The sequence below is a fragment of the bacterium genome (assembly GCA_018830565.1).
GTDB lineage: Bacteria > UBA9089 > JAHJRX01 > JAHJRX01 > JAHJRX01 > JAHJRX01.
Genome location: JAHJRX010000003.1, coordinates 1 through 48,923, shown reverse-complemented (window position 1 = coordinate 48,923; position 48,923 = coordinate 1). Strand labels below are relative to the sequence as shown.

Genomic DNA, 48,923 nt, shown 5'->3' with positions numbered 1-48,923 from the left:
TTGCTCATTTCGAAAATGTCCTTTTCTTCCATTTCTCCCTCCTTTTTTGAGGGATATTTTACATCCTTAAACAGGACATTTTCATTTTGCCAGATTAGGACATTTTCATTTTGGTATTACACAAATATGCCCCTTTGCCGATTAGTTAATGAAAACCAATTTACTATTTAAGGAAAGGAAAGGGACAAAGTGGTTAATCTGTTTTGTAAAATCTTATGTAAAATCTTATAATGAGAATTGCTCAACCTTCGACTGAATGGATTGACATATCTATATCAGCTATGGTATATTTTTCTTTAGATGATTGTCCATAGTTTTTCAGAAAACCATTAGCTTAAGAGTTTACTGACAGAGAATTTTTAACTTATAGAAAGCTGAATTTTTCGCAAACTAATTTTTATTGGGTCTAAAATAAAAACAAGGAAAAAAGAAAGATGGAATTAAAGATTGAAGAGAGAAAGAATTTAGCTATTTTAGCTGCTCAACAAGCTGGAGAAATCTTAATAAATAATTTTGGTAAGATTTCTTTTGTTAACTCTAAAGAAAAAAGAGAGTTAGTTTGTAATGTAGATTTAGAGTCAGAAGGAAAGATAGTAAGTTTAATAAAGAAAGATTTTCCAGAAGATAATATCTTAGGAGAAGAAGGTAAGTATCCTTCTTCTCTTTCTGATTTTAGATGGATAATAGATGCTTTAGATGGAACCCATAATTATATTCATCTTATAAAGATCTTTGGAGTATCCATCGCTTTGGAATACCAAGAAGAGGTAATTTTTGGAGTTATATATATGCCAGTAACAGGAGAGTTTTATGTAGGAGAAAAAGGGGGAGGTGCTTTTCTTAATGGAAAGAAGATTAAGGTTTCTACTAAGAAAAAGTTGAAAGAAGCTACTCTTATCTTTGACAGTCGGTTAACTTTTAATAAAAAGCTTATGCTCTCTTCTCTTGATACTCTTGTTGATAGGGTTTTTAATTTAAGAATGTTTGGTTCTACTGCTCGTAGTTTGACTTACTTAGCGGAAGGCAAAGTAGATCTAGAAATAGAATTTAGTGATCAAGTATGGGATTTTGCGGCTGGCCTTCTTCTGGTAGAAGAAGCAGGTGGATTGGCTACAGATTTTGAGGGAAATAGATGGACTACTAATACCAAGGGGTTTGTAGTCTCAAATGGATTACTTCATAAGGAAGTTTTAGACCCATTAAGCTCTCTCTTACTTACTTAAAACAATAACTAGACCCAAATAAATCAAGTTGGCAATTTCAGAATCCAGAATACAGAAGGACAGAATATTCTGAATTCTGACTACTGACTACTAAGGACTTAATTTTCGCCAACTAATTTTCATTGGATATATTTCCAAGGAAGGTAATTTATGTATGCAATAATTATGGCTGGAGGTCAAGGAACAAGATTTTGGCCTTTAAGTCGAGTGTCATCCCCTAAACAAGTACTTAAAATTGTCGGCAATAATACCATGATTCAAGATACAGTTTTACGTATCTCTTCTTTAATTCCTCTTCACCATATCTATGTAGTAACTAATAAAAGACATCTCCAGAAGATAAAAGCTCAATTAAAAGAGATCTGTCCAAAAGAGAACTTGAACTTTATTATTGAATCTGTGGGTAAAAATACGGCACCGGCTATTGCTGTTTCGGCTTTCTATATCAATGAAATTGATCCTCAATCAATAATGGTGGTGCTTCCTGCTGACCATATTATTCAAAAAAAGGAAGAATTTTTAAGATTACTAAGACAAGCAGCAGAAGCAGCTCGTCTTGGATATTTAGTTACTTTTGGCATAAAACCCAATAAACCAGAAACAGGGTATGGTTATATTGAAGGCGGGGAGAAGATCTCTTTTGGATTTAAAGTAAAAAGATTTACTGAAAAACCCGATCTTAATGCTGCTAAAAGATATTTAAAAGACCCAAATTATTTCTGGAATGGAGGAATCTTTGTTTGGCAAGCTAAGATAATCTTAGAAGAAATAAAGAAATATCTTCCTTCTCTGGATGAAAGATTAAATATCTTAAGGAATGCTTCCAGCCAAAAAGAAGGATTAAAGAAATTTTACTCTGAAGTAGAAGCTATTTCTATTGATTACGCCGTTATGGAACATACCGATAAGGCTTTGGTTATTCCTGCTGATATTAGTTGGAATGATGTAGGAAGTTGGGCGGCTTTAGATGAAGTTGCTGAAAAAGATCAAAGAGGTAATATTATGGTAGGAGCTAATATCATTGATATTAATAGCCAAAATTCTATCATTTATGGGGGTGAAAAATTAGTAGCCACCATAGGCTTAAAAGATATAGTGGTGGTAGTTACCAAAAATGCTATCCTGGTATGTCCTAAGGATAAATCTCAGGAAGTAAAAAAGATTGTAGACAGACTTAAAGAAGAGAAGACGATAAAATATTTGTAAAGATGCAAAAGATAAAGAGCAACTGTCGAATGCCGATCTTGTTGATTTTAATTGGACTTAAAGAGAAAATTATCAAGTATTTGTAGAAAGGTATGGCTGGCATGAAAATAGAGAAAAATATTTTTCGGGAATACGATATTAGAGGAGTAGCAGGTGTTGACTTAACAGAGGAAATAACATTCAAGATTGGTCAAGCTTATGGCTCGATAGCTCAAGAGGAGAAGATTACCAAGATAGCTATCGGTCAAGATACAAGATTGAGCTCTCCTTTACTTGCCGAAAGTTTAATTAAAGGAATTACTTCTACTGGGTTAGATGTTTTAGATTTAGGAATCTGCCCTACTCCCTCACTTTACTTTGCTCTTCATCAATTAGAGGTAGGAGGAGGAGTAATGGTTACCGGAAGTCATAATCCTCCAGAATACAATGGGTTAAAACTATGCTTAGGAAAAGAAGCCCTTTACGGAGAGAAGATTCAAGAAATTTTAAGAGTAACGGAAGAAGGAAATTTCAAACAAGGAAAAGGAGAAGTAGTTAAAATTGATATTATTTCAAGATATACTCAATATCTTATTGATTGTTTTAAGGATTTAAGCAATGATCGTAGAATAAAAATAGTTATTGATTGTGGTAATGGCACCGCCGGGCTAGTAGTACCAAAAATTCTTAAAAACTTAAACTGTCATTTAATAGAACTTTACACTGAACCTGATGGTAGTTTTCCTCACCATCACCCAGATCCTACGGTGCCTGAATATTTGCAAGACTTAATCCAAGTAACTTTAAAAGAAGGAGCTGATTTAGGTATTGCTTATGATGGTGATGCCGATAGAATTGGGGTGATTGATGAAGAGGGGAATATCATTTGGGGAGACAAATTAATGATGATCTTTTCTCGGGAAATACTAAAGTTTATTCCTGGTGCTAAATTTATTGGGGAGGTAAAATGTTCAGACCTTTTATATCAGGACATTCAAAGACATGGGGGAATACCGATAATGTGGAAGACGGGCCATTCTTTAATTAAGGCTAAGATGAAAGAAGAAAAAGCTGTCTTAGCAGGGGAAATGAGTGGTCATATCTTCTTTGCGGATCGTTATTTTGGCTTTGATGATGCGATTTACACCACTTGTAGATTAATTGAAGTTTTAAAAAAAAATAAGAAGAAGTTATCTAAATTTTTAGCTGACCTGCCCACTACTTTTAACACTCCAGAGATTAGGGTTAACTGCCCTGATTACTTAAAATTTAAGATAGTGAAGAAGATAAAAGAGCACTTTAAAAGAAATTATGAGGTTATTGAGATAGATGGAGCCCGCATTAAGTTTCCTGGTGGTTTTGGATTAATTAGAGCTTCTAATACCCAACCTGCCCTGGTCTTGAGGTTTGAAGCTGCTTTGGAAAAGGATCTTGAGGAGATGAGAAAGACAGTGGAAGATCATTTATCTTATCTCATTAAAACTTACCTTATGAAGCCACTCTTTAATAAAAGCTAAGAATATTCCCATAAATAAACTAAGACAAAAAGCCATTCCTATAATTATTCCTACCTTAGGAGAAGAAGGATAAATTGGCTTGATAGGATAATCAATAATTCTTAAGTTATCCATGACCGAAGCCATTCTAAACTCATTCTTATTATAAATTTGAGAGATATTTAAGAGATTCTCTTCTGATAAATTATAATCTCTTTCTAATTCTTCTTTTTTGCTCTTTACCTGGGCAACCTTACTTTGAACTTTAGAAAGCCTTTCTTCGTTAATCTTCAAACTATTTTCCATACTCTTCTTATTAGCATAAAGGCCTTTTAAATCAATAGAAGTATCGACCATTAATTTTCTTAAGTCTTGATAAAGAAGATTTATAGTTTCAGTACTTAATTGTAAAGATTTAATCTCTTCATTCTTTTGGAGATTCATTAAATTGGCTATACTTGGGTCTTCAGCAACTGATTTCTTGAGAAAAATTATCTTGGCTTCATCTTTAATTTGAAAACCTGCTTCCTTTAATCGAGATTCCTTTTCTTCTATCTCTAAACAAGTCCTATCATACTTTGTCTTTAGCTCACCTTTGGTAGTAATTAAAAGTTCCATCTCTTTACTAATTGAGTTTAAATTAGAACTACAATTAAATTCCAATAAATTTTTCTCTGCTTTTTCTAATTTTTTGGAAGCTAATTGAAGTTGTTCTTGACAAAACTTATTGGTATCTTTAGTGGTATTTTTAATAATATCTTGATTTAAAATCACCGCTCTTTCAGCAATATCCTGTAAAATTAACCTTGCTTTTTCTGGATCATTAAAACTAAATTTAATCTTAATTAATTTTGAATTAGAGATCTTCTCTACCTTAATTTGCTTTTCAAAATCAAAGATATTCCATTTCAAGGGAGGAAGATCTAGGTGATATTTATCAAGAATTTGTTGTAAAAAAGTAAGATTTTTTACTAAATTTACATAAGTTTCTATGGAATATTCCGATCTATTGCCTTTCTCTTTTTCTGTCTCCATCGGAACTGTGGTTAACACAGCCAAAGTAGTAGTAGCTTGGTAAGTTTTTGGCAATCGAAGAGTGATTACCGTCGTAGTTAATAAAGTAATCACTACTAAAGATATAATTCCCAAACGATACTTATAAATAACTTTAAGATAATCTAAAATACTAATCTCTTCTTCCACTACTTTTTCTTTCTTAATTATTTTTCTTAGCTTACTTTATTTCTTAGCTAACTTTATTAGAGATAATCTTTAAAAGGATAACAAAACTCTTCTGGCAATAAGGATAAAAGATTTTTTGTTACTTGAAGTAAGTGAGGAGACAAGGTAGATTTGGCCAATACTTTTTTACCTTCCTCAATAGGAAATATATTCATCATCATAATTACTAAACCGCCTATCAATATCCCCCTTACCACTCCAAAGGCTAAACCACCTAAATGATCTATCCAACCTAAAGCTAAAATGCCCATTAATCTTTTAACTAAGGTTCCCATAAGACTAATAATTAAAGTGATGATTGTCAATATAATAATAAAACTTACTATATTCGACCAAAGACTAGACTTAATATAGTTATGAAGAGCGATGCTTACAATAAGATAATACTTACTTGAAATCACAACTCCTGTAATGATAGCTATTAAAGAAAATATGCCCCGGGTAATTCCTTTCCAAAGTCCAATAATAGCACTGATACTTAGAACTACTAAAAGAGCAAGATCTAATCCATTCATTAAGTCTCCTCTAATGAAATTACTACCGCTGTTTCATTGCAATTAGGAAAATGGATACACTTAATACAATCTGACCAAATTTTATGGGGTAGGTTACCCTTGTCTATTTTTTTAAAGTTAAGTTTCTCAAAATATTCTGGAATAAAGGTTAAGGCAAATACTTGATTAATTATTAATCTTTTAGCTTGGACTAAAGATTCCTTAATTAATTTCTTTCCCAAATCTTTATGCTGATATTCTTCCTTAACCGCTAAGGACTTAATTTCAGCTAAATTCTCCCAAACTATATAAAGACCACAACACGCTACTACTTTACCTTCTTCCTCTTCTACTAAAAAATTACCAGTATTTTCGTAGAGCTCATTTAAAGAACGGGGAAGCATATATCCCTTAGAAGCATAATAATTAATTATCTTTTGAATTTCAGGTATATCTTTAGAGGTAGCTCTTCTTAACAAGTTTTTATTAACCTTTATGTTGCTTGATCGAGTTACCGAAAACCAGTTATTTTTTAATAGTATTTCTTGCTTTTACATGCCGAAGGTAATCCTTAGAAAATTTATGTCTTCCATTTCCTAAAGAAACAAAGTATAAATATTCTACCGGAGCAGGAGAGACAGCAGCTTGTAAATTTTCTTTGCCTGGACTACAAATAGGACCCGGAGGAAACCCTAATCTTAAATAAGTATTATAAGGAGAATTAATCTTTAAATCTTCATATAAAAGCTTCTCTTTGTGCTTTCCTAAAGCATACATTACGGTAGCACAAGAAGAAAGGGGCATTCTTTTTTTTAATCTATTATAGAAGACTGCTGATATAATCTTTTTCTCTTCCGGAGCTTTAACTTCTTTTTCAATAATCGAAGCTAGGGTTACGGCTTCATGCAGGCTTATTCCTGCTTTCTTGGCTAATTCTTGATAATTGTCTCCGGCTGCTTCATAAAAACGATGAATCATCATCTTAATGACATCTACCTCTTTGAACCTAAATAATAATTCATAGGTATCTGGAAAAAGATAGCCTTCTAAATTTAAACAATTCTTCCTCTCTCTTTCTTTTAATAGGAATACATTATTATAGTTTCTTAAGAATTTATCTTTATCGACCAACTTTTTTTCATCTAAAAAGAGAGCTATTTGTTGAAAAGTGTATCCTTCGGGAATAGTAAATTTGTATAACCCTTCTCCCCCTCTTTGTAATCTTTCAATAATTTGAAGAGATCGCATCTTATTATTAAGTTTATATCTTCCTATTCTTAGTTTATTCTCGACGTTTAATGCCTTAGTTAAGGCAATAAAGATTCTCTGACTAAAGATAATCTTTTTCTCTTCTAATATTTTAGCAATCTCTTTTACATTTTTACCAGGAGGAATAATGACCAGACACTCTTGGTAACTTTTATTTCTCTTTATAGCTTCTTGTTCTATAAAATTACCAAGATACTTTACTAGGGGTTCTTTAAAGATAGTGATCATAAATATGGTCACAATAAAGGTAATCGTTAAAATCTTCTTCACATTTTACCTCTATTCTTATAATAATCTAAATAATTTTGTAGAATCAATACTGCGGAAAGGGTATCAATAACTTCTCTTCTCTTCTTTCTCTTGACGTTTCCGTGAATTAAGAGTTTTTCTGCTTCTAAGGTAGTCAATCTTTCGTCCCAAAAGACAGTTTCTAAATCGATAAAACTCTTTAATTCTTTTTCAAAATCTAAAACCTTTTGAGCAGATTTGCCTATACTACCATCCATATTTTTAGGATAGCCTAAAACTATCTTTTCTGTTTTATAATCATCAACAACCTTCTTTATTTTAGTTAGATCTTCTTTTATATTTTCTCTTTTTAAAGTTTTAAGTCCCAGAGCAATTGACTTTCCTGGATCGCTTACTGAAATGCCTATTGTCTTATCACCAATATCTAAACCTATAATACTCATCTATTGTTTAACTTCCTGTATTTTCCTGTATTAATAATATGTACATATTACTGAGTTAGTTGAGTAAAGTCAATTATTTTATATAAATTATCTAGAATTTATTGACAACTGTTTAGATATTATTTATAATAGATTGTGTTAGGGGGTTAGTTAACCGATTATAGTTTTATGATAAGAATAAAAGCATATTTTAGTTTGATAAGAATAATATTTTTGTTTAATTAAAGTGTACTCGCCTTGAGTACACTTTTTTATTTATACCCAATGAAAATTAGTTGGCGAAAATTAAGTCCTTAGTATTCAGAATTCAGAATATTCTGTCCTTCTGTATTCTAAAATTACCAACCTGATTTATTTGGGTATATTATTAGGCTTTATCATAGGAGATGATTAATGAATTCACAAATTCCATATCTTATTGATCTTCAAAAGATCGATCAGGAAATTGTAAGGATATCTGCAGAAATAGAAAGATTGCCGTTAGAATTGGAAAAGCTAAGAAACGAGTTTTTAAAATGTAAAGAAAAATTCAACTTGAGAGAAAAAGAGTTAGAAAATATAGAAAAGGATTTAAGAAGCAAAGAAAGAAAGCTTAGTGTAAAAAATGAAGAGTTCAAACGATATAATGAGCAGATATACAAGGTAAAGACTCAAAAAGAGATGGAGGCTTTAAATAATGAAATTTTATCTACCAAGGAAGAAATATCACGATTAGAAGATAAAATTATCGAGATAATGGAAACGGTAGAAGTTTCTTCTAAAGAATTAGAGATAGAAAAAAAGATAATTAATAAAGAGGAGCAAAGACTAAATAGCTTAGAAAGAGAATATCATCGCGATATAGAAGAAAAAAAGAAGAATTTGCAAAATTTAAAAGAGACTCAAGAGACTACTTCTAAAAAAGTTAACCAATATTCATTAAACTTATATTACAAGCTTTTTAAGAGTAAGAATAATTTAGCTATTGTGCCGGTAAAGAATAATATCTGTCAAGGTTGTTTTATAGCTTTACCTCCTCAAGTTGAGAATGAAGTTAAACTTACTTCAGATCTCATTAAATGTGAAAATTGTGTTAGAATATTATACTGGGAGGATGAAGATGGAAACAAATAAATGTGAAAATTGTGTTATATTATTATATTGGAAAGATGAAGATGGAAACAGATAATAAGCTTATTATTTATACCGATGGAGCTTGTAAAGGTAATCCTGGGCCAGGAGGAATAGGGGTTATCTTTTTTGACCAAGACCATAACTTAGTTGATAAGTTTAGTAAATACATTGGAGATACTACCAATAATATTGCTGAGTATAAAGCTTTAATTTATGGCTTGGAAATAGCAAGTAAAAAGAATTGTTCCCAAGTGCAAGTATTTAGTGATAGTCAATTAATGGTAAGGCAAATAAATGGAGAATATAAGGTTAAAGATAAAATACTCCAATCTTTAATTATGGAAGTAGGTAAATTCATTAAGAATTTTAAAGAATTTAATATTTCTCACCTACCTCGCCAAAAAAATAAATTAGCTAATGACTTAGCTCAAAAAGCTTGTTCTTTTAAGGCTTTAGAAGGTTGAATGCAAAATAAAAATGAGCAGGTAGTTTTCTCTTTAAACTTTTATAAAAATCCAAAATCCAAAGCTCAAATGTCAAATCAAGTCCAAAGTTTAAATAAGCTCCAAATATTAATGATCAAAATCGTTTCCTCGCCTTAAGTCTTCGAGAGAATTAGATGGGAGAGGAATACTGCCGAAGTGGTGGAACTGGTAGACGCGCTAGGTTCAGGGCTTAGTGGAAGAAATTCCGTGGGGGTTCAAGTCCCCCCTTCGGCACCAGAAAATCTTGTCAGAAGATTTAAGACACTAAAAGTTATTGGCAAAATAAATTTGAAGAGTTAAATTTTACTTAAAAGCCAGTAAAATGGCGAGGTGGGTGAAAGGAAAGTTCAATCTTTATAGTAGTTATTAATAAAAATAGACATAGGAAATAATACCGAGTAATAAAAGATAAACTTATTTGGAGTTAAAAATTAATTTGCTCTATGTCAAATTTTCATTAATAAGTGCTATATTGGAAGTAAATGTATTCCTACTACCTTCTATATTTTGGAATTTGAAGCTCTTGTTTCTTCTTCTTTTCATCGTAAAGATGCCACTGCGCCACAAAAGCAGAGGCTATGTATATGGTAGAATAAGTACCAATAATAATACCCACTAAAAAAACAAAAGCAAAACCATGGATTACTTCTCCTCCAAAAACAAATAAGGAAACTGTGGCAAAAAAAACCGTCAGAGAAGTAAGCAATGTTCGGCTTAAAGTTTGATTAATGCTTTTATTGACTATTTCTAAAAAACTAATCTTCTTCATTGTCTTCATATTTTCTCTAATCCGATCAAAGATAACAACAGTATCGTTAACTGAATAACCACTAATGGTTAATAAAGCAGCAATAATGGAGCTATTAAATTCATAGTTAGCCATCGAAAGAATACCGGTAGTAATAAAGACATCATGAACTAACGCTACCACAGCACCAATAGCAAAGCGGTATTCAAAACGGAAAGATAAATATAATAAGATACCTATATTGGCTATGACGACAGAAAGTAAAGCTAACTTCTTTAATTCTTTGCCAATGGTTGGCCCTACCATTTCACTTCTCGATACTTCAAAATCCTTAAAATCTCTCTTGATAATCTTCTCTATTGTTTGAGAAACATCTCCTTCTTTAGCCAGTCTTGTTTTAATCATAAGCTCATTTTTCATTTCTCCTAAATATTGAATATCCACATTAAGATTTTCTTTTTTAAAAGAACTTCTCATCTTCTCTAAATCAAAAACCGTGATCTTCTGCTTAAATTTAATCTGGACTAATGCTCCTCCTGTGAAATCAACACCATAATTTAAACCTTTAAAGACAAAGATAAAAAAAGCACTAAGAATAATTAAAGATAAAGAAAACACAATCGCTATCTTTCTCTTGCCTATAAAGTCAATATTTGTCATCATAAAGACACTCTTTTGTTTATCATTAGATGCTCAATTTATTTAAACGGTATTTAAAATTTATAAAATCAAAGATAACTTTAGACATATAAACAGCCGTGAACATAGTCGTGATAATGCCAATAGAAAGAGTAACTCCAAAACCCTTAATAGGACCACGGCCAAATACAAAGAGAACAAAACCAATAATTAAGGTAGTTAAATTTGAGTCAAAAATGGCACTAAAAGCTCTTTGGTATCCAGTATCTATAGAAGCTCTAATCGTCCTATTTAATCTTAATTCCTCTTTAATTCTTTCATAAATGATGATATTAGCATCCACCGCCATACCAATAGTTAAGGCAATACCAGCTATGCCAGGTAAAGTTAAAGTAGCTTTAAATAAAGAAATCAGAGCAAAGATAATGACTAGATTAACTAATAAAGTTAAGCTTGCCACCAAGCCAGATAATTTATAATAAGCTAACATAAAGATAATGATTATTACCAGGCCAATGAGGACAGCTGATATTCCTTTTTTAATAGAATCTTCTCCTAATGTAGGCCCTACCACTCTTTTTTCTATAATCTTAATGGGCGCCGGAAGGCTACCAGCTCGTAAAACCATGGCTAAATCTCTAGCTTCCTCTAAAGTGAAGTCTCCTTCAATGACTGCTTTTCCATCTGAGATCTTACTTTTAATTACTGGAGCTGACTTTATCTTGTCATCTAAAACTATGGCTAATCTTTTATTAAGATTAGTTCCAGTAATCTCAGCAAATTTATTAGCTCCTTCTTCGTCAAGTTCAATAGCAATATAAGGACGGTTAAACATATTAGGATCAAATTTTACTTGGGCCTCAATTAAATTAGCTCCCGTTAGCTCAGGCTCTATTTTTAAAAGAAGAGGAGCTTTTCTCTTGTTCTCATTTTCTTGATAAAGTAATTCATAGCCTTCAAAAGCTTTACCTCCTATTGCTTCTTCTAAATTATCTTCATTGACTAATTTAAATTTTAATAAAGCAGTCTTACCAATTAGATTAATAGCTCTTTCTATATCTTTAATACCTGGAAGTTGCACCAGAATCTTTTCCTTCCCTTGCTTTTGAATAATGGGCTCCGAGACCCCAAATTCATCTACCCGATTTCTAATGATCTCTAAGGCTCTATCTACCGCATCACCAAGCTCTGTGCCTTCAGGAAGATAATCCTTATCTACTTCCAAGACTAAATGAACTCCTCCTTGTAGATCTAAACCTAATTTTATCTTCTCTTTAAGAGGATACGTTAAGACCACTGCCATAATAATGACTAAAAGGTAAAATATTAACTTTGGATAGATATTTTTTTTCATCTTTTTTATTTTATTCTTTATTGAACCATATATCTATTATACTTTATATAATACTCATTAATTAAAATTTGACATAGAGCAAATTAATTTTTAACTCCAAATAAGTTTATCTTTTATTGCTCGGTATTATTTCTTATGTCTAACTTTCATTAATAATTACTATAATAATTTTACTTCATTAATTATTAAATGAAAACTACAATTTAAAGATTCAGCTGCTCGGCGGCAAATAATCATTCGAGATAAGAATATCTCAAAATATTCAATAACCTGGGATATTTTTGTATCAATTGTAATATTTAAGTTAATATTTTTGTTTTTTGGATCTACATCTAAAAAAGAATGATGAGCAGCGTAATTTACTCGATCGTGAATATCAAATTTAATCATGGCCGTAGTGCGAACTCTACTTCTATGGACATCAGATTTATCAGCCAATATTACCGCAGCTGCAATGTGATTAACTGGATTTCCCATATCTTCTTCATGGTTACCAATCGCTGCTATAACTTCAGCTACTTCTTCACAGGGCATGCCTAAATCATATAATATTTCAGCAGCCATTAAAGCACCTGATTGGCTATGAAAATCCCGGTGGACCATATTGCCTATATCATGTAAATATCCAGCTATAGCCGATAGTTCGGCCAGAGGTTCTTTATAGCCTAACCTATCTATAATATTATAAGCAATCTTAGCTGTTAAATTAGCATGACGTTCTCCATGTTCGGTAAAGCCTATTACTCCTAAATATTCATTGGCTTTATCTAAATATATCCTTACCTTATGGTGGTCTTTAACCTTTTCTAAGGTTACTCTCTTTTTATTCACTCTCTTTTAACTCCAAAATAAGTTCTATTTCACTCCCGCTTAGATTAGTAAGTTTGGCAATTTCTTCAACATCTAATCCCTCGTGATGATATTTATATATTTGAGCATAGAAAAGGTCTCTTTCTTGATCAGTTTCTCTTTGTTTGGCCGGTAATAAAGATTTTTTTTCTTTGGTTGGTAAAGGCTCCTTTTTGATTACTCTTTTATCTTCGGTTTTTTTTACCGTAAGAAGATCGGTATCTACCTTTGATAACTTTTCATCTATTTTACCAAGCATGCTCTCGATCTTTCTTTCTCTTTCTTCCACAGTTTGTAATTCCTGATTTAGTTTCTCGTTTATTCCAGTTAAGGTCCGATATGACCTTTCTAAATTATCAACCTTACTCTTAATTTCATTAGTATCTGCAGTTGTTTTATTATAAAATTTCTTAGCAACCTTAGCTTTTCTCTTTTTTATCCACCAATAAGAGAAAAGTCCTACTAAGATAAAACTTATCGAGTAAATTAAGATCTTTTTGGTATTAGCTATCTCTACTTTGTTTCTCCACTCCTTAAGGCTCTCCTTTTTTTCCCTTTCTTTCTCGATTTCCGTTTTTAAAGTAATTGGGATTTCTTCTTTTATCCCTGAGGAAAGTTCTTCTACCGGCACCTCTTCTTCCTTTGTTTCTTTTAAAATATCCTCTTCTTTAAGACTTAATTCTAATTCTTTAATATCTTTAATATCTTTAATACTTGGTTCTTTAATGCTTACTTCCTTTATATCTTCTTCAATATCTTCTTCAATATCTTCTTCAATCCCCTTTTTTATCCCTTTTTTTTTAGAGGCTTCTTTTTTAGCTTTTTTCTCTTCAGATACTCCTAAATTCCTTTTAGCTAATTGACTCACTCTTAAATCAATTTCAGTTAAAGTATTCTTTAATTTCTTGGTCTTATCTTCAATCTTATTAATCTCTAAGTTTACCTTCTCTATGAAATTATCTAACAATCTTTGGTATTTTTCTTTTACTACTACTAAAGGCTCAGCAACTTCTTTTAAAAAAGGAGAAACTTCGCCAGAAAATTCCAAGGCCTTAGGCAAAGAAAAAGCAAGTTTCTCTTCTTTAATCTTGGTCTCTATAAGGGGCCGGGTATCATTTCGAAGAGTATAAAAACTTGCTTTAACTTCTATTCTTCTTTTCTCTCTCTCCAAGTCTAAAAGATCGCTTCTGTAATCTGAATTACTGATTTCAGTTCTCTCTCTCTGATTAAATTTCATTTCCGGCTTTTGTTCTTTTAAAGAAAAGCTATTTTCTCTTAGGTACACTTCTGGAAACCCAGAGAGAATACCCCCTTTTTCATTTTTTAAACTCGTAGGAGACTCTTCTATCCCTCTTAGAGAATGAGGTGTAAGAATTAATAATAAAATTATAATAAGAGGATACCTTTTCAAATGACCCTTCAAAGAAAACCTCAAGAATGTTAAATAATTTGGTAGTATTGTTGACAAAGGAAGGAGTTTACTTTCTTCGATGAGCTTTCTTTATCTTTTCTTTGACATCTAAAGCCGATGAAGGAAGGTAACCATATTTCCCATTTTTATATTCAGGTTCAAGCTCTAAAACTAACTTCCATTCTCCAATAGCTTGCTTAAATTTTCCCATTTTATAATAAGCATCCCCTAAATTATCATGAAAGAAAGTAATCATTGGTTCAAGCTCCACCGCTTTCTTATAGCTTTCTACCGCATCTTCTAATCTATCTAAGTAGTAATAAGCTAATCCTAAGTTATTAAGTCCATTAGAAGCAGTGGAATCTAAAGAAAGTGCTTTCAGATATCCAATTACTGCGGCTTCTAAAAAATCTAAACTTTCGGAAGATCTATTAGTATCAATATAATAAAAAGCTCGATTTAACAAAGTATTTCCATACATAAAGTACATCAAGGCTTCATTCATTCCAAAATCAATAGCTTTTCGATAATCATTTACTGATTGCCAATAATTATCTTCTGGGCTTTTGTAATCTCCACTAGCAAAGTATGCATTTCCTCGCCAAAAATAAAATAAAGGATTATTACCTTCTAACTTAATGGCCATACTTAAAAAACTAATACTCGAAGTCCAATCTTTTTTTTCAAAGTAACCTTTCCCTATATAAAAATAAACAGAAGCATCTTTGTCATTTATATTAGAGGCATTCTTTAAGTATTCCAAAGACTTTTCTATATCTTTTATCTTTAGATAAGCTTGTCCTAATTTAAAATACACTTCAAAACCCTTGCCATCTTTAGCTAAAAACTTCTCATATTCTTCAATAACTTTACTCCAAAGACCTTTTTCAAAATATATCTCGCCTAACAAACTATGAACTTCTTTCATCTTTTGGTCTACTTTTAGAGCTTCTTTAAGTTCTTTAATAGCTTCTTCGGTCTGGTTTATTTTATAATAAGATCTTCCTAAATAAAGATGGTAGGCAGCTTTATTAGCCTCTAACTTTAAAGCTTCTTTAAAATTTAAAATAGCTTCTTGGATATTGTTTTTAAAATAAAATTCTATGCCTTTAGTAAAATAAGCTTCTCCATCTTCCCCTGCTAAGAGCGGATTTGGAGATACAGAAACCAAGAATACTATTACTATTAAATAAACATACATCTTACCCATAAAATTACCCATAAAGAGTCACCTTGTTCAAAGTTAAAATCTTATTTAAGTATCGGACAAATACCTATTTATCTTTAGTTTTTAGAGCCTTTCTTCTTCTCTTCTTTTTGTTTATCCTTAATTAACCCAGCAATAGCATTTCTCGCTATCTTTATCTTTATCTCAGCCGGAGCTACTTTAACGATCAAAGAATCCTCAAAAACTTCCATAATTTCTCCATATATTCCTCCAGTAGTCAAGACATTATCCCCTTTTTTTAGTGATTTTAGTGTCTCTTGATGTTCTCTTTCTTTCTTTTGTTGGGGACGAATTAACAAAAAATAAAAGATAAGCACAATAACCAGAAATGGCAACATGGTGACCATAAAACTTCCCCCTGGTGAAGCATTTTGGCCACTATTTGCCCAAACTAAATTGTTTAATACTAATAATAACATTTTACCTCCAAAATTTACGCCAAGTTAAAGGCTTTATAAATAGCTTTTACTGCTCTTTCAGTTTGAGACTCTTTGATCACGCAAGATACCTTAATCTCTGAAGTGCTAATCATCTCAATATTTATTCCTTCTAAAGCTAAGGCTTGAAACATAGAAGAAGCTATGCCACTATGGCTTCTCATTCCAATTCCTACAAGAGAAACCTTAGCTACCTGATCATCATATTCAAAACCTTGAGCTTTTACTTCCTTAGTTATCTCTTTCATAGTCTCAATAGTTAAATTTAAATCTTCCCTTGTCACCGTGAAAGAGATATTATTTTTCATATCTTTGCCAGCGCTTTGGATAATCATATCAACATTGATATTTTTCTCAGCTAATTTTGAAAATACTTTAGCTGCAATTCCTGGTTGATCTAAGATTTCAAAGATTGTAATCTTAACTTGGTTTTTATCATAAGTTACGCCGCTGACTAATATTTCTTCCATCTTTTTTCCTCCTTCCATAATCAAAGTACCTTTACTCTTGTCAAAACTTGACCTTACATGAATAATTACCCCGTATTTTTTAGCAAACTCTACGCTCCGAGATTGTAATACTTTAGCACCAGAGCTAGCTAGCTCTAACATCTCTTCATAAGAGATTCTTTCTAATTTCTTAGCTTCTACTACAATCCGAGGATCAGCCATATAAACGCCATCTACATCTGTATATATTTCACATATTCTAGCTCCTAATGAAACAGCAATAGCTACCGCAGTGGTGTCTGAACCTCCTCTTCCTAAAGTAGTAATTTCAGATTCTTCTGTAATTCCTTGAAAACCAGCAACAATAACAATTTTACCTCTTTCTAATTCCTTTAATAATCTCTCTGGAACAATCTTAGTAATCTTAGCTTTAGTATGAGAAATATCAGTATATAACTTAACTTGCGAAGCCGTAAGAGAAATAGCCTCATATCCTTTAGCATTTAAAGCTATAGCTAAAAGAGCTCCTGAAATTTGTTCTCCGGTAGAGATTAACATATCTAATTCTCGATAATTTGGATCTTTGGTAATTTCTTTAGCCATACCTATTAACTTATCTGTTTCACCACTCATCGCTGAAACAATCACTACCACATTATTTCCTTCATTCTTGGCTTCTATCACTCTTTCCGCTACTTTTTTAATTCTTTCAATACTCCCTACACTCGTTCCTCCATATTTTTGAACTAATATCTCCACAATAACTCCTTAATAATCTCTCAATAATCTACTTGTTTATAAACCACTCCATTAATTTGTATCCTTCTTCAAAATAAAGAGAGCTATCCTTGGCACTTTCTTCATCAAAAAGAACAATGTCATCTTTTTCGATAGAAGTTCCATAAACAATAAAAGGAACTATTTCTTTAGTATGAGTTTTTAAAGAAACAGGTGTATAATGGTCAGTAATGAGTAAAATTTTGTAATCTTGATATCTTTCTACTTTTTCTAAGATTGTTCCTAATACTTTCTGATCTATTTCTTCAATCGCTTTGATTTTCTCACTTATCTCTCCATTATGAGAAGCTTCGTCCGGTGCTTCGATGTGGATATAAACCAAGTCAAACTCTTCCAAAGCCTGGAGAGCATAATTAGCTTTAGCTTGATAATCAGTATCGTAGTAACCAGTAGCTCCTGTTACTTTTATAACTTCAAAACCTATGCTCTTGCTTATCCCTTTTATTAAATCTACCGCCGCAATATTAGCCCCTTTTAAAGAAAATAGGTCACTAAACTTGGGCATAGAAGGTAAAGAACCTGGACCCCAAAGCCAAACCATGCTTACTTCTCTTTTATTGCTTTGCTTTCTCTCTAAGTTTAGCTTGTTTTCTTTTAATATATTTTGCGAAGTAAACATTATCTCTTTAATTAGCTCATGATTAGGTAGATATTCTAAAATATTCTTTCCCGTAATATCATGGGGTGGAAAGCAAATTAAACTTGGTAAACTTTCTACTGGCAGAAGAGAGGTGATTATTAGATTACGGTAACTCACTCCGGGATAAAATATTAAATTATCCTTACCCATTCTTTGATTTAGTAAAGCTATAAATTTTTCTGCCTCTAAAGTAGTAATGTGTCCCCCACTATAATCTATCATAATTCCATCTTCAACCGTTACTAAATTACACCTAAAGGCTATTTCTTCTTTTTCTAAGATAATTCCTTGGCTTATTGCTTCTAACGAAGCTCTTCCAGGATAATAGGTGTTGGGATTATAACCTAAAATAGAAAGATTAGCTACATCACTTCCTGGTGATAAGCCATCGGGAATAGTCTTAGCTAAACCTACCATACCTCCCTTAGCTAATTTATCAAAATTTGGCGTCCGAGCTACTTGAAGAGGAGTTTTATTTCCTAACTCTTCTAATGGATAATCAGCCATCCCATCGCCGACAATAATTATATACTTCATAATCTTCCTTGCACTGTTCAAGAACTAAAGACTTACTTTAATCCTATGGCATTTCGGATCTCTTCTATATCGATATCGCACCCAATTTCTTCCTTGCACTGTTCAAGAACTAAAGACTTACTTTAATCCTATGGCATTTCGGATCTCAATATATCGATATCGCACCCAATTTCTTCCTTGCACTGTTCAAGAGCTAAAGACTCACTTTAATCCTATGGCATTTCGGATCTCAATATATCGATATCGCACCCAATTTCTTCCTTGCACTGTTCAAGAGCTAAAGACTCACTTTAATCCTATGGCATTTCGGATCTCTTCTATATTAGCTCCCACCAAGGTAATCTTTTTACTTTCCGTTATGGCACAGTCGGGATCTTTTAAGCCATGCCCAGTAAGCACTGCGACAATAGTAGCTTCTTTTGGAAAGTAGTTTTCTTGCTTCTTTTTTATTATGCCAGCTATCGAAGCAGCTGAGGCAGGTTCTACGAAGATACCTTCTAAGTTAGCTAATAATTTGTAAGCTAATAAGATCTCTTCATCGGTAACCTTATCAATGATACCTTTTGATTCATCTCTTGCTTCTTCTGCTTTTTTCCAACTAGCTGGATTTCCTATCTTAATGGCCGTAGCAATAGTTTTGGGGTCTTTTATGACTCTTTTTTCTACAATAGGAGCTGCCCCGGCTGCTTGAAATCCTACCATTTTAGGGAGATTGTTAATTCTTCCTTTTTCTTTATATTCTTTATATCCCATCCAGTAAGCAGTTATATTACCAGCATTTCCTACTGGAATAACATGATAGTCAGGTGCTTTCTTTAAAAGATCACATATTTCAAAAGCAGCGGTCTTTTGTCCTTGCAATCTATAGGGATTTAAGGAATTAACTAAAGTAATAGGATATCTTTTAGTAATCTCCAAGACCAAACTTAAAGCTTCATCAAAATTCCCTTTTACGGCTAAAACTTGGGCTCCATAGATTAAAGCTTGAGCTAACTTACCTAAGGCAATGGCTCCTTCTGGAATTAAAACCACGCATCTTAGCCTTCCTTTGGCGGCATAAGCAGCCGCAGAAGCGGAAGTATTGCCAGTAGAGGCACAGATAATGATCTGAGCACCTTCTTCTTTGGCTTTAGAAACAGCCACGGTCATGCCACGATCTTTAAATGAACCTGTAGGGTTTAAACCTTCGTACTTAAGATATAACTTTATCTCGCTACCAAGATACTGGCTTAAATTAGAAGCAAAAATTAAAGGAGTATTTCCTTCATTTAAAGTAACAATAGGAGTATTCTCACTTACTGGTAAAAACTCACGATATCTATTGATAACTCCATAATTTTCTAAATTCATTCCATCTCTCCTACCCTAATTAAGACCGACCTTTCTTTAATTATCTCAAGTAAGTTAATCTCTGTTATTGCCTTTCTTACATCTCTTTCTAAGGCTTGATGGGTAAGCATCACCACATGGACTAGATCTTTTTCCAAAGACTCTTTTTGGACTACCGAAGCAACGCTAATATTATTATTACCTAATATTCCAGCAATCTTAGCTAACACTCCTGGTCTGTCCACAGTGGTAAAACGAATATAATACTTTAAGAATAAGTCATCTACTGGTAAGATCTCTCTTTTTTTTTCTCTCGGTGGTAAAAATTCTTTGAAGTTTATTCCTTGATGATTAATTTGACTGGCTAAAGCTACAATATCACTTACTACGGCAGAAGCAGTAGGAAGCTGCCCTGCTCCTTTTCCATAAAAGAGCAAATCACCCACATTATCTCCGGCAATATATACCGCATTATAGACTCCATTTACCTGGGAAAGTAAATGTTCTTTTGAGATTAAAGTAGGGTGAACTCTTAGCTCAATCTTATTATTGGCAATCTTGCCAATAGCTAATAACTTAATCAGGCACCCAAACTCTTCTTGAGCATATAGACAATCTTCTAAAGTAATTTGAGTAATGCCTTCTACATAAATATCATCCAAAGTAATATTTTGTCCAAAGGAAAGAGAAGAGATAATCGTTAATTTATGAGCAGTATCCGTTCCATTGATATCTAAAAAAGGATTTGCTTCGGCATATCCTTTTTTTTGAGCAGTAGCTAAAGCTTCTGGAAAGCTTTTTTTTTCATAAGTCATCTGGCTTAAGATATAGTTACAAGTACCATTTAAGATACCACTAATCAAAGAAATTTGATTGCCAACAAGACCTTTAGTCAGAGAGAGGATTAAGGGAATTCCTCCACCAACACTAGCTTCAAAATATACTCCTACCTTAAATTCTTTAGCCGTCTCGGTAATTTCTTCCCAGCATTTAGCTAAAAGGGCTTTATTAGCCGTAACTAGATGCTTTCCAGCTCGGAGAGAAGTAAGGATATAAGATCGGGCCGGTTCATATCCTCCTATAAGTTCTACTACTATCTTAATCTCTTGATCATTTAAAATTTCTGAAATATTGTTAGATAGGCTTATACTCGATAGATCGACTCCCCTTTCTTTCTCTAAATCAAGATCTACTATTTTCTTTAGACACAAATCTAGTCCCAATCTTTCTCTAAAAAGAGCTTGATTCTGCTGGATAATCTTAACTACTCCTGTGCCTATGGTGCCTAATCCTATCAAGCCAATGTTTATTTTATTAAGTTGGGTAGACATTTCAATCTCCTCTGGAGGTCCTCCTCGCCCTTCCCTTTCCCCTGTGAGGAGAGAGACGGGTGAGGGGTTTCATCTTTAATTATCCTTAAACTTCACCATATTTTTTAAGCTTTTAACTCTTTCTAAAACTTCTTCCCTCTTCACTAATCTTAATCTTTCTAAACTAAAATCTTCTACATTAAAAGAAGCTAAAGCTGTCCCATAAGCAATGGCTTCTTTTAGGCAATGAAAAGAAATTTCATCTTGACTAGATAGATATCCCATAAAACCACCGGCAAAAGTATCGCCAGCTCCGGTAGGATCTTTTACTTCTTTTAAAGGAAAAGCCGGTAAGAAAAAAAATCCTTCTTGATGTAAAGCTACTACCCCATACTCTCCTTTTTTAACTACCAAACATTTTAACCCATAAGCCATGATCCTTTCCATAGCTTTATTAATATTATCTTCTTTGGAGAGTTGCTTTACCTCTGCTTCATTAACGACCATTACATCTATTTCCTTAATTATTTCTAACAAAGCGTCTTTTTTATGATTAATCCAGTAATTCATAGTATCTAAAGCTACTAACTTAGGCTTTTTTATTTGTCTTAATACTTTTAATTGTAAAGTAGGATCAATGTTAGCTAAAAATACATATTTTATATCTTTATAACCCTGGGGTAACTCTGGGTCAAAAGAAGCAAAAACATTGAGTTGAGTTTCTAAAGTAATAGCTTCATTTAAATTCTCTTCATATAAACCTTTCCAGCGAAAAGTCTTTCCTTTGGTTACTTTTAACCCTTTAGTATCAATACCTCTGCCTTGTAAATACTCGATATATTCTTTAGGAAAATCATCTCCTACCACACCAACTAAATTAACTTGGGTAAAGATACTCGCAGCTACTGAAGAATATACCGCTGCTCCTCCCAATACTTCAGAAACTTCTCCAAAAGATGTCTTAACTGAATCTAAAGCAACAGAACCAACTACTAATAAACTCATTTTTTACACCTTCAAATTCCTGTATTAATTATTAATGAAAATCTGACATAGAGCTAATTAATTTAATTCCAAACAAGTTTATCTTTTATTGCTTGGTATTATTTCCTATGTCTAGTTTTCGTTAATAACTACTATCTACTTCTTAGATAAGAATTTAGCCACCTTGAATATTTTTGAAATATCTATGTGGTTTCATTCTTTTTCAGTCCAATCTTTAATTCTTTAAAGACTTTTTTAACTTCATCCTTTAATTCTTCTTTTCCTTGATTATTATAGATAATAAAATCAGCCTTTTTAGCTTTTTCTAAAAGAGATATTTGGGCATTTATTCTATCTTGGGCTTGTTTAAGACTTAACTTATTCTTCTCGACTAATCTTTCTATTTGAAGTCTTCTTTCTGCAGAGACAACAATAATCTTATTAATTAATCCTTCCATGCCTGCTTCAAAAAGCAAGGGAATATCAATGATTACTATTTCCTCTTCTTTAAATTTAACTAATTCTTCTTTAATCCGAGCTAAGATCACCGGATGAGTAATGCTGTCTAATAGTCTTCTTTTTTCAGAAGAAGTAAAGATTATCTCAGCTAATTTACTTCTATTTATTGATAAATCTTGACTTAAGATATCTTCCTTGAAGGTCTCTACAATCTTCTTCCAAGTTTCAGTATAAGGAAGAACTACTTCTTTAGCTATTTTATCGACATCTATTACTTTTAAATTTAACTCTCTAAATATAGTAGCTACCGTAGTCTTTCCACAAGCAATACCCCCAGTTAATCCTACTATTACCACTATTATGTCCGTTCTTGCTTAGTTCTTTTTATCTATTTTTTCTATGATTCTCTTAAGTACATAGCGGCTTCTTCAGGCGAGGTTGGATTTATATAAAAACCAGAACCCCACTCAAAACCAGCTACATTTACTAACTTAGGAATAATCTCTATATGCCAATGATAATCTTCTAAATCTTCTCGTAAAGTAGCAGGTATATTGTGGAGAATATAATTATAAGCAGGATTAGAAAGAGCATTCTTAATCTTAGCTAAAGTAGTCTTTAAGATCTTAGCTAAGTCTACTACTTCCGCAGAAGCAATTGAACTAAAGTCAGCTTTATGTTTCTTAGGAATAATCCAAACTTCAAAAGGAAATCGAGAAGCATAAGGAGTAAAAGATAAAAAATGTTCACTTTCTAAGACCACTCTCTCTTTTGTCTTGATCTCCTGACGAATAATATCGCAAAAGATACATCTTTCTTTATATCGATAATATTGCAAAGACCCCTTTAATTCTTCTTTGACTCTTTTAGGAACAATAGGCGTAGCTATTAATTGAGAATGGGGATGAGACATGCTTGCTCCGGCTACTTGGCCATAATTTTTAAAAATTAAGACGTACTTAAAGCGAGAATCTTTCTTTAAGTCAATAATCCGATCCCGATAAGCCCAGATAATCTTTTCTACATAATGATTATCTAAATCTGATGGAGTTTTAAAATGATCAGGAGAATCAATAATCACCTCATGGGCACCAATACCATTCATCCTATCATAAATTCCCACCGCTTGTCGATCTAATTCTCCTTCAATGCGAAGAGCAGGGAATTTATTAGGTACCACCCTTGTCCACCACCCCCGTTTATCAGGAAGAGTACTTTTTTCTCGATAAGCTATTATTTCTGACGGCGTAAATTCTTCATTTCCTGGACAAAAAGGACAATTTTTAGCATCTGTGTCTAAATTATCAACTTTAAAATCTGAAGGCCTTTTCCCTCTTTCTGTAGCAATAATAACCCAACGTCCTACAATAGGATCCCTTCTTAATTCAGGCATAAACTCTCCTTTCACTTAAATTAAATATAAATAATATAATATAGAGCACTTATTAATGAAAATTTGACATAGAGCAAATTAATTTGAGGACAAACAAGTTTATCTTTTATTACTCGGTATTATTTCCTATGTCCGGTTTTCGTTAATAACTACTATAATATAACATATATAAGACAAACATCTAAACTTAAATATTTATCTTAAGTTAAGCTTTTCTTGACTTTTTTCTTTAAGCACTTCATCTGCTTCCTCAGCAGTTAGTAAATTTGTTATTTTTGAAACTAATTCTTTAGCTTCTTTTAAGGTAGTCTTTCTAATGATCTCTTTAATCTCAGCGACACAGGAAACACTCATGCTAAACTTATCTAAACCCATACCTAAAAGAAGAAGGGCATACAAAGGATCGCCAGCCATTTCTCCACACATCCCTACCCAAATTCCTTCCTTATGGGCAGCTTCAATAACAAATTTGATTAATCGTAAAATAGCAGGATGAGAAGACGTGTATAAATAAGCTACTCTTTCATTCCCTCGATCCACCGCCAAAGTATATTGAATTAAATCATTAGTTCCGATACTGAAAAAATTTACTTCCTTGGCTAAAATATCTGCACATAGAGCGGCAGAAGGAGTCTCGATCATTATTCCTATCTCCATCTGCTCATCAAAAGGTACTCTTTCTTTTTTTAATTCTATCTTTACTTCTTCTAAAGCCTTTTTTAGTTGATGAATTTCATCTAAAGAGGTAATCATAGGAAACATAATCTTTACTTGGCCATAATTACTTGCTTTAAAGATAGCCCTAAGTTGTTTTTTAAAAATATCGGGGAATTTTAAACAAAACCTTATTGCTCTTAAGCCTAAGGAAGGATTTACTTCTTCAGAAAAATTAAAATGGGTAGCTAATTTATCTCCACCTAGATCAATAGTCCGAATAATTGTCGTAAAAGGATTCATTTTGGAAACTATTTTTTTATATTCTTCAAACTGCTCTTCTTCAGAAGGAAACTCACTTCGATCTAAGAACATGAACTCTGTCCTATAAATACCAATACCTTCCGCTCCGTAATTTTTCACAAATTCTACTTCTTCTGAAATTTCAATATTAGCCGTAATTTCTACTCTATAGCCATCTAATGTTTGAGCAGGTAAATCTCTTAAGGAGGTTAACCCCTCAATAAATTCACTTAACTTCTTCTTTTGTTCTTGGTACTCTTTTAAAGTCTCTTCATTGGGATTGACAATAACAATTCCATGAAGACCATCAACAATTAATAAATCCCCGTTTTGAACCCAGGTAGTAATATCCTTTATCCCTAATACCGCTGGAATTTTTAAAGCTCGGGCCATAATGGCGGTATGAGAAGTCTTCCCTCCAACTTCAGTTACAAAACTAATTATTTTACTCTTTTGTATTTGGACGGTATCGGAAGGAGATAAAGTGTGAGTGACTACAATTACTTCCTCTTGAATATCACTTAAAGAAACCTTCTTTGTATTTTCTAAGTTACGCAATATCTTTCTTCCAATGCCATAGATATCAGAAACCCGCTCTCTTAAATAATCATCATCTAAGGCATTAAAACTAGAAGTTAAATCTTCTAGGACTTCCCATAAGGCATATTCTATATTAACTTTTTCTTTCTTTACCTTCTGAATTACTTCGATAATCAAGAAAGGATCTTCTAGGACTAAAAGATAAACTTTAAAAATATCGACATATTCTTTACTTATCTCATTACTTATTTTCCTCTTTACCTCTAATATTTCATTCTTAGTTCTTTGCACTGCTTCTTTAAATCTTTCAACCTCTTCTTCTACCTGAGATTCAGAAACTTGATAATGGTCAATCTTAATCTTTTCAACCTCATACAAAAAAGCTTTTCCTATGGCAATTCCGGAAGAGGCAGCAATCCCAGGGTATAGCATTTGTCACTCCTCGTTAAACTTACTTTCTATTAAAACAGTTAGCTCTTCTAAAGCTTCTCTCTCATCTTTTCCTTTAGCCTCTATTAAGATCTCTTGGTTATAAGCTGCCGCAATCATCATTACACCCATAATGCTTTTACCATTTACTCTTCTATTGCCTCCTACGGCTTTAACTAATATTTCTGATTCATGCTTATTGGCTGTTTGGACAAACAAAGCTGCTGCTCTGGCATGTAAGCCTAATTTATTCTTAATCATTAATTTTTTCTTCATTATAAGATAATAAATCCTTTAAGCTATTGTCAGATACCACTAAATTTTTTCAAATTCCTAGACAATAAAATGAGCAATTAGTATACTAAAACCAATAAATAAAGTAAAGAGCAAAGAAACTCTTTTCAGGTATCTAATAGCAATAGCCATAGAGATACTAAAGACTAAAAAGATAATTTTAGAGATAAATTTCATATTTTCAGGTAGAATAAAGACCTCATGAAAATTAATTAAAAAAATCATTCCAAAGCCAATTAAGAACATCGCTACTTTTTGAGCTATGAAGATAATCTTTTGAACAGGAAAACTACAAATCCGATCAATAGCTTTTTCACCCCATTGGTATCCTTTCTTTATTCCTAAATATCTTACTGGTAAATGAATTAAATTATAAGCTAATAAAAATACCACTGGACCCCATTCATTAAAACCCCAAAAGACTAACATTACTCCCACTAAACCAAATAGTGGCTTCAAAGTTGCCCAAAATAAGCTATCTCCTAATGCTCCAAAAGGACCCATTAATTTTGTCTTTAAATCTATGGCCTTACTTAAATCTTGCTTACCTTCTTTGACTGCTTTTTCTTCTTCTGAGATCACTATACCTAAAGAAATCGAAGCTAAATAAGGATGGGTATTAAAAAAATCTAAATGCCTCATGATAAACTTTTTTCGGCTTTCTATTTCTGGATATAACTTCTTACCGATAGGAAAAATAGCATAAGCAAAACCAATGTTTAACATCCGCTCAAAATTCCACACTGCCTGGAAACACAAAGTTCTAAAAGCAACTTTTAGTAAATCAAAACCACTGATAAGTTTTTTATCCATTCTTGCCTTCGTCTATAAAAATACCTTATAGCACTTATTAATGAAAATTTGACATAGAGCAAATTAATTGAGTGCCAACGAGTTTATCTTTTATTGCTCGGTATTATTTCCTATGTCTAGTTTTCGTTAATAACTACTATAAATAATCTTACTTAATAATGACTACTTTCCCAAGGGTTTTCTTATTATTCTTACTTTTTCCAGCAAGTAAGTATAAGCCACTGGAAATAGAACTATCAACTTTCCAAATGATCCTTCCGTAAGCATCAGCGAGGGAAAGTTCTTTAACAAACTCTCCGGAAGTAGTAAATATCTTTATAGAACTATAAGGAAATAAATTTTCTATGGTAATCCCACTATTATAACTTCCTGTCTTCTCAAGATAATCGTTAGGGATAAAAGGATTAGGATAAATGACCACCTTTTCTTGGTTCGAATAAATTTCTTCACTTTGAAGATACTTTAAGATAGTGATGTTTTTCCCTTCTACCTCTCCTTCTCCAATTATCCATCCCTTAGTGAGGGTAGGAAAATGTATTCCTTGAAATTTTTTATCACAGTATTTAAGAGAAATATCTTTATCTTTTTCCCAAGTTTCTCCGCCATTTAAAGTAAGGTATAAGTTACCTCTATTACCCGCAGCATACCCAAGATTATTAGTGACCAAGAATATCTTATTAAGATTTTCTTGGGATAACTTCTTCTCATAGTTTTGGTTTTTCCAACTATTTCCATAATCACTGGAAAGCAAGATAGTATTATCAGTGCCTACTACCCAAGCATTGTAACTACTTAAGGCTATACTATTATAGCAAGCTAATGAATAATCTTTTCCCGAATGCCCTTTTTTCTTAGGACTTACCTCTTTCCAGGTAACCCCTCCATCATCAGAGAAATAGACAAGCCCAAAATTATCAACATCATTTTTACCTTCATAATTATAACCTGTAACCCAGACATCCTTATGGCCATTAACTAAACTAATACTTAGACTAGTAAGATGCTTATACCTCTTTTCTTTAAAGACGTTTACTTCAGTTAGGTCTATTTTATTATTATCTTTCTTATTATCATCAACATATCGGTATAAAAAACCTTCATGCTTATACCCATTATCCACATCTTGATAATTATAATCAGTATTCTTATACCTTCCTCCTATCAAGAAGCCTTTATAAGCATCCCCTTCTTGATAAATAAAGATATCTCTCCAGACTTCATGTCCGTTTGTTCTATCTTCCTCTGCCTGAAAATTTATTTCACTCCAACTATTTCCTCCATCGCTTGTCTTAGCTATAGTTCTATGAGTGCCTATTACCCAGCCATTATCTTTATCGATAAAGAAGACTTTATAAAGTCTTTCCCCCATCCAAAAAACCCATTTGCCCTTTTCTAATATTTTCTTGGGAGTAATATCCTGCCAATTTTTCCCTCCATCTGTAGTCTTAAGAATATAAGCAACATTATCATTAATTGTATCATCGCTAGTCTTAACATTTACTTGGTAACCTACAGCCCAACCATTATTTTCATCACAAAAATATACAGAATGAAGGGCAGCTTTATTTTTATCTGCCAAATAAGTTCCTTGTTCTTCGTAGCTATTAGTCAAGGCCAAAGACGGAAAAAATATTAAACTTATTACAAAGAGATAGATAATAGCTAATATATTCATCTTAATTTAATAAGAAAACTTGTAACCGTTCAACTAATTTCAAAAATAACTGTCCCTTATCCAATAGATAATGAAAAATTAAAAAGATAGTTTAGTGCTTTGGCGGTAAAAACTAATTTTTCATTCTTTCATTAAGCATTTTTTATTGGACAGGGCCCATTTTGCAGTTTTTCTTCCCCTGTTTTGCTGTAGCCTGAACGATTACGAAAACTTACATACCAAGTTAAGAAAGAACCAAAAAGAACCCTTTTTAATTAACTGCAGCTTGAACGTTTACGAAAACTTACATACCAAGGCTAAGATAAAACCAATAAAATAATAAGATAACAATCCTTTGGTAAAAAACATATTAATTACGAAAACTTACATACCAAGGCTAAGATAAAACCAATAATAAGATAAGATAACAATCTTTTGGTAAAAAACATATTAATAGCGATGGCTACTCCCAAAAGAGGAAGTAAAGTTTTAGCCAATAAAAGTCCTTTAACAACTTTCGCTGGTAACCAACTAATAAGAAGGATAGTAGGATAAAAGAGAAATAAGATGGAAAAGAAACAAAGGCTAAATCCTAACCAGAAGTGATAAGAGATGCATTTCCAATTAAGTATACTTACTGCCCAAAGTTTTCCTTCATTCACATGGCTAATCACTGCTCGAGCTATCTTTTTATTTAAGATATTTCTAGTTAATATCTCCAATCTTCCATAGATTGAACCTAAGATAAAAGCTTCTATGATCACGATGATAATTAAAATATTTATTTCTACCACCATTGTTTTTTTTATCAGTAAGCATAAAGAAACACCCACCGTGGAAGGCAAAGAAACATTAGGTGGCAACGAAGCACCCATGGGTAAAGTATTTAACCACAAAAGTTCTAATAAAACTCCAATGACTAAACCTAAGTTTAAGCCTTCTCCTGGACACCCCAAAAGATATCCTAAAAAGTATCCAACCAGAGGAGCGGTAACTAATGGTCTTGAAATCATAGTTTGGGCAAAAACAGTGGTATCTAAATTAATAAGCCCTCCTATAATTCCTATATAAATAATATTAAATAAATTTTCCATATATAACTATTTCCATATATAACTATATAAATATAACTATATAAATTCAGCGATCAGCTTTTAGCTTTTATAAGGCATTGCGGCACAAAAAGATAAAAAGGCGGTAAAGGAAAGACTTTTTTGTCTTGATTTTATGGTCAAAACTTCCTGCTGGCACCCGACGGCTAAACGCTTACATAATATTAAATAAATTTTCCATTTTTTAAGACTTCCATAAAGTCTACCTTTTCGTCACCTGGTAAAAGTCGATACTCAATTTCAATTCCCAAAAGAGATAATTCTTTAAAAACTTCGATTTTTTCATTATCAAGAAAGACTGTAGGTAAAATTTCCCTTTTTTTTTCCGATTTTCTTAAGCCACCTAAGTTGACGCTACAAATCTTAAATCCACCTTTTATCACTTTTAACACATCTGTAGGATTAGAAAAAAGCAACATCGCTCTCTTATTTTTTACTACCCGAGTTAATTTCTCAATAGCTTCTTCTATTGAGAATATTAAGACTTTAGCTTCCACGGGAATGGCTATCTTTATTAAATTTTGCTGTGTTTTATCCTTAGCTACTTCATCATTAATGACAATGTAGAGCTGAAAACCAATCACTCTGCCCCAGCCTACCACCACTTGTCCATGAATAAGGCGATCATCAATCCGAGCAATTAAAAGTTGTTTACTCATTCTTGGTTATTATCTCTTTTAAGTTCTTAATACTTTTTACTCCAGCTAACATAACTAATTTGACGACCTCATTAAAATTAGATAATTTTCTATGAACCATAATATCTAATAACATCGCTATGTTTAAACCAGTAATGACCACTATTTTTTCTTTATCTAATATTTCAGCACAAGCATTACAACAACTTCCCCCTAATAAATCAGTAAAGACCACCACTCCTCCTCCAGAATCTACTTTCTTAATGGCTGAAATAATCTTCTTTTTTAGATCTTCTAAATCTTCATGAGAAAAAAATGTTACTGGAGTAATATCTTCTTGATGCCCCATAATAGAAATAGCTGTTTCTATTAAAATTTCTGATAAATTTTGGTGGCTAACCACCACCACTCCAATCATAATTTTACTCCTTTTAGTCTAATAAATAAAAAAAGAAGCTCTTAGGTTCCTAATTCCCAACTAGCTAAATACTTCTTTTGTTCCTCCGTTAATTCATCAATAGACATTCCCATAGAACTTAACTTAATAAAAGCAATGTCTTCATCTATCTCTTGAGGAATAACATAGACTTTATTTTTAAGTTTACCTTTATTTTCCTTCATATATTGAGCACTTAGAGATTGGTTAGCAAAGCTCATATCCATTACCGAAGAAGGATGCCCCTCGGCAGAAGATAAATTAACTAACCTTCCTTCAGCTAAAAGATAGATCTTTTTTTCATCTTTTAAAGTAAATTCTTCTACAAACTCTCTAACTGTTCTTCTTGACTTAGAAATACTTTCCAGAGTGGGAATATCAATCTCTACATTAAAATGACCTGAATTAGCTAAGATAGCCTTATCCTTCATTACTTCAAAATGTTCTCTTCTAATCACATTAATATCGCCAGTTACGGTAACAAATATATCTCCAATCTTTGAAGCTTCCATAATAGGCATTACTTGAAAACCTTCCATTAAAGCTTCCAGAGCTTTGACGGGATTAACTTCGGTCACGATCACCTTAGCTCCTGCGCCTTTAGCTCGCATCGCCACTCCTTTACCGCACCACCCATAACCACAAACTACAAAGTTTTTGCCGGAAAGTAAAACATTAGTAGCTCGAAGAATACCATCAATAGTACTTTGTCCTGTCCCGTAACGATTATCAAATAGATGCTTAGTCATTGCCTCATTAACTGCAATTACTGGAAACATTAAAGCATCTCTAGCCTCTAAACTCTTCAGTCGAATTACCCCGGTGGTAGTTTCTTCTGTTCCTCCCATCATCTTTTTAGCTAAATCAGGCATCTCTTTATGAATGATCGAGACTAAATCTGCCCCATCATCCATAGTTATATCAGGTTTAATTTCTAAGGTACTGTAAATATGGCGGTAGTAAGTCTCGTTGCTTTCTCCTTTAATGGCAAAGACAGGTATTCCAAGGTCTAAAACAATACTAGCCGCGACATCATCTTGAGTAGAAAGAGGGTTAGAAGCACATAGCACTACTTCTGCTCCACCTTCCTTTAAAGTATCAACTAAATTAGCAGTCTCGGAGGTTACATGAAGACAAGCAGCAATCTTAACCCCAGCTAAAGGTTTTTCTTTCTTAAACCGCTCTTTAATGATACTTAAGACCGACATTTCTCTCGCCGCCCACTTTATTCGCTGTCTTCCCTTACTCGCTAAATTTATATCTGCTACATCATATTGTTGAGTAGACATTTTTTACCATCTCCTTTTAATTATTTAATAAACTTTTTGTTCGTTTTTAAGCTTGAGATTTCTTTTTAAGTAAGTTCAGCTATAGCTATCAGCTAACGTTAATAAAATCAAGGAGTAACGTCTCTGAAAAAATATGCACCTCTTTCTTTAACTGGACTTATTCCTAATTAAAGCTGATACTTGAATGCTTACTTTTTTAATTTATTATAAGCTAAAGGCTGATCTTAAAACTTCTACCATATTATTTTTTTCCCAGGTAAACTCCTTTTCATCTCTTCCAAAATGGCCATAACAAGCTGTCTTTTTATAAATAGGTCGTCTTAAATCTAATGTTTCAATAATTCCTTTTGGGGTCAGATTGAACATTTTTTTGACTACTTTTTCTAAATCTTCTTCTGGGACTCTAGCACTACCCTTAGTGTTGATCATTACCGAAACTGGCTCAGCTACTCCAATAGCATAAGCAATTTGCACCTCGCAACGATCAGCTAAGCCTGCCGCAACAATATTTTTAGCCACATAACGAGCCATATATGAGCCCGAACGGTCTACTTTAGTAGGGTCTTTTCCGGAAAAACAACCTCCTCCGTGATTACCCATGCCTCCATAAGTATCGACAATAATCTTTCTTCCAGTTAAACCGGTATCTCCTTGAGGACCTCCGATCACAAATCTGCCGGTAGGATTTATATAATACTTTGTTTCTTCATCTAAAAGCTCAGCTGAAATCACTTTTCTAATTACCTTCTCTAAAATATTCTCTCTAATTACTTCATAAGAGATTCCTGGATTATGCTGAGCTGAGATCACGACACTATCCACTCTAACTGGCTTACCTTCAAAGTATTCAACCGTAACTTGAGACTTTCCATCAGGACGCAAAAAAGCAATATCTTTATTTTTTCGTACCTCAGCTAACCGTTTAGTTAATTTATGAGCTAAGATAATAGGCATCGGCATAAATTCTGGTGTTTCGTTAGTAGCATAGCCAAACATCATTCCTTGATCTCCTGCTCCATCCCGATCCACACCTAAGGCTATATCTGGAGACTGCTCATCAATAGCTACCACCACAGCACAACTTTCGTAATCAAAACCATAATCTGCATCGGTATAACCAATATCTTTAATTACACTTCTAGCAATTTTAGGAATCTCTACGTAGCAGGTAGTGGTAATTTCTCCACAAATAAAAGCCATCCCAGTAGCAACTGTAGTTTCGCAAGCTACTCTTCCCATCTTGTCTCGTTCCATAACCGCATCTAAAACGCTATCTGATATCTGATCAGCTATCTTGTCAGGATGTCCTTCGGTTACTGATTCTGAAGTAAACAAATACCTTCTTTTCATAATTATACCTTATCTCCTTTCTAAATTATCTGATGGAAATTTCTACCTCCATCTTTTCTTCCTACGAGCAGCCTCCATCTTCTTTTTTCTTCTTTCGCTTGGTTTTTCATAAAAAGCTCTCTTCTTTAACTCTGACAATATGCCAGCTTTTTGACATTCTTTCTTAAATCTTCTTAAGACATTTTCAAAAGATTCATTATCTCTTACGAATACCTCAGCCATCTTCATCCCCCCTCTCTAAAAGTAAACTAGATCCAAATAAATCAAATTTAAATTAAATTTTTAAAACTTAATAAACCTTGATAAGCTTACCATTACCCTGGTGGCCAATGTAATTTCCTACCACCTAAAAGATGAAAATGGATATGAAATACTTCTTGGCCGGCATTTTTATTGCAGTTTAAAATTACTCTAAATCCTTCCTTGTCAATATAATTTTCTTTAGCTAATTTATTTCCTACCCAATAAATATGGCCAATTAATTCTTTATCCTCTTCTTCTATCTCTAAGATAGTCGAGATATGTTTTTTAGGAATAATTAAGATATGAAGAGGAGCTTTAGGGTTTACATCTAAAAAGGCCATTACTTTTTCATCTTCATAAGCGATGTTACTCTTAATCTCTTTAGAAATTATTTTACAAAATAAGCAATCAGGCATAATTTCTCCCTATATCACAGCGATAATACATTCCTTCAAAATTAATCTTTTTCACTGCCTGATAAGCCTTTTCTTTAGCTTCTAAAATATCTTCACCTAATGCTGTTACTCCTAAGACTCTTCCTCCGTTAGTCACTATCTTATCTCCTTCTCTCCTAGTGCCCGCATGAAAAATAATCACCTCATTATCTTCTATCTCCAATCCTTCAATCTCTTTTCCTTTTTTAACTGTCTCCGGATATCCAGAAGAAGCTAAAACTACACAAAGACAAGATTTTAAACGCCACCTTACCTTTATTTCTTTAATCCTTCCTTCTAAGCAAGCTTCAATTATCTCTATTAAATCTGTTTCTAATCGAGGTAAAAGCACTTGAGCCTCAGGGTCGCCTAAACGAGCATTGTATTCTAATACCTTAACCTCTTCTTTAGTCTTAATTAATCCTAAGTAAAGTACGCCTACATAAGCCCGGCCTTCATTTCTTAATCCTGCTACGGTAGGTAACAAGATCTCTTCTTTTATCTTTTTTAATAACTGATCATCTACCAAAGGAAAAGGTGAGTAAGCTCCCATCCCTCCAGTATTTGGACCTTTATCTCCATCAAGGAGACGTTTATGATCTCGCGCCGAAGGCAAACAGATGGCATCCTGACCATCACAAAAAGCTAATAAAGAAATCTCCTCTCCTTCTTCAAAATCCTCAATGATTATCTTAGGATTATCCTGACTAAATATCTTTTTTACTAAAATATCATCAATAGCCTGGGTAGCTTCTTCTTTGCCTTGGCAAATAAAGACACCTTTACCAGCAGCTAAACCATCATATTTAACCACTAAAGGATAATTATGTTCTTCGAGATACTTTATAGCCTTTTGAGCATCTTCAAATATCTTATATCTTGGAGTAGGTATCTGGTGACGAACCATAAATTCTTTAGCAAAGGCTTTACTTCCTTCGATCATCGCGGCTGCTTTTTGGGGACCAAATATCTTTAAACCATCTTTTTTAAAATAATCTACTATCCCATCGACTAAAGGGGTTTCAGACCCTACAATAGTAAGGTCAATCTTTTCTTGATTTACCACCTCTTTAATCTTTTTAAGATAACCTTCTTCTCCAAGATTAATGTTTAGACAACAAGCTATCTTAGCTAAGCCTCCATTTCCAGGAATAGCATAAATCTGCTCTACTTTTTTACTTTGTTTAAGTTGATAACAAATAGCATGCTCTCGACCTCCAGAACCAATCACCAAGACTCTCATTTTAACTTTGTTTACCTTTAGCCTTGCTTTGAAGAAAAGCAATCATCAGATCCATCAGATCACCATCTAAGACCTTTTGACCATCTCCTCTTTCTATTCCAGTTCGATGGTCCTTGATTAAAGTATAAGGTTGAAAAACATAAGAGCGAATTTGACTTCCCCAGGCAATCTCTTTTTTTTCACCCCTAATTTTCTTCATCTTTTCTTCTTTTTCTCTTTGATAATATTCATATAACCGAGACTTTAAAACCTTCAAAGCACTGATCTTGTTTTTGTATTGAGATCGTTCGTTTTGACAAGTAACCACCATCTTGGTAGGAAGATGGGTAATTCTTACTGCCGAATCCGTAACATTAACATGTTGCCCTCCAGCACCACTAGCTCGAAAAGTATCAATGGATAGATCCTCATCTTTTATCTCTACAATGATATCATCTTCTATTTCAGGAATAACTGAGACCGAAACAAAAGAAGTATGTCGTCTTCCACTGGCATCAAAAGGTGAAATCCTTACTAATCTATGGACACCATCTTCTGCTCTTAAGTAACCATAAGCATAATTACCACTTACCTTAAGAGTAACATCTTTAATGCCTTTGGCTTCTTCGTCTGGCAATAAGTAGAGAATAGAAACTTTAAAACCATTAGCCTCTGCCCATCTAAGATACATCCTTAAAAGCATGGAAGCCCAATCACACGATTCTGTCCCTCCTGTGCCTGGACGGATAGAGACCAAAGCATTATTTTTACTATGCTCTTCTTTAAATAAGCTCCTTAACTCAAGATCCCTTATATCTTTATGGAGTAAAGCTATCTCTTTTTCGATTTCGGTAATAACTGAGCTATCATTTTCTTCCTCGCCTAATTTAACTAATATTTTTAGATCTTCAACCTTAGAAGATAAATGATCAATAATACTTACCCCTTCTTTAGCCTGACTCAGTTCTTGCATCACTTTTTTGGCCTCTTCGCCTTCATTCCAAAAATTAGGCTTTAAAATTAGTTTTTCTAATCTTTGAACTATCTCTAAATTCTTTTTATATTCAAAGATACTCCTTTAAATCATCTATCTTTTTTTGAATCTCTTCTATCTCTGAATATTTTTCTTCCCACATCAGCTTAAACTCCTATCATATTCTTTAATAACTTTATTTTATCGTATCTTACCTTTATTTAATTGTCAATTATTATTGCAAGATTTTGAGATTATAGATCTCATTTGATTGAACATTTATTATTTATAAACATGAGCTTAAGAGTTTACTGACAGAGAATTTTCAACTTATTAGGAAGCTATTAGGAAGCTGAATTTTTCGCAAACTAATTTTTATTGGGTCTAACTTCCTAAATAAGCTTCTTTAATTTTAGGATTTTTTAATAGACCTTCGGCAGAATCTTCAAATTTAATTTGACTTACCTCTAAAACATATCCTCGTTTAGCTACCTCTAAAGCCATCTGAACATTTTGCTCCACTAATAAGATAGAAGTTCCTTTTTTATTTATCTCGGTTATGATTTCAAAAGTTTCTTCCACTAATTTAGGCGCCAGTCCTAAGGAAGGTTCGTCTAAAAGAAGAAGTTCTACTTCTAACATTAAAGCCATGCCAATAGCTAACATCTGTTGTTCTCCGCCACTTAAGGTATCTCCTAATTTATCCTTTCTTTCCCAAAGTTGAGGAAAAAAATGATAAACTTTCTCTAAGTTTTCTTTAATTTTAACTTTATCTTTTTCTAAGTAAGCACCCATTAATAAGTTATCTTCTACCTTTAGATAACGAAAGACTTTCTTTCGTTCTGGTATCTGTCTTATACCCATCGTAGCTATCTTTTCTGGAGAAAGATTAGTTATATCCCTTCCTTTATAAAATATTTTGCCTTGCTTAATTTTTAAGATTTGAGAAATAGCCATTAAAGTAGTAGTCTTTCCAGCGCCATTAGCCCCTAAAAGAGCTACTATCTCTCCTCTTTTTACCTTTAACGAAACACCTTTCAAGGCAGGAATATTGGTATAATAGACCCAAATATCTTTTACTTCCAATAAGATCTCTTCATTCATTTTTATTCTTTCCTAAATAAGCTCCTTGAACCAAAGAACTTTCTTTAATCTCTTGAGGCGTTCCCTCGGCAATCTTTTTTCCGTGATCTAAAACCACTATCCTATCTGAAATCTTCATTACTACCCTCATATCATGTTCAATTAAGATAATGGTCATCCTTAATTCTTCCCTTATTTTAAAAAGTAACTTCATTAATATCTCTCTTTCGTGCCTATTTAATCCGTTCGCTGGTTCATCCAAAAGGAGTAGTTTAGGCTTAGTCGCCAAAGCTCGGGCAATCTCTAAGTATCGTTGGTAGCCATAACTTAAACTATTAACTTCTTCCTTAATCTTTTCTTTCAAACCTACACAATCCAACATATCGAGAGCAGTATCCCTTCCTTCTTCTTGTTCTTTATCTTGATAAAGATAACTTCCTATTAGGATATTTTCTAAAACATTTAAGCTTTCAAAGAGCCGAGCATTTTGAAAGGTTCGAGAGATACCAGCTTTGGCTATTTGATAAGTCTTTAAATCTTTATGACCTCCGATAATCTTCTTTTCTTGAAAATGCACTTTGCCACAATCAGGTCTTTCTAAACCACTGATACAATTAAAGAGAGTCGTCTTGCCTGCACCATTAGGCCCAATAATACTTAAGATCTCCAATTCTCTAACTTTAAAGTCTACATAAGATAAAGCTCTTAAGCCTCCAAAATTCTTACTTATTCCTTCTGCTTCTAAAACTATACCTTCCTTAGGTCTGATACTATTTTTTACTTCTAAACTCTTTAAGATATTTAAATGCTCTTTTTTTGATACTTCGAGATCTTCGTGGTAGGTAACATCCTTGGCTTTAACCTTTCTTTTACTTTTATAAACCATGATCAGGATTAAAGATAAGCCAAAAAATAACATCCTATATATCTGAAATTCTCTCAAAAGTTCAGGCAAGATAATTAAGATAAAGGCACTAACTACTGAACCTAAAATATTGCCTAGACCACCTAAAATGACAATAGATAAGATAATAATATATTCCAAGAAAGTAAAGCTCATGGGAGCTACAAATCCTTGCCAACTAACAAAGAAACAACCAGCCATGCCCGCTAAAAAAGCTCCTATGGCTATAGCGGCTAACTTCATCTTGATAATATTTACTCCTAATGCAGAAGCTGCGACTTCATCATCTTTAATCGCTAACCAAATTTTTCCTATTCTGGACTGGCTTAGCTGGTAAGTAGCCAGGACCACTCCTGTTCCTAATAATAAGATTAGATAATAAAATGAAGTAGGGGTGATAAAAGTAAAGTTATTTATCTGGGGAGGCAAAACCCCCATTATCCCTTTAGGTCCGTTAGTTAAGCTATCCCAATTAGTAAGGATGAGCCGAGTAATCTCTCCAAATCCTAAAGTAACAATAGCTAAGTACATTCCTCTAACTCTCAAAGCTGGCAAAGCTAACAATACTCCAAAACCTGCCGCTAATATTCCCCCCAAAGGAAGTAAAAACCAAAATGAAATTTGGTAATGAATAGATAAAAGAGCACAGCTATAAGCACCTACAGCATAAAAAGCCATATATCCTAAATCTAATAAACCAACCAAACCTACTACCAAATTAAGCCCTGTCGCCATAATGACATAAACTCCAGAAAGAACTAAGATATGGACATAGTATTGGGTAGGCAAGATAAAAGGCAGGCTAATTAAAGAGACTATGATTAAAAAAGAAATGATGGATTTTCTTAAAATACCTTCTCTTTGCATAAAACTATATTCTATAAAGTTTCATAATTAGTATTGCTGATAAAGATTGGTTTGCGAAAATTTAGGCTTTGGATTTGCTTAAAGTTTAGAATTTTATCAATATTTATAAACATTCAGCCTGAAGCTTAAGTAGAAAGCTTTGACCATAAAATCAAGGCAAAACGAAGCATTTCTACCTTTTGTGTCTTCCGCTTTTGAGCTGTAAGGCCTTGTCCAAGCTGAAGGCTGATAGCTGAACACTTACGGCAAGTTTACTATTCTTGAGAAACTTTCTCTCCTAAAAATCCTTGAGGCTTAAAGATCAAGACTATAATCAAGAGAATAAAAGCAAAAACATCCTTATAATCTACAGAAATATATCCCGCACTTAAACTTTCTACAATTCCCAAGACCACTCCCCCCACCATTGCTCCAGGGACATTTCCAATTCCCCCTAAGATAGCGGCCGTAAAAGCTTTAATCCCAGGAAAAAGCCCCATATCGTAACGAGCTACTCCATAATACATACCCAACATAATTCCAGACACACCCCCCAAAATAGAAGCTACAATAAAAGTACTTCTAATGGTCTTGTTGATGTTGATACCCATTAAATTAGAGAGCACCTTATCCTCTGAAACTGCCCGCATAGATTTGCCTAATTTGGTCTTTTTGATAAAAAGGTGGAGTAATAGCATCAAGATTAAGGATAAGACAATAATAAATATTTGAAGATAAGAAAGATGAGTATTTCCTAAAGGGAGTAGTTTTTGGAAAAGAGAAGGAAATATCTTATTCTCAGAGCCAAATAAGAGCATAAAACCATTTTGGAGAAAGATAGATACTCCTAAAGAAGTAATTAAAGCACTAAGAGAAGGAGAATTTCTAAGGGGACGAAAAGCCACCAGTTCTACTAATATTCCTAATAAAGAACACCCTATCACCGTTACCAAGAAGACAAAAGTTAAACTTAAAAATAAATTTTCTGTTAAAAATCCAAACTTACTTAAAACGATAATCACTCCCACGGCGATATAGGCTCCCACCATCGACACTTCTCCTTGAGCAAAATTAATAAGCTTAATAATGCCAAAGATCAAAGTATAACCTAAAGCAATGAGAGCATAGATACATCCTAAAGTAAGTCCATTAATAACTTGCTGGAGAAACATATGTTTTCATCGATTATCTTTGTCTTTTAGTCAGCATTCAGGTATCAGTTTTCAAAAATCTATAATTTTTTAACCACTTTTCGCAAACTTATTTTGCTTGAGGATATTTAGGTCAAAGCTTCCTGCTGACACCTGAAAGTTTACTCTTTTAATTATCTGTATAATTGAAATTTACCGTTCTTGACTACATAAAAATAAAGGTCTTTATTCTTGGTATCTCCATAAAGATCAAACTGAGTTCTACCTAAGATGCCTTCGTAGTAAAAATCAGGATCGTTCATCACTTCTAAAATCGTTCTTCTTTCCACCTTACCAGCTATCTTAATGGCTTGAGCAATAATATTCACACATTCATACCCATAAGGAGCATAGGTCTTTACTGCTCCATACTTCTTTTTGAATGTAGCAACAAACTCAGAAGCAGACTTTTTCTCTTCCCAAGGAGGAGCTAAGAAACTAACCACCGTTCCCTCTGAAGCTTGACCAGCAATCCTCATAAATTCTGGAGCAAAACATCCATCACCGGTCATAAAAGTAGCTTTAAGACCTAATTGTCGAGCTTGTTTAATAATGATACCGCCTTCTGGGAATATTCCTCCAAAGAAAAGAAGATCTGGGTTTAAATTCTTAATCTTAGTTAAAATCGCCATAAAATCTCTCTCACCTTCGGTAATTCCTTCAAAGAGTAAAAGATTCTTACCTTTTTCTATCACTGTTTTAGTAAATTGCTCAGCTATTCCTTGACCATAAGCTGTTTTGTCGTGTAAAACAGCAATTTTTTCCTTTTTTAATGTCTCGATAGCAAAACTTGCACATAAAGGTCCTTGAACCTCATCGGTAATACAAGCTCTAAAGACATTCTTAAATCCTTGCTTGGTAACCTTGGGATTAGTAGAAGAAGGAGTAAGCATCACCATGTTGGCTTGATGATAAACAATGGAAGCAGGAAGAGTAGCGCCACTATTTAAATGGCCTACCACCGCTACGATATCAGGATCAGAAACAAATTTATGAGCCACGTTTACCGCTTCTTTAGGATCAGCTTTATCATCCATCGCTAGTAATTCTACTTTTTTACCTAAAAGACCTCCTTGAGCATTAATCTCTTCCACCGCTAATTTCTCTCCGTTAATTAAATCTTGTCCTATTTCTGCTTGAGAACCAGTTAAAGGCCCCACTCCTCCAATCTTAATGACCTCTTCTTTTTTGGCACAATTAAAAAGAAAGAAGATAGGAATAATAAAGATCATCAACTTCTTAAGCATTTCTAATTACCTCCTGCTAGAAGACTAAGAAAATTATTCATACTTGTATCAAAAATTACCCTCTAAGTCAATTTAATTATTTGTGGCTAACACAATTGCTGAAACCATTTGACAACTACAGGAAACTTGGTTAAACTAATATTTTTGAGAGAAAAGTAAAGTGAGGGCAAAAGGAAAAAAATTTTTTAAAGAAGATGACGAGAAATATTAATAAAAGACAAAAACCAATTTGGCAAAAGATTAAAAAACCAACCTCTTTTTACCCCAAAACAAATAAACCATTAATGATTAAAAACCATTATCCTGGTAAAGATTTTAGCTTAAATTACCAAGAGAAAGAAAATGTGAAACAAGAGTTAAGAAATAAACTTCTTCATAAAAGAAACTTGTTGAAAAAAGAAAAAATAGAAGAGAAGAGTAGAAAAATAAAAGAAAGACTATTTTCTCTTCAAGAGGTTTCAAAGGCTCAAATTATATTTACCTATGTAAATTTTGGGAGCGAAGTAGTTACCCGAGAAATCATAATGGAATTAATTAAACAAAAAAAGAAAGTAGCGGTACCTCTTGCTTTACCTAAAGAAAAAAGATTGCTTATTTCAGAAATAAAAAACATGGAAGAAGAATTAGAAATAGGAACCTTTGGAATTTTGGAACCCAAAGTTAATTATAGAAGAATTATCTCTCCTCAAGAAGTTGATTTAGTCATTGTACCTGGAGTGGTTTTTGACCAAGAAGGATATAGAATTGGTTATGGAGGAGGCTATTACGATCGCTTTCTTCTGGAGTTAAGAAAAGATGTTACTTGCTTAGGGTTAGCTTTTCAACTGCAAATTGTAAAAAGCTTTCCTCGTGATCTTAATGATCTACCCGTCCACCTAATTGTCACCGAGAAAGAAACTATAAAACCTGGACCACAGAAAGTTAAGAAATAAATTAAGCCAGTGTTTCAAAGAGAAACACTGGCTACAAAAGATTTAAAGATAAAAAGAAGGTAGTTTTTTCCTCTAAATTTATTTTCCCTACTTTTCTTCTCAAGAATAACATCAAAATTTTGATGTTATTCTGTCCTTAGTAAAGTAGGCTTATTCTTTAAGTTCCAAAAATAAAAATGATCAAATAAGAAAGAGATCTTATATTTTCCAGCCATATTATCGGCAATCTGCTCAGCTTCACTGGCATCTTTAATAGACTCCTCAGCTAAGACCACACTTCTTTCATACTCTTTACGAATCATAGCCCAGGCAGCTTTTTCCTTAAGAAGCTCGGCACTCTTAACAAGTTGTTTTTCATATCTTAAGGCTCCTTTTTCTTTAGCTCTCTCTAAGGAAATAATAGACTTGGCTACCATTTCATCTGCTTTGACTGCTTTTTGAGCAAACTTATATTCTTCTTCCATCTTAACTAATCTTTCACTTAACTGTCCTGCTTCAGCTTTGGCCACTTTTAGCTCTTCTTCTTTTTCCTTTAAGAGTGTTTCTTTGTTACCCAAAAGTAATTCTTTTTCCTTTAAAGACAGCTCTTTATTATTTAAAGACATCGTTAAAGTAGATACTTCATCTTGAAAGTTAGTGATCTTTAAGTTTTGTTCTTCAAGGTAAGCACATTTTTCAGTTAATTCTTCTTTTAATTTAGCAATATAATCATTCTTTTCTTTAATTTCAACCCTTAAGGGTTCTACTTCGGCCTTTAAAGATTTTATTTCAGCTTTTAGTTTTTCTACTTCTTCGCTCTTAATAGCAATAGGTTTTTGGACATATTCTTCTTTCAATAAATGAAAGGGAATAGTAATTGCTTGGCCAGGATAAATCTTATTTGGGTTTTTGATGTGCTTATTTTCTTCAAATTTGACTATCTTTTGCCACTCTTTAGGATTCTTCAAATACTGCTTGGCTATCTTATGGATGGTATCTCCTTTCTTGATAACGATGGTGAAATTACCAGCCGAAGTCTCTGTGACAGCTAATGTCCACACTGGAAGAAAGACAACCAAAGAAATAAAGAGAATAATAAATCTTTTCATGACTACCTCCTTTTATTCTTTAAAAAAGCTGCTATAAAGATTTTGCAGCAGTTTATTCATTATAGTGTAATGATAAAGAAAGTCGATGAGAGTAATCCAAATCAGCATTACTCTTGTAATAAGCATAGTCCATAACCCAAGTTCTATAAATAAATCCTAATCCAAAACTTAAATTTTGGTCTTGATCGCTGCCTATTCTAAAAGCAAAATTCCTACCAAATTTCTTTTCAGCGCCCAAATGTAATAAATAAGTAGTTTCTTCTTGGTTATTTATCCCTTCCTTTCCATTTACATCTAAAGCCAAGAGTAAGTTTTTTCCCCACTTAATAGCTGTTCCTACTCTAAAGACATTGGGAACTTTTTCATCCTTCACATCTGCAGCCAAATTTCTAAACATAGTGCCAAATGATATTCTATCACTATATTTATAAAGAATACCAAAGTCGAAACCAAAACCTGCTCCGCTTTCAATTTTAGTCTCAATGGCTAATCTTTTAATAGTAGTACCAAGAGAGACTTTTGAATTAACGGCTGAAGCTAAAGTAAGAGTATATGTATCTTCTGTCATCTTACTTGTCTTTTTTAACACTCCTTCTTCTAATTTAGCGGCATTTCTTAAGAAACTCACTCCAAATCCATAGCGAAGCCCCAAAGGTTGAGCATAAGCAATATAATCAGTAGAAAGAGTCTTTATTCCAAAAGGAATACCATGCATAGTGGTAAATTCCACAAAAGTATTTTGAATAAGCCCAGCTGGATTCCAATACAGAGCGTTAGCGTCATCTGCTATGGCTACAAAAGCACCTCCCATGCCCGCAGGTCTTGCCCCCATTTGAAGATCGGTAAAAGAATCAGCATAAGAAGGCAAAACAAACCATAATGGAAGGATGATCATCAAAAACATTATCTTCTTCATTGGCCTTCCTCCTTCTTCATTTGACTACACCAACAGGCTTAGAAACTATATCTGGCTTAGAACCATCAGTATATTCAGCTTTAAAGTAATAAACATAGATACCACTTCCTATATATTCTCCTTGGTTATTTAAACCATCCCAAGCTTCAGACATGTTTTTGTCAGCATCTCTGTTTACATTGCTCAATAATGTTCTTACTAAATCACCAGCTAAGTTAAATATCTTAATGGTCACTTTAGCGTCTTTAGTTAGATCATAAGTAAGGTATATCGTATCGGAACCAGCTTTAAATGGATTCTTACTCAAGTAGAGATTGAACTTTTCTGGAATATCTTGTCCTTGAAATTCACCAATATCATAGATAGTAAAATGATTGACCCTTACGCTGACTGTGTTATTTACAAGATCTACTATGCTATTTCCTGCTTTTATCCATTCCTTGCCATCCCAAAAGACAATTTCAAACTTACCTTCATCAAGTTCATTAGGTTTACTACCATCAAGATAAATATCTCTTATGCCATTGCCATTAATATCCCAATCACTATCTTGATAAGATAAAGTAACCTTAACGGGTCGATGGAAGACAATATTTACTGGGCCAAACTCATGAGGAATGCCCAAAAGTTTAATTTTTTGTTGGGTTTCATAAGGTTTAATTTGTTCATCTTTGTTAGCTGGTTTAATAGAGATCTTTTCATCTTTAATTAAAGCATCCTCTGGGATTTCAACCTTTGACTTATCTGGCGATATGACTTCTTTTCCTTCTTTTCCTACTATTTCCGTAGCTTTAGGAATAGTATAAACTACAAAGATGGTCTTGACAAACTCATTATCGGCTGAATCTCTTATGATAATAGTAATCTCATTCTTTCCAACCACTAACGGTACCTGTTTGCTAAACATATCATCCCGAGGAATAATGACCGGACTATTTTCTACTTCTCCTCTAACTAAGACTAACTTTGCTCCTTTAACCTTTCCTGAGATTTTTATGGCTGAAACATAGACTTCATAGGCAACTTTTATTCCAGAAATTTCCACAGGAACAGGAGCAGGATTTATAGAAACACCTTCATTGCCTTGATCATCTTGTAATGGAGGAATTTCGTTGTTTAGTTCTACCTTCATGGCCGTGGTAAAAGTATTTCCGGCAGTATCTGTAGCTTTGATATAAACTGAAGCTTCTTTATCATTGTTCTTATTAGTAACCTTAGCTTTAATTGTATAATTACCATTACCTTCGTCATCCATCTTTTCATCGCCGAGGGGAGTTTCTAGTAAGCCATCATAATTTATCACTACTGTATAAGATGGAGTATCTAAGTAAGCGGTAAAGATGATCGTATCTTCAACTCTAATACTTTCTGTCTTGTTAGCAGTAAGAGTGCCACCAGGTTTTAAAGTATCTAATTTTATAAGATCAACAAAAGTAGCCAGATGTCCAACTTTATCTCTAATTTTATAATAGACATATTTTTCGCCATCACCACTAGATAATGTCCAATTTTTAGCAATCGTAGGATCTTCCCAAGAAGAATAACTACTTTCATTATCAAGATTAGCATAACATACTTTATCGACACCACTACCCTCATCACTATAAGTGAGATTTAAGATCACCGTAGCGGTGGTAGCATATTCTGCCCCATTAGTAATTTTAATGCTTCCAGCAGGCCCTGCTTGATCTAAGGTAGTGGTATCAGTCACGGCTAAAGATTCATTACCGACGAGATCTTTTACTTTGAAATAAACAGTCTTAGTTCCATCTCCTTTGGTAATGGTCCAGGTATTAGCAGTATTGTAGCCCTCCCAACTACTATAAGTAATACCATCATTAGAAAAACACATCTTATCTATCCCTGAACCATTACCATCAGAAGCACTAAGAGCCAAACTGACTAAAGTAGCAGCAGTATAACCAGTGGTATCGTTAATGATAACACTTAAGGAAGTAGGCGAAGTGGTATCAATAGTAAAGCTGCCAAAAGAATTGCTTCCTTCGTTGCCCGATAGATCCTTACCCACTATCTTAATCGTAGTAGGTCCTTGAGTTTCTCCATTTGCAGAGATAGGATACTTATAAGTATAAGTGAGTCCATTTAAAGAATCATAAGTAGTTTCTTTGTTGTTTACCGTCACCGTAGGATTAGATTGCAATGTTTCTGTAGTAGTAAAAGTAATAGTATTTGTTCCTGTCTTAATTAAAGAATGAGAAGTATTAAGAGTAGCAAAGACAGGAGCTTTAGTATCTAAGGTAACTTGTTTAGCTTGGCCAAAAGGACTAATATTTCCTGCCAGATCAATAACTCTAGCTGTTATCTTATTATCCCCTTCCAACAAAGGTACTTGACTAAAGCTAAAATCAGGAGATGAAGTAGCACTATTGACATAACCACCATTGGCATATAGCTCCACCGTAGAACTACTTTCAGCTGCTCCAGAAACATTAATAGTAGAAGAATTAGTAGGAGTAGTAGGTTGAGTAATTACTGGGACAGAAGGAGCAGTGTTATCCAGAGTTACTGCCAAGCTATTATTGCTATTCGTATTTCCTGCAGTATCAGTGGCAGTTATATTAATAGATAGATTGCTGTTATCAGATTTAGTATTATTCTTGTTTATCATATAGATGATAGTATAAGTATTATTGCCATTATTCGTAATATTTTCAGATCCAGAAATATAATAAGAATCTATATTGCTAAAATTTACTGATAAGGTATAATTATTATCATCCCAGGTAGAAGCGAATTTTATAGTATCTAAATTTTTATAAATTAAATCAGCATCATTACTGATATTAGAAGTAAAGATTGGTGGGGTATTATCTAAGTTAATAGTCTTTGAAGCTGTAAATTCATTGTTAGCTATATCTTTGGCCAACATAGAGACAGAAGCTGAAGGATTAGTTTGATTTTTAGTAACAGTTATTTCTTTACTATAGGAGCCATTACCTAAATCAGCCATAGTTTGAGCTCCTATAGGAGTTGCCAATAGAGAGTCGTAGTTAATAGTAACATTATATCCTTTGGCATTTAAGGCTGCTGTAAAGAGAATAGTATCGTTTATTCTGGCGCTATTTTTGCTGGCTGTTAAAGTACCCGTAGGAATAATATCTACCATAATAGAATCACTTGCAGCTAAGCCAATATTCCCAGCGGCATCTTTAGCCCAGGCATAGATATTTACAGTTCCAATAGAAGCACCGACCAGCTGGCCAGAAGTAGAAGTAGTATAAGTCCCATTAGGAGTTCCTTGATTATTAGTAAAGCTGTAGTAGTATCCGGTAATACCGGTGCCACCAGTATCAGCAAATCCAGACCAGGTAAAATCTAAGATGGTATTTGAAGAAGAGACTGCTCCTCCGTTAATAACTACTGTGGCTGAATTAGAAGGGGCAATGGAGTCCACGATGATAGTATCATTAACAGCCTGGCCAATATTCCCAGCAGCATCTTTAGCCCAAACATAGATATTTACCGTTCCTTGTGAGGAACCTGTTAATTGACCGGTATTAGTAAAAACTTGGGTGCCAGTAATAGTGCCACCGTTATTACTAAAGGAGTAGTAGAAACATTCGATATCGCTATAATTATCAGTAAAGCCACTCCAGGTGAAATCTAAGGTAGTATCGGTAGAATAAGTAGCTCCACTGTCAATGATGACATAAGCAGAAATTTTAGTAGGAGCAACTGTATCTAATTTAATCGTATCGGAATAAGTCCCGATATTGCCGACATTATCTCTAAGCCTATAGTAGACCGTCTTAACGCCATCGCCAGAAGTTAAGCTCCAGTTAGTCTTAGTAGCAGCAGCATTCTCCCAGGAAGAATAACTACTGCCATCATTAGAGTAACAAACCTTATCCAAGCCACTGCCACCACCATCAGCATAGCCAGAGAGATTTAAAGTTACAGCAGCTGAAGTCGTATATTCATCGCCATTAGCAATAGATATAGTTCCCGAAGGAGCGGTGGTATCTAAAGTAGTAGTATCGCTAACGGCCGTAGCTTCATTTCCAGCAATATCTTTGACTTTAAAGTGAACGGTTTTAACTCCATCGGCAGTAGTAACAGTCCAGGTCTTAGCTGTGTTATAGTCTTCCCAAGAGCTATAGTTAGTTCCATCATTAGAGAAGCAGATCTTGTCTAAGCCAGAGCCAGAAGCATCTGTGGCTGAGAGACTTAAGCTTACTTGGGTCGAAGCAGTGTAACCAGCGGTATCATTTATGGTAAGACTTAAGGAGGAAGGAGCGGTCTGATCTAACGTTACTCCTGCCGTAGGAGCTAAGCTATTGCCAGCCAGATCTAAAACACCAGCGGTGATAATCTTAGCTCCGTCTAAGACCGTATTGCCGGCTTGGAGAGTGTAGCTAGCGGTGTAAACACCATCATTAGCTACGGCATCAGGAGCAGTCCCATTATCAGCCAAGGTCAGGCCGCCAGCAGCCTTGCTATCTAAGTTAGTCGTAAGAATACCTTGAGTTATAGTCACTGCTAAGTTTTTCTCGGTAGAGGTGAAGTAAAATTTAATGGTATCGGTGGCCTTAACATAACTTCGATCGG

At 33.5% G+C, this 48,923-nt stretch carries 43 protein-coding genes, 1 tRNA gene and 1 pseudogene; 7 read left to right on the top strand and 38 right to left on the bottom strand.

The genetic code is table 11. The features are described from left to right. Positions 1-434 precede the first annotated feature (434 nt). The 3 genes from KJ849_00350 (at position 435) to KJ849_00340 (ending at position 3,925) form a co-directional block, all read left to right on the top strand. Positions 435-1,223, top strand: coding sequence for an inositol monophosphatase (locus KJ849_00350; GenBank protein ID MBU2599027.1), 789 nt, complete (start codon positions 435-437; stop codon positions 1,221-1,223). A gap of 150 nt (positions 1,224-1,373) precedes the next feature. Beyond that, on the top strand, positions 1,374-2,429 hold the full coding sequence (locus tag KJ849_00345; GenBank protein ID MBU2599026.1) for a mannose-1-phosphate guanylyltransferase: 1,056 nt from the start codon (positions 1,374-1,376) through the stop codon (positions 2,427-2,429). 101 nt (positions 2,430-2,530) lie between these two features. Continuing rightward, positions 2,531-3,925 (top strand): phosphomannomutase/phosphoglucomutase, encoded by a 1,395-nt coding sequence (locus tag KJ849_00340; GenBank protein ID MBU2599025.1) that lies wholly within the window; start codon positions 2,531-2,533, stop codon positions 3,923-3,925. Here the strand turns inward: KJ849_00340 and KJ849_00335 are convergent. The 5 genes from KJ849_00335 to ruvX are packed head-to-tail and all read right to left on the bottom strand — an operon-like array spanning position 3,872 to position 7,601. After that, a complete protein-coding gene (locus KJ849_00335; protein ID MBU2599024.1) occupies positions 3,872-5,107 on the bottom strand; it encodes a hypothetical protein in 1,236 nt (411 codons plus the stop codon). The two genes, KJ849_00340 and KJ849_00335, sit on opposite strands and share 54 nt — an antisense overlap. 56 nt (positions 5,108-5,163) lie before the next feature. After that, positions 5,164-5,661 carry a CvpA family protein gene (locus KJ849_00330; protein ID MBU2599023.1) on the bottom strand — a complete coding sequence of 166 codons (498 nt, stop codon included), beginning with the start codon at positions 5,659-5,661 and terminating at the stop codon, positions 5,164-5,166. Further along, entirely contained in the window at positions 5,661-6,119 is a 459-nt protein-coding gene (locus KJ849_00325) for an N-acetyltransferase (GenBank protein ID MBU2599022.1), read from the bottom strand. Before KJ849_00325 ends, KJ849_00330 begins: the two co-directional genes overlap by 1 nt. A gap of 46 nt (positions 6,120-6,165) precedes the next feature. Further along, complete coding sequence (gene mltG, locus KJ849_00320; GenBank protein ID MBU2599021.1) at positions 6,166-7,179, bottom strand: endolytic transglycosylase MltG; 1,014 nt, start codon at positions 7,177-7,179, stop codon at positions 6,166-6,168. After that, positions 7,176-7,601 carry a Holliday junction resolvase RuvX gene (gene ruvX, locus KJ849_00315; protein MBU2599020.1) on the bottom strand — a complete coding sequence of 142 codons (426 nt, stop codon included), beginning with the start codon at positions 7,599-7,601 and terminating at the stop codon, positions 7,176-7,178. Before ruvX ends, mltG begins: the two co-directional genes overlap by 4 nt. Positions 7,602-7,994: 393 nt before the next feature. On the opposite strand from ruvX, the gene KJ849_00310 reads away from it, so the two are divergent. The 3 genes from KJ849_00310 to KJ849_00300 all read left to right on the top strand — a co-directional run bounded on the left by KJ849_00310 (position 7,995) and on the right by KJ849_00300 (position 9,436). Then, positions 7,995-8,714, top strand: coding sequence for a hypothetical protein (locus KJ849_00310; protein MBU2599019.1), 720 nt, complete (start codon positions 7,995-7,997; stop codon positions 8,712-8,714). Positions 8,715-8,755: 41 nt separating this feature from the next. Further along, complete coding sequence (locus tag KJ849_00305) at positions 8,756-9,178, top strand: ribonuclease HI family protein (protein MBU2599018.1); 423 nt, start codon at positions 8,756-8,758, stop codon at positions 9,176-9,178. Positions 9,179-9,349: 171 nt separating this feature from the next. Further along, positions 9,350-9,436, top strand: a tRNA-Leu gene (locus tag KJ849_00300). A 256-nt stretch (positions 9,437-9,692) separates the two neighbouring features. Here KJ849_00300 and secF read toward each other — a convergent pair. The 30 genes and pseudogenes from secF to KJ849_00150 all read right to left on the bottom strand — a co-directional run bounded on the left by secF (position 9,693) and on the right by KJ849_00150 (position 41,418). Next, entirely contained in the window at positions 9,693-10,610 is a 918-nt protein-coding gene (gene secF, locus KJ849_00295; protein MBU2599017.1) for a protein translocase subunit SecF, read from the bottom strand. A gap of 22 nt (positions 10,611-10,632) precedes the next feature. Further along, complete coding sequence (secD, locus tag KJ849_00290) at positions 10,633-11,940, bottom strand: protein translocase subunit SecD (protein MBU2599016.1); 1,308 nt, start codon at positions 11,938-11,940, stop codon at positions 10,633-10,635. Between the two features lie 159 nt (positions 11,941-12,099). Then, positions 12,100-12,771, bottom strand: coding sequence for an HD domain-containing protein (locus tag KJ849_00285; GenBank protein MBU2599015.1), 672 nt, complete (start codon positions 12,769-12,771; stop codon positions 12,100-12,102). Continuing rightward, the gene (locus tag KJ849_00280) at positions 12,764-14,200 is read right to left on the bottom strand and encodes a DUF2802 domain-containing protein (GenBank protein ID MBU2599014.1); all 1,437 of its coding nucleotides are present in this window, start codon (positions 14,198-14,200) and stop codon (positions 12,764-12,766) included. The genes KJ849_00285 and KJ849_00280 overlap by 8 nt, the downstream gene beginning before the upstream one ends. Positions 14,201-14,267: 67 nt before the next feature. Beyond that, the gene (locus tag KJ849_00275) at positions 14,268-15,422 is read right to left on the bottom strand and encodes a tetratricopeptide repeat protein (GenBank protein ID MBU2599013.1); all 1,155 of its coding nucleotides are present in this window, start codon (positions 15,420-15,422) and stop codon (positions 14,268-14,270) included. Positions 15,423-15,484: 62 nt separating this feature from the next. Next, positions 15,485-15,847, bottom strand: coding sequence for a preprotein translocase subunit YajC (gene yajC, locus KJ849_00270; GenBank protein ID MBU2599012.1), 363 nt, complete (start codon positions 15,845-15,847; stop codon positions 15,485-15,487). A gap of 14 nt (positions 15,848-15,861) precedes the next feature. Then, positions 15,862-17,073 carry an aspartate kinase gene (locus tag KJ849_00265; GenBank protein MBU2599011.1) on the bottom strand — a complete coding sequence of 404 codons (1,212 nt, stop codon included), beginning with the start codon at positions 17,071-17,073 and terminating at the stop codon, positions 15,862-15,864. Between the two features lie 28 nt (positions 17,074-17,101). Next, positions 17,102-18,289: a cofactor-independent phosphoglycerate mutase gene (locus KJ849_00260; protein MBU2599010.1), complete on the bottom strand. Its 1,188-nt coding sequence runs from the start codon at positions 18,287-18,289 to the stop codon at positions 17,102-17,104. 285 nt (positions 18,290-18,574) lie between these two features. Beyond that, on the bottom strand, positions 18,575-19,639 hold the full coding sequence (locus KJ849_00255; GenBank protein ID MBU2599009.1) for a threonine synthase: 1,065 nt from the start codon (positions 19,637-19,639) through the stop codon (positions 18,575-18,577). Continuing rightward, positions 19,636-20,949 (bottom strand): homoserine dehydrogenase, encoded by a 1,314-nt coding sequence (locus KJ849_00250; protein MBU2599008.1) that lies wholly within the window; start codon positions 20,947-20,949, stop codon positions 19,636-19,638. Before KJ849_00250 ends, KJ849_00255 begins: the two co-directional genes overlap by 4 nt. Positions 20,950-21,024: 75 nt before the next feature. Beyond that, positions 21,025-21,933 carry a sugar kinase gene (locus KJ849_00245; GenBank protein ID MBU2599007.1) on the bottom strand — a complete coding sequence of 303 codons (909 nt, stop codon included), beginning with the start codon at positions 21,931-21,933 and terminating at the stop codon, positions 21,025-21,027. 182 nt (positions 21,934-22,115) lie between these two features. Further along, on the bottom strand, positions 22,116-22,727 hold the full coding sequence (coaE, locus tag KJ849_00240; GenBank protein ID MBU2599006.1) for a dephospho-CoA kinase: 612 nt from the start codon (positions 22,725-22,727) through the stop codon (positions 22,116-22,118). Between the two features lie 41 nt (positions 22,728-22,768). Continuing rightward, positions 22,769-23,764 carry a galactose-1-phosphate uridylyltransferase gene (galT, locus tag KJ849_00235; protein MBU2599005.1) on the bottom strand — a complete coding sequence of 332 codons (996 nt, stop codon included), beginning with the start codon at positions 23,762-23,764 and terminating at the stop codon, positions 22,769-22,771. Between the two features lie 195 nt (positions 23,765-23,959). Further along, the gene (gene ptsP, locus KJ849_00230) at positions 23,960-25,693 is read right to left on the bottom strand and encodes a phosphoenolpyruvate--protein phosphotransferase (GenBank protein MBU2599004.1); all 1,734 of its coding nucleotides are present in this window, start codon (positions 25,691-25,693) and stop codon (positions 23,960-23,962) included. Positions 25,694-25,696: 3 nt separating this feature from the next. Beyond that, positions 25,697-25,969 carry an HPr family phosphocarrier protein gene (locus tag KJ849_00225; GenBank protein MBU2599003.1) on the bottom strand — a complete coding sequence of 91 codons (273 nt, stop codon included), beginning with the start codon at positions 25,967-25,969 and terminating at the stop codon, positions 25,697-25,699. A 54-nt stretch (positions 25,970-26,023) separates the two neighbouring features. Then, a complete protein-coding gene (locus KJ849_00220) occupies positions 26,024-26,797 on the bottom strand; it encodes a PTS system mannose/fructose/sorbose family transporter subunit IID (protein ID MBU2599002.1) in 774 nt (257 codons plus the stop codon). 148 nt (positions 26,798-26,945) lie between these two features. Beyond that, a complete protein-coding gene (locus KJ849_00215; protein ID MBU2599001.1) occupies positions 26,946-28,472 on the bottom strand; it encodes a hypothetical protein in 1,527 nt (508 codons plus the stop codon). Between the two features lie 353 nt (positions 28,473-28,825). Further along, the gene (locus KJ849_00210) at positions 28,826-29,545 is read right to left on the bottom strand and encodes a PTS sugar transporter subunit IIC (GenBank protein MBU2599000.1); all 720 of its coding nucleotides are present in this window, start codon (positions 29,543-29,545) and stop codon (positions 28,826-28,828) included. A gap of 182 nt (positions 29,546-29,727) precedes the next feature. Further along, positions 29,728-30,222 carry a PTS sugar transporter subunit IIB gene (locus tag KJ849_00205; protein ID MBU2598999.1) on the bottom strand — a complete coding sequence of 165 codons (495 nt, stop codon included), beginning with the start codon at positions 30,220-30,222 and terminating at the stop codon, positions 29,728-29,730. Then, positions 30,215-30,619 (bottom strand): PTS mannose transporter subunit IIAB, encoded by a 405-nt coding sequence (locus tag KJ849_00200; protein MBU2598998.1) that lies wholly within the window; start codon positions 30,617-30,619, stop codon positions 30,215-30,217. The genes KJ849_00205 and KJ849_00200 overlap by 8 nt, the downstream gene beginning before the upstream one ends. Positions 30,620-30,660: 41 nt before the next feature. Next, positions 30,661-31,926, bottom strand: a complete 1,266-nt coding sequence (ahcY, locus tag KJ849_00195; protein ID MBU2598997.1) for an adenosylhomocysteinase — start codon at positions 31,924-31,926, stop codon at positions 30,661-30,663. A 204-nt stretch (positions 31,927-32,130) separates the two neighbouring features. Next, the gene (gene metK / locus KJ849_00190) at positions 32,131-33,276 is read right to left on the bottom strand and encodes a methionine adenosyltransferase (GenBank protein MBU2598996.1); all 1,146 of its coding nucleotides are present in this window, start codon (positions 33,274-33,276) and stop codon (positions 32,131-32,133) included. Positions 33,277-33,318: 42 nt separating this feature from the next. Continuing rightward, positions 33,319-33,498, bottom strand: a complete 180-nt coding sequence (rpsU, locus tag KJ849_00185; GenBank protein ID MBU2598995.1) for a 30S ribosomal protein S21 — start codon at positions 33,496-33,498, stop codon at positions 33,319-33,321. A gap of 92 nt (positions 33,499-33,590) precedes the next feature. Then, positions 33,591-33,935, bottom strand: coding sequence for a histidine triad nucleotide-binding protein (locus KJ849_00180; protein MBU2598994.1), 345 nt, complete (start codon positions 33,933-33,935; stop codon positions 33,591-33,593). Next, positions 33,928-35,196 (bottom strand): phosphoribosylamine--glycine ligase, encoded by a 1,269-nt coding sequence (gene purD, locus KJ849_00175; protein MBU2598993.1) that lies wholly within the window; start codon positions 35,194-35,196, stop codon positions 33,928-33,930. The genes KJ849_00180 and purD overlap by 8 nt, the downstream gene beginning before the upstream one ends. Before the next feature lies 1 nt (position 35,197). Beyond that, a pseudogene (gene prfB, locus KJ849_00170) lies at positions 35,198-36,311 on the bottom strand (peptide chain release factor 2). Between the two features lie 221 nt (positions 36,312-36,532). Then, a complete protein-coding gene (locus KJ849_00165) occupies positions 36,533-37,252 on the bottom strand; it encodes an ABC transporter ATP-binding protein (GenBank protein ID MBU2598992.1) in 720 nt (239 codons plus the stop codon). After that, positions 37,245-39,002: a branched-chain amino acid ABC transporter ATP-binding protein/permease gene (locus KJ849_00160; protein ID MBU2598991.1), complete on the bottom strand. Its 1,758-nt coding sequence runs from the start codon at positions 39,000-39,002 to the stop codon at positions 37,245-37,247. The genes KJ849_00165 and KJ849_00160 overlap by 8 nt, the downstream gene beginning before the upstream one ends. 254 nt (positions 39,003-39,256) lie before the next feature. Further along, positions 39,257-40,153 (bottom strand): branched-chain amino acid ABC transporter permease, encoded by an 897-nt coding sequence (locus KJ849_00155; protein ID MBU2598990.1) that lies wholly within the window; start codon positions 40,151-40,153, stop codon positions 39,257-39,259. Between the two features lie 152 nt (positions 40,154-40,305). Then, a complete protein-coding gene (locus tag KJ849_00150) occupies positions 40,306-41,418 on the bottom strand; it encodes a branched-chain amino acid ABC transporter substrate-binding protein (protein MBU2598989.1) in 1,113 nt (370 codons plus the stop codon). Between the two features lie 194 nt (positions 41,419-41,612). Between KJ849_00150 and KJ849_00145 the strand changes: the two genes are divergently transcribed. Further along, the gene (locus KJ849_00145; protein ID MBU2598988.1) at positions 41,613-42,350 is read left to right on the top strand and encodes a 5-formyltetrahydrofolate cyclo-ligase; all 738 of its coding nucleotides are present in this window, start codon (positions 41,613-41,615) and stop codon (positions 42,348-42,350) included. Positions 42,351-42,475: 125 nt separating this feature from the next. Here the strand turns inward: KJ849_00145 and KJ849_00140 are convergent, their stop codons facing one another. From KJ849_00140 to KJ849_00130, 3 genes are all read right to left on the bottom strand, one after another. Next, positions 42,476-43,438, bottom strand: a complete 963-nt coding sequence (locus KJ849_00140) for a LysM peptidoglycan-binding domain-containing protein (protein ID MBU2598987.1) — start codon at positions 43,436-43,438, stop codon at positions 42,476-42,478. Between the two features lie 52 nt (positions 43,439-43,490). Beyond that, positions 43,491-44,354 carry a PorV/PorQ family protein gene (locus KJ849_00135; GenBank protein ID MBU2598986.1) on the bottom strand — a complete coding sequence of 288 codons (864 nt, stop codon included), beginning with the start codon at positions 44,352-44,354 and terminating at the stop codon, positions 43,491-43,493. A gap of 16 nt (positions 44,355-44,370) precedes the next feature. After that, a partial coding sequence (locus tag KJ849_00130) for a hypothetical protein (protein ID MBU2598985.1) occupies positions 44,371-48,923 on the bottom strand: 4,553 nt, incomplete at its 5' end.

Coding starts and splice junctions, on each gene's coding strand:
- KJ849_00350 (MBU2599027.1), top strand. CDS start 435: ATGGAATTAAAGATTGAAGAGAGAAAGAATTTAGCTATTTTAGCTGCT.
- KJ849_00345 (MBU2599026.1), top strand. CDS start 1,374: ATGTATGCAATAATTATGGCTGGAGGTCAAGGAACAAGATTTTGGCCT.
- KJ849_00340 (MBU2599025.1), top strand. CDS start 2,531: ATGAAAATAGAGAAAAATATTTTTCGGGAATACGATATTAGAGGAGTA.
- KJ849_00330 (MBU2599023.1), bottom strand. CDS start 5,661: ATGAATGGATTAGATCTTGCTCTTTTAGTAGTTCTAAGTATCAGTGCT.
- ruvX (MBU2599020.1), bottom strand. CDS start 7,601: ATGAGTATTATAGGTTTAGATATTGGTGATAAGACAATAGGCATTTCA.
- KJ849_00310 (MBU2599019.1), top strand. CDS start 7,995: ATGAATTCACAAATTCCATATCTTATTGATCTTCAAAAGATCGATCAG.
- KJ849_00305 (MBU2599018.1), top strand. CDS start 8,756: ATGGAAACAGATAATAAGCTTATTATTTATACCGATGGAGCTTGTAAA.
- secF (MBU2599017.1), bottom strand. CDS start 10,610: ATGATGACAAATATTGACTTTATAGGCAAGAGAAAGATAGCGATTGTG.
- secD (MBU2599016.1), bottom strand. CDS start 11,940: ATGAAAAAAAATATCTATCCAAAGTTAATATTTTACCTTTTAGTCATT.
- KJ849_00275 (MBU2599013.1), bottom strand. CDS start 15,422: ATGGGTAATTTTATGGGTAAGATGTATGTTTATTTAATAGTAATAGTA.
- yajC (MBU2599012.1), bottom strand. CDS start 15,847: ATGTTATTATTAGTATTAAACAATTTAGTTTGGGCAAATAGTGGCCAA.
- KJ849_00260 (MBU2599010.1), bottom strand. CDS start 18,289: ATGAAGTATATAATTATTGTCGGCGATGGGATGGCTGATTATCCATTA.
- KJ849_00255 (MBU2599009.1), bottom strand. CDS start 19,639: ATGAATTTAGAAAATTATGGAGTTATCAATAGATATCGTGAGTTTTTA.
- KJ849_00250 (MBU2599008.1), bottom strand. CDS start 20,949: ATGTCTACCCAACTTAATAAAATAAACATTGGCTTGATAGGATTAGGC.
- KJ849_00245 (MBU2599007.1), bottom strand. CDS start 21,933: ATGAGTTTATTAGTAGTTGGTTCTGTTGCTTTAGATTCAGTTAAGACA.
- galT (MBU2599005.1), bottom strand. CDS start 23,764: ATGCCTGAATTAAGAAGGGATCCTATTGTAGGACGTTGGGTTATTATT.
- ptsP (MBU2599004.1), bottom strand. CDS start 25,693: ATGCTATACCCTGGGATTGCTGCCTCTTCCGGAATTGCCATAGGAAAA.
- KJ849_00220 (MBU2599002.1), bottom strand. CDS start 26,797: ATGGATAAAAAACTTATCAGTGGTTTTGATTTACTAAAAGTTGCTTTT.
- KJ849_00215 (MBU2599001.1), bottom strand. CDS start 28,472: ATGAATATATTAGCTATTATCTATCTCTTTGTAATAAGTTTAATATTT.
- KJ849_00210 (MBU2599000.1), bottom strand. CDS start 29,545: ATGGAAAATTTATTTAATATTATTTATATAGGAATTATAGGAGGGCTT.
- KJ849_00205 (MBU2598999.1), bottom strand. CDS start 30,222: ATGAGTAAACAACTTTTAATTGCTCGGATTGATGATCGCCTTATTCAT.
- KJ849_00200 (MBU2598998.1), bottom strand. CDS start 30,619: ATGATTGGAGTGGTGGTGGTTAGCCACCAAAATTTATCAGAAATTTTA.
- ahcY (MBU2598997.1), bottom strand. CDS start 31,926: ATGTCTACTCAACAATATGATGTAGCAGATATAAATTTAGCGAGTAAG.
- metK (MBU2598996.1), bottom strand. CDS start 33,276: ATGAAAAGAAGGTATTTGTTTACTTCAGAATCAGTAACCGAAGGACAT.
- rpsU (MBU2598995.1), bottom strand. CDS start 33,498: ATGGCTGAGGTATTCGTAAGAGATAATGAATCTTTTGAAAATGTCTTA.
- KJ849_00180 (MBU2598994.1), bottom strand. CDS start 33,935: ATGCCTGATTGCTTATTTTGTAAAATAATTTCTAAAGAGATTAAGAGT.
- purD (MBU2598993.1), bottom strand. CDS start 35,196: ATGAGAGTCTTGGTGATTGGTTCTGGAGGTCGAGAGCATGCTATTTGT.
- KJ849_00165 (MBU2598992.1), bottom strand. CDS start 37,252: ATGAATGAAGAGATCTTATTGGAAGTAAAAGATATTTGGGTCTATTAT.
- KJ849_00160 (MBU2598991.1), bottom strand. CDS start 39,002: ATGCAAAGAGAAGGTATTTTAAGAAAATCCATCATTTCTTTTTTAATC.
- KJ849_00155 (MBU2598990.1), bottom strand. CDS start 40,153: ATGTTTCTCCAGCAAGTTATTAATGGACTTACTTTAGGATGTATCTAT.
- KJ849_00150 (MBU2598989.1), bottom strand. CDS start 41,418: ATGCTTAAGAAGTTGATGATCTTTATTATTCCTATCTTCTTTCTTTTT.
- KJ849_00145 (MBU2598988.1), top strand. CDS start 41,613: ATGACGAGAAATATTAATAAAAGACAAAAACCAATTTGGCAAAAGATT.
- KJ849_00140 (MBU2598987.1), bottom strand. CDS start 43,438: ATGAAAAGATTTATTATTCTCTTTATTTCTTTGGTTGTCTTTCTTCCA.
- KJ849_00135 (MBU2598986.1), bottom strand. CDS start 44,354: ATGAAGAAGATAATGTTTTTGATGATCATCCTTCCATTATGGTTTGTT.